This is a genomic window from Nostoc sp. MS1, from assembly GCF_019976755.1.
In the GTDB taxonomy this organism is placed as follows: Bacteria; Cyanobacteriota; Cyanobacteriia; order Cyanobacteriales; family Nostocaceae; genus Trichormus.
Genome location: NZ_AP023441.1, coordinates 5,952,177 through 6,009,847 on the forward strand (window position 1 = coordinate 5,952,177; position 57,671 = coordinate 6,009,847).

47 protein-coding genes and 1 pseudogene (2 of these 48 cut by a window edge) are annotated in these 57,671 nt (G+C 41.6%); 21 read left to right on the top strand and 27 right to left on the bottom strand.

Translation table 11 applies throughout. The annotated features are described in order from the left end of the window. The 4 genes from NSMS1_RS25615 to accD form a co-directional block, all read right to left on the bottom strand. Positions 1–642 carry the 5' end (the start) of a recombinase family protein gene (locus NSMS1_RS25615; protein WP_224087488.1) on the bottom strand. The gene continues 651 nt to the left of window position 1, outside the view, so the window shows 642 of its 1,293 coding nt (coding positions 1–642); its start codon is at positions 640–642; its stop codon lies off the left edge, out of view. A gap of 114 nt (positions 643–756) precedes the next feature. After that, positions 757–1,116, bottom strand: coding sequence for a VOC family protein (locus NSMS1_RS25620; protein ID WP_224087489.1), 360 nt, complete (start codon positions 1,114–1,116; stop codon positions 757–759). Positions 1,117–1,292: 176 nt separating this feature from the next. After that, positions 1,293–2,534, bottom strand: a complete 1,242-nt coding sequence (gene argJ / locus NSMS1_RS25625) for a bifunctional ornithine acetyltransferase/N-acetylglutamate synthase (RefSeq protein ID WP_224087490.1) — start codon at positions 2,532–2,534, stop codon at positions 1,293–1,295. A gap of 560 nt (positions 2,535–3,094) precedes the next feature. Continuing rightward, entirely contained in the window at positions 3,095–4,048 is a 954-nt protein-coding gene (accD, locus tag NSMS1_RS25630) for an acetyl-CoA carboxylase, carboxyltransferase subunit beta (protein ID WP_224087491.1), read from the bottom strand. Between the two features lie 729 nt (positions 4,049–4,777). On the opposite strand from accD, the gene NSMS1_RS25635 reads away from it, so the two are divergent. Then, entirely contained in the window at positions 4,778–5,341 is a 564-nt protein-coding gene (locus tag NSMS1_RS25635; RefSeq protein WP_224087492.1) for a Uma2 family endonuclease, read from the top strand. A 29-nt stretch (positions 5,342–5,370) separates the two neighbouring features. Here NSMS1_RS25635 and NSMS1_RS25640 read toward each other — a convergent pair whose 3' ends face one another. The 5 genes from NSMS1_RS25640 to NSMS1_RS35180 form a co-directional block, all read right to left on the bottom strand. After that, the gene (locus tag NSMS1_RS25640) at positions 5,371–6,180 is read right to left on the bottom strand and encodes a prepilin peptidase (RefSeq protein WP_224087493.1); all 810 of its coding nucleotides are present in this window, start codon (positions 6,178–6,180) and stop codon (positions 5,371–5,373) included. A 108-nt stretch (positions 6,181–6,288) separates the two neighbouring features. Then, positions 6,289–6,555, bottom strand: coding sequence for a hypothetical protein (locus NSMS1_RS25645; protein ID WP_224087494.1), 267 nt, complete (start codon positions 6,553–6,555; stop codon positions 6,289–6,291). An 86-nt stretch (positions 6,556–6,641) separates the two neighbouring features. Next, a complete protein-coding gene (leuB, locus tag NSMS1_RS25650) occupies positions 6,642–7,730 on the bottom strand; it encodes a 3-isopropylmalate dehydrogenase (protein WP_224087495.1) in 1,089 nt (362 codons plus the stop codon). Between the two features lie 95 nt (positions 7,731–7,825). Next, complete coding sequence (locus NSMS1_RS25655) at positions 7,826–8,392, bottom strand: HD domain-containing protein (protein ID WP_224087496.1); 567 nt, start codon at positions 8,390–8,392, stop codon at positions 7,826–7,828. A gap of 142 nt (positions 8,393–8,534) precedes the next feature. Next, positions 8,535–8,660, bottom strand: coding sequence for a hypothetical protein (locus NSMS1_RS35180; RefSeq protein ID WP_263432598.1), 126 nt, complete (start codon positions 8,658–8,660; stop codon positions 8,535–8,537). Between the two features lie 67 nt (positions 8,661–8,727). Here NSMS1_RS35180 and NSMS1_RS25660 point away from each other — a divergent pair, with 67 nt between their 5' ends. Further along, positions 8,728–9,264 (top strand): hypothetical protein, encoded by a 537-nt coding sequence (locus NSMS1_RS25660; protein ID WP_224087497.1) that lies wholly within the window; start codon positions 8,728–8,730, stop codon positions 9,262–9,264. A 348-nt stretch (positions 9,265–9,612) separates the two neighbouring features. On the opposite strand, the gene NSMS1_RS25665 is transcribed toward NSMS1_RS25660, so the two are convergent. The 4 genes from NSMS1_RS25665 to NSMS1_RS25680 form a co-directional block, all read right to left on the bottom strand. Next, a complete protein-coding gene (locus tag NSMS1_RS25665) occupies positions 9,613–9,879 on the bottom strand; it encodes an NIL domain-containing protein (RefSeq protein ID WP_224087498.1) in 267 nt (88 codons plus the stop codon). Positions 9,880–10,028: 149 nt separating this feature from the next. Continuing rightward, a complete protein-coding gene (gene cysW / locus NSMS1_RS25670; RefSeq protein ID WP_224087499.1) occupies positions 10,029–10,904 on the bottom strand; it encodes a sulfate ABC transporter permease subunit CysW in 876 nt (291 codons plus the stop codon). Beyond that, positions 10,891–11,760: a sulfate ABC transporter permease subunit CysT gene (gene cysT / locus NSMS1_RS25675; RefSeq protein WP_224087500.1), complete on the bottom strand. Its 870-nt coding sequence runs from the start codon at positions 11,758–11,760 to the stop codon at positions 10,891–10,893. Before cysT ends, cysW begins: the two co-directional genes overlap by 14 nt. 111 nt (positions 11,761–11,871) lie before the next feature. After that, the gene (locus tag NSMS1_RS25680; RefSeq protein WP_224087501.1) at positions 11,872–13,017 is read right to left on the bottom strand and encodes a sulfate ABC transporter substrate-binding protein; all 1,146 of its coding nucleotides are present in this window, start codon (positions 13,015–13,017) and stop codon (positions 11,872–11,874) included. A gap of 559 nt (positions 13,018–13,576) precedes the next feature. On the opposite strand from NSMS1_RS25680, the gene NSMS1_RS25685 reads away from it, so the two are divergent. The 3 genes from NSMS1_RS25685 (at position 13,577) to NSMS1_RS25695 (ending at position 17,262) form a co-directional block, all read left to right on the top strand. Continuing rightward, entirely contained in the window at positions 13,577–14,713 is a 1,137-nt protein-coding gene (locus NSMS1_RS25685; RefSeq protein ID WP_224087502.1) for a sulfate ABC transporter substrate-binding protein, read from the top strand. Positions 14,714–14,899: 186 nt separating this feature from the next. Further along, positions 14,900–15,232, top strand: a complete 333-nt coding sequence (locus NSMS1_RS25690) for a hypothetical protein (RefSeq protein ID WP_224087503.1) — start codon at positions 14,900–14,902, stop codon at positions 15,230–15,232. Positions 15,233–15,312: 80 nt separating this feature from the next. Then, the gene (locus NSMS1_RS25695; protein ID WP_224087504.1) at positions 15,313–17,262 is read left to right on the top strand and encodes a CHASE3 domain-containing protein; all 1,950 of its coding nucleotides are present in this window, start codon (positions 15,313–15,315) and stop codon (positions 17,260–17,262) included. 57 nt (positions 17,263–17,319) lie between these two features. Here NSMS1_RS25695 and NSMS1_RS25700 read toward each other — a convergent pair whose 3' ends face one another. Next, entirely contained in the window at positions 17,320–22,182 is a 4,863-nt protein-coding gene (locus NSMS1_RS25700; RefSeq protein WP_224087505.1) for a PAS domain S-box protein, read from the bottom strand. Positions 22,183–22,442: 260 nt separating this feature from the next. Between NSMS1_RS25700 and NSMS1_RS25705 the strand changes: the two genes are divergently transcribed. Next, positions 22,443–22,901, top strand: a complete 459-nt coding sequence (locus NSMS1_RS25705; RefSeq protein WP_224087506.1) for a response regulator — start codon at positions 22,443–22,445, stop codon at positions 22,899–22,901. 17 nt (positions 22,902–22,918) lie between these two features. After that, positions 22,919–25,219 (top strand): response regulator, encoded by a 2,301-nt coding sequence (locus NSMS1_RS25710; protein ID WP_224087507.1) that lies wholly within the window; start codon positions 22,919–22,921, stop codon positions 25,217–25,219. Between the two features lie 65 nt (positions 25,220–25,284). Here NSMS1_RS25710 and NSMS1_RS25715 read toward each other — a convergent pair whose 3' ends face one another. After that, positions 25,285–26,748, bottom strand: coding sequence for an MFS transporter (locus NSMS1_RS25715; protein ID WP_224087508.1), 1,464 nt, complete (start codon positions 26,746–26,748; stop codon positions 25,285–25,287). A 65-nt stretch (positions 26,749–26,813) separates the two neighbouring features. Here NSMS1_RS25715 and NSMS1_RS25720 point away from each other — a divergent pair, with 65 nt between their 5' ends. Further along, entirely contained in the window at positions 26,814–27,344 is a 531-nt protein-coding gene (locus NSMS1_RS25720) for a phosphoribosyltransferase (RefSeq protein ID WP_224087509.1), read from the top strand. A 68-nt stretch (positions 27,345–27,412) separates the two neighbouring features. On the opposite strand, the gene NSMS1_RS25725 is transcribed toward NSMS1_RS25720, so the two are convergent. After that, positions 27,413–28,336, bottom strand: a complete 924-nt coding sequence (locus tag NSMS1_RS25725; RefSeq protein ID WP_224087510.1) for an AEC family transporter — start codon at positions 28,334–28,336, stop codon at positions 27,413–27,415. A gap of 101 nt (positions 28,337–28,437) precedes the next feature. Here NSMS1_RS25725 and NSMS1_RS25730 point away from each other — a divergent pair, with 101 nt between their 5' ends. After that, positions 28,438–29,247 (top strand): D-alanyl-D-alanine carboxypeptidase family protein, encoded by an 810-nt coding sequence (locus NSMS1_RS25730; RefSeq protein WP_224087511.1) that lies wholly within the window; start codon positions 28,438–28,440, stop codon positions 29,245–29,247. A 170-nt stretch (positions 29,248–29,417) separates the two neighbouring features. Here NSMS1_RS25730 and NSMS1_RS25735 read toward each other — a convergent pair whose 3' ends face one another. Both NSMS1_RS25735 and NSMS1_RS25740 read right to left on the bottom strand, forming a co-directional pair. Beyond that, the gene (locus NSMS1_RS25735) at positions 29,418–30,557 is read right to left on the bottom strand and encodes a glycosyltransferase family 4 protein (protein ID WP_224087512.1); all 1,140 of its coding nucleotides are present in this window, start codon (positions 30,555–30,557) and stop codon (positions 29,418–29,420) included. Positions 30,558–30,620: 63 nt separating this feature from the next. Further along, positions 30,621–31,796: a glycosyltransferase family 4 protein gene (locus NSMS1_RS25740; protein WP_224087513.1), complete on the bottom strand. Its 1,176-nt coding sequence runs from the start codon at positions 31,794–31,796 to the stop codon at positions 30,621–30,623. 797 nt (positions 31,797–32,593) lie between these two features. Here NSMS1_RS25740 and NSMS1_RS25745 point away from each other — a divergent pair. Then, a complete protein-coding gene (locus NSMS1_RS25745) occupies positions 32,594–33,382 on the top strand; it encodes a PIG-L deacetylase family protein (RefSeq protein ID WP_224087514.1) in 789 nt (262 codons plus the stop codon). A gap of 46 nt (positions 33,383–33,428) precedes the next feature. Beyond that, positions 33,429–34,571, top strand: a complete 1,143-nt coding sequence (locus NSMS1_RS25750) for a glycosyltransferase family 4 protein (RefSeq protein WP_224087515.1) — start codon at positions 33,429–33,431, stop codon at positions 34,569–34,571. On the opposite strand, the gene NSMS1_RS25755 is transcribed toward NSMS1_RS25750, so the two are convergent. Then, a complete protein-coding gene (locus NSMS1_RS25755; RefSeq protein WP_224087516.1) occupies positions 34,537–34,734 on the bottom strand; it encodes a hypothetical protein in 198 nt (65 codons plus the stop codon). The genes NSMS1_RS25750 and NSMS1_RS25755 overlap by 35 nt on opposite strands. On the opposite strand from NSMS1_RS25755, the gene NSMS1_RS25760 reads away from it, so the two are divergent. From NSMS1_RS25760 to NSMS1_RS25770, 3 genes are all read left to right on the top strand, one after another. Continuing rightward, a complete protein-coding gene (locus tag NSMS1_RS25760; RefSeq protein ID WP_224087517.1) occupies positions 34,733–35,902 on the top strand; it encodes an AGE family epimerase/isomerase in 1,170 nt (389 codons plus the stop codon). The genes NSMS1_RS25755 and NSMS1_RS25760 overlap by 2 nt on opposite strands. An 80-nt stretch (positions 35,903–35,982) precedes the next feature. Beyond that, the gene (locus NSMS1_RS25765) at positions 35,983–36,576 is read left to right on the top strand and encodes a Uma2 family endonuclease (RefSeq protein ID WP_224087518.1); all 594 of its coding nucleotides are present in this window, start codon (positions 35,983–35,985) and stop codon (positions 36,574–36,576) included. 169 nt (positions 36,577–36,745) lie between these two features. Beyond that, the gene (locus NSMS1_RS25770) at positions 36,746–39,913 is read left to right on the top strand and encodes a GAF domain-containing protein (RefSeq protein WP_224087519.1); all 3,168 of its coding nucleotides are present in this window, start codon (positions 36,746–36,748) and stop codon (positions 39,911–39,913) included. An 85-nt stretch (positions 39,914–39,998) separates the two neighbouring features. Here the strand turns inward: NSMS1_RS25770 and NSMS1_RS25775 are convergent, their stop codons facing one another. From NSMS1_RS25775 to NSMS1_RS25785, 3 genes are all read right to left on the bottom strand, one after another. Beyond that, positions 39,999–40,412, bottom strand: a complete 414-nt coding sequence (locus NSMS1_RS25775) for a heavy metal-responsive transcriptional regulator (protein ID WP_224087520.1) — start codon at positions 40,410–40,412, stop codon at positions 39,999–40,001. A gap of 23 nt (positions 40,413–40,435) precedes the next feature. Further along, positions 40,436–40,825 (bottom strand): SIR2 family NAD-dependent protein deacylase, encoded by a 390-nt coding sequence (locus NSMS1_RS25780; RefSeq protein ID WP_224087521.1) that lies wholly within the window; start codon positions 40,823–40,825, stop codon positions 40,436–40,438. A gap of 103 nt (positions 40,826–40,928) precedes the next feature. Continuing rightward, positions 40,929–43,049: a tetratricopeptide repeat protein gene (locus tag NSMS1_RS25785; RefSeq protein ID WP_224087522.1), complete on the bottom strand. Its 2,121-nt coding sequence runs from the start codon at positions 43,047–43,049 to the stop codon at positions 40,929–40,931. A gap of 186 nt (positions 43,050–43,235) precedes the next feature. Between NSMS1_RS25785 and NSMS1_RS25790 the strand changes: the two genes are divergently transcribed. Next, on the top strand, positions 43,236–43,931 hold the full coding sequence (locus NSMS1_RS25790) for a rhomboid family intramembrane serine protease (protein WP_224087523.1): 696 nt from the start codon (positions 43,236–43,238) through the stop codon (positions 43,929–43,931). Between the two features lie 130 nt (positions 43,932–44,061). Continuing rightward, positions 44,062–44,700: a 2OG-Fe(II) oxygenase gene (locus NSMS1_RS25795; RefSeq protein WP_224087524.1), complete on the top strand. Its 639-nt coding sequence runs from the start codon at positions 44,062–44,064 to the stop codon at positions 44,698–44,700. A gap of 181 nt (positions 44,701–44,881) precedes the next feature. Here NSMS1_RS25795 and NSMS1_RS25800 read toward each other — a convergent pair whose 3' ends face one another. Together NSMS1_RS25800 and hslO are read right to left on the bottom strand one after the other, a co-directional pair. Next, positions 44,882–46,939 (bottom strand): chromosome segregation ATPase, encoded by a 2,058-nt coding sequence (locus NSMS1_RS25800; RefSeq protein WP_224087525.1) that lies wholly within the window; start codon positions 46,937–46,939, stop codon positions 44,882–44,884. 152 nt (positions 46,940–47,091) lie between these two features. Further along, entirely contained in the window at positions 47,092–47,997 is a 906-nt protein-coding gene (hslO, locus tag NSMS1_RS25805; protein ID WP_224087526.1) for an Hsp33 family molecular chaperone HslO, read from the bottom strand. Between the two features lie 551 nt (positions 47,998–48,548). Between hslO and NSMS1_RS25810 the strand changes: the two genes are divergently transcribed. Both NSMS1_RS25810 and NSMS1_RS25815 read left to right on the top strand, forming a co-directional pair. Beyond that, positions 48,549–48,797, top strand: a complete 249-nt coding sequence (locus NSMS1_RS25810) for a hypothetical protein (protein ID WP_224087527.1) — start codon at positions 48,549–48,551, stop codon at positions 48,795–48,797. A gap of 135 nt (positions 48,798–48,932) precedes the next feature. Then, a complete protein-coding gene (locus NSMS1_RS25815) occupies positions 48,933–49,328 on the top strand; it encodes a hypothetical protein (RefSeq protein WP_224087528.1) in 396 nt (131 codons plus the stop codon). On the opposite strand, the pseudogene NSMS1_RS25820 reads toward NSMS1_RS25815, so the two are convergent. From NSMS1_RS25820 to hisD, 3 genes and pseudogenes are all read right to left on the bottom strand, one after another. Continuing rightward, positions 49,325–49,921 (bottom strand): annotated as a pseudogene (locus NSMS1_RS25820) (Uma2 family endonuclease). The gene NSMS1_RS25815 and the pseudogene NSMS1_RS25820 sit on opposite strands and share 4 nt — an antisense overlap. A gap of 39 nt (positions 49,922–49,960) precedes the next feature. Then, on the bottom strand, positions 49,961–50,386 hold the full coding sequence (locus NSMS1_RS25825) for a universal stress protein (protein ID WP_224087529.1): 426 nt from the start codon (positions 50,384–50,386) through the stop codon (positions 49,961–49,963). A gap of 244 nt (positions 50,387–50,630) precedes the next feature. Beyond that, entirely contained in the window at positions 50,631–51,932 is a 1,302-nt protein-coding gene (gene hisD, locus NSMS1_RS25830; RefSeq protein ID WP_224087530.1) for a histidinol dehydrogenase, read from the bottom strand. 867 nt (positions 51,933–52,799) lie between these two features. Between hisD and rpsT the strand changes: the two genes are divergently transcribed. From rpsT to rpoB, 3 genes are all read left to right on the top strand, one after another. Next, entirely contained in the window at positions 52,800–53,093 is a 294-nt protein-coding gene (rpsT, locus tag NSMS1_RS25835) for a 30S ribosomal protein S20 (RefSeq protein WP_224095354.1), read from the top strand. An 82-nt stretch (positions 53,094–53,175) separates the two neighbouring features. Next, complete coding sequence (locus NSMS1_RS25840) at positions 53,176–53,955, top strand: TatD family hydrolase (protein ID WP_224087531.1); 780 nt, start codon at positions 53,176–53,178, stop codon at positions 53,953–53,955. 679 nt (positions 53,956–54,634) lie between these two features. Then, on the top strand, positions 54,635–57,671 hold the 5' portion of the coding sequence (gene rpoB / locus NSMS1_RS25845) for a DNA-directed RNA polymerase subunit beta (RefSeq protein ID WP_224095355.1). Its footprint extends 317 nt past the window's final position; the window shows 3,037 of its 3,354 coding nt (coding positions 1–3,037); its start codon is at positions 54,635–54,637; its stop codon lies beyond the right edge, outside the window.

A 57,671-nucleotide genomic window follows, 5' to 3' on the forward strand; every position in this document is an offset into this window, starting at 1 on the left:
GTGGGTATCAGAAATAATTTCCTGATTTTGATAAGCAGTATCACCACGATAAACAGGATTAGTTAACCAACGCTTACCAGTTGTAACAGATATTTTCTTACCATATTTTTTAGCTAAGTAACGGACTGCACCCCGCAGAGAACTATAAAGTAAGAAGTTGTCAAAAAAATCTTTAACTACTGGAGCCGTACTGCGATCAAGGATATATTTATCCTTACCTCTGCGATAGCCATAAGGTGCTTTACCAGGAGGCGGCGCAGCATCAAGACGATTACGGGCGTGTCCTTGACGGATGCGGCGGCTACGTTGTTGACGTTGAATTTCTTGTAATAACTTCAGCAAATCAGCACGTAGATAAGAAGTTTCTGAGTTGTAACCTTGTTGAGTAGCAATGATTTCTACACCCATAGCTTCTAATTGATTAAGGCGATCGCTAACTTCTTCTAAATCATCCCCCAATTCTTCCAAACGTCGTACAATCAAGAAATTACAAGATTGGGACTGACAATCAATAAATAATTGTTGTAATTGCGATCGCGCTCCCAAATCCTCATACACCCGTTCCACCTCCCACTCCCAATTAGTTTGTATGGGAGAAGCATCAAGTAGCGGATCAGTGTAAGTGTAGGCAATTATTTTCATTAGTCATTGGTCATTAGTCATTAGTCATTAGTCATTAGTCCATAGTAACTCTCCCTCATCTCCCGGTTGGTGAGCGTAGTCGAACCACATCTCCCTCATCTCCCCTCACTCCCCTCACTGCTGACTCAACTCGATAATATTCCCATCAGGGTCTTGTGTAAACAAAGCTGGGCGACCGGAGGCGCTGGGTTGAATGGGATAATTTTGACTGAGTAACTCTTGCTTGGCTGCTTCTAAGTCGGCGACAGAAAAAGCAACATGGGGGTTGCGTCCCCATTTATCGTTGGGGTTGTCGGTGGGTACATCTGACGCAACTATGAGATGAATTTGATAGTTACCCACTTGATACCATGCACCTGGATATTTTAATGAACGGTCGATTTTGGATAATCCCAATACTTGACCGTAAAAATGTTCAGACTTTTCCAAATTTGTGACGAGAATGGCTGTATGGAGACTTTGGGTAATCTGCATTATTGTAATAGGCGATCGCTTTTACTTCCTCATTAAGTTTACCTGAGTTGAAAAAGAGAGTGCTGAGTAATTTTGAATTTTGCGTTCGCGGTAGCGTGTCGCAGACAAAAGTTTTGTAGGCGGGTTTCCCGCCGTAGGAAACTTTTCAAGACGAATTTTGAATTTTGAATTGATTACTAAGTCGTATACTCAGCATTAATCTTCACATAGTCATAACTTAAATCGCATCCCCAAGCTTTACCAGTGGCGTGACCATTACCGATGTTGACGGAAATTAACACGGTATCTTGTTGAAGATAAGCACCTGCGGCGGCTTGTTTTAAATATGCGCTGGCGGCTGCGCGGTCAAAGGGGAGGGGTTGGCCATTTTCTAATAGTAAAAAGCCGCCTAGCTTGATTTGCAAATTCTCTTGCTCGAAGACAACGCCTGCACGCCCGGCGGCGGCGGCGATGCGCCCCCAATTGGGATCACGACCAAAGATTGCAGACTTAACTAATGATGAACCTGCGATAGTTTTGGCGATTTGTCTAGCTGCTTGTTCATCATGTGCGCCTGTAACTTGCACTTCTACTAAACAGGTTGCACCTTCACCATCACGCGCGATCGCTTTGGCTAAATGCTGGCATACTGCTGTTAGCATGGCTTCTAATTTTTCCGACTCTACACCAATATCAGTAATTGCTGGAGTGCGAGATTGACCGTTGGCTAGGGCAATTAAACTGTCGTTAGTGCTGGTATCCCCATCTACAGTGATGGAGTTAAAGCTTCTATCTGCTGCCCTGGTTAACATTTGTTGCCAAAGATGGGGGGAAACTGCCGCATCACAGGTTACAAAAGCCAGCATCGTTGCCATGTTAGGGTGAATCATTCCTGAACCTTTAGCGATACCACCAATGCGGACTGGACGTTCACCTATAGTTGTTTCTAGAGCAATGGATTTTGTGACTAAATCTGTGGTGATAATTGCCCCTGCTGCGGCATCGGAACCTGTGGGTGAAAGGGATGCTACTACTTGAGGAATGCCATTACGTAAAGCATCCATTTTAATTCGTTGACCAATTACGCCAGTGGAAGCCAATAGAATTAATTCGGGGGAAATATTTAGCTCTTTTGCTAATAACTCGGCGCTTTCTTGAGCATCCTTAATACCTTGGATACCTGTAGCAGCGTTGGCTTGTCCGGCGTTGCAGAGAATGGCACGGGCGATTTGCTTGGCTTGTAAACGTTGACGACAGTAATCTACACAAGCTGCTTTTACATGACTAGTTGTAAATACACCAGATGCGATCGCTTCTACATCTGACACAATCAACGCTAAATCTGGCAACCCCGAAGGTTTTAGCCCGGCTGTAATTCCTGCCGCCTGATAACCTTTTGGTGCTGTCACGCCTCCGCTCACTTCTTGCCAGTCTGCCATCTTCTTTTCACCCATACAACTAAGATTAGCTGACTGGCGATTATATCAATTCGTCATCCGTAATTTGTAATTCGTAATTGGTACTTTGCAATTTGTAATTCATGAGAGTGAAACATTGCCCTCTTGTCAATCAAAAAAGGAGAGCCACTTGGGCAGCTCTCCAGATCATCAGGGTGCATCTACTTAGCACAGTATACCATTTTTGCTATGAGGAGTAACACCCATCATTTATTTTTTGTATAAAGATTATTAAGAAATTTCACGGGTAGTATTGAATTTAGAAAATTATACTAAGCTCCCTAAGATGCAATGAGAATAGCTAATAAATGCCGTTTTTAACCAGATATTGAAACTCATAACCCATGTTTCTTATGTCAAGCTTAAAAAACCTACATCTGTCAGAGGCTAGTAACTGACGGGTGTAGGTTTTAGACAAGGTGTAAGTATTTAGTACCAACAATCACAAAATAAAATAAGCTATGAATTTTGAATTGGTATTAGGGGGGAGATAGGGAAGAATATCTTGCTACCTTGTCTTCCTTGTCTCCCTCATCCTTCATTTATTCAGCAGCTGTGGAACTAAGACTCATCGTCGTCTCCCACAGCACCATAGGAGGGGTTGTAGGTACAGGCTGATGTAGAGCTATTAGTTGAGCTAAGGTGGTCTTTAATTGGGTACGGGGTACAATGTCATCGACAAAGCCGTGCTTGAGCAAGTCTTCTGCCGATTGGAAGTCTTCTGGCAGTTTTTCTCGTAGGGTTTGCTCAATTACGCGCCGACCAGCAAAACCAATGGTGGCTTTTGGTTCTGCTATGATGATGTCTCCCAACATGGCAAAGCTGGCAGTTACGCCGCCTGTTGTGGGATTGGTCAATACAGGGATATAAAGTAATCGAGCATCGCGGTGACGTTCTAACGCGGCAGAAATTTTCGCCATCTGCATCAGAGAAAGCATACCTTCCTGCATTCTGGCTCCGCCGGAGGTGCAGACAATGACTACTGGATAACGGCGTTGGGTGGCTTGTTCAATGAGGCGGGTGATTTTTTCGCCTACGACTGAACCCATACTACCGCCCATAAAGCGGAAATCCATGACAGCCAAGGCAATGGGTAAGCCGTTGATTTGTCCTAAACCAGTTTTTACAGCATCTAATAAACCAAGTTTATCTTCCATTTCCCGCAGGCGATCGCTATAGGCTTTGCGATCGCGGAACTGCAAAGGATCGGTAGCCCGGAGATTTTCATCCATCGGCCTCCAAGTATTTGGGTCTGTCAATTGGCGGATGCGCTCATCACTATCTACCCGATTATGATGTCCACATTCGACACAAACCATTTGATTGGCTCGTAGGTCTTTTGTATAGGTTAATACGCCACATTTAGGACACTTATGCCACAACCCATCAGCAATTTCACGTTCTTGGCGTTCGGGGTTGGTTGCTCCAGCTTTACGTCGGTTTGCAAACCAATCAAATAGAGACTTTAAACCGCGTGATTCTTCGTTGTTTGCCATTTTTATCTTATTCAAGTGGAAGGTCGAAAACAAGTCAAATCGTTTTGGGAAGTTAATCATCAGGTGTTATTGATCACTAACTTTTTTTCCCTAGACTGTTGACTACATCGTCAAAATACGCTTATAAGCAATTTAGACCTTAAGTTTGCATCTTTAGTTGCCAGCCTAACTAAAATATTGATACCAATACAAGTCTCTAGTTCATCACACTTGTAAATGTATTGGTAAAATTTGACTGATAGCAATATAAACCCTTCAACAAGACGCTTTTTCCCAACCCCAGTTTTAATTTTTGCTCCAATGTAAAAGTTTGTTTTGCTAGTTGATGAGCAATCAGCATCCTAGTACATTAGTTGCACTAACTAACAGGTACTTTTGTAGGACTTCAGTTAGAAGACGAAAAATCAAAAATTTGGGCAAGGATTTTAGGTGTAATTCTTATACTTTCCCAAAACCAAGAATTTCCGCAGCGTTAGTCCTATATCGTTAAGGGGGTGATCCAAGTCACAGGCTAATATTATCAAACCGTCAAGTGCCTATGGGGTAATGAAAGTTACAGTTGTAGGGAATAGGTTGTTAACTGTTGACAGTTGGCTGTTAAGGGTTAACTGTCAACAAATGTAAGGAATTTTTATGTGATTTATAAGCATAATAGCTGATTAATTTACTCCTGATAAACTTTTAACTATAGGTAAATGATGTGAGCAAACAAGGCACGAGGAAGGTTTGATGGAAACTATTGTGCTGAATTTAAAAGCGATCGCTCATTTAACCGATGAGCAATTTTATCAGTTATGTGTTGCTAATCATGATTTAAGCCTAGAAATGAGTGCAGCCGGGGAGTTAATTATTGTGCCACCAGTAGGAGGAGAAAGCGGAAATCAAGAGGCTGAACTCATCACCGATTTAGAAATTTGGAATCGTCAAACTAAATTAGGCAAGGTTTTTAGTTCTTCCACTATTTTTATCCTCCCCAATGGTGCAAAGCGATCGCCTGATGCAGCTTGGGTAAAATTAAAACGATGGGAAGCGTTGACACCAGAACAACGTCAAAAATTTCCGCCACTTGTACCAGATTTTCTGATTGAACTGCGTTCGGCGACAAACAGGTTGACAAATATTCAACAGAAGATGCAGGAATATACAGAAAATGGTCTACGCTTGGGTTGGTTGATGAATCTTCAAGATGCCCAAGTAGAAATTTATCGATTAGGCAAGGCTGTAGAAGTTATACAAATACCCGCTATTCTTTCTGGGGAAGATGTATTACCTGGATTTGAGTTGCAGGTGTAGAAACGCCAGTTAACGGATGAAGCCTTCTGCTAAAAAAATAACCCTAAATAAGCAGATAAGATGGGCTTGCCACCAAATAGTGTGATAAACGCTCCTAAAGCTAAGAAGGGGCCGAAGGGGATTTTTTGCCCCCATTTGCGTTTTGATAGCATGATGGCACTAATACCTACTAATGCGCCTAATGAACAGGCGATAAACCCAGCCAGAAGCAAGTAGCGCCAACCTAACCACGCGCCCATCATGGCGGCGAGTTTGGCATCTCCTGCACCCATTGCTTCTTTTTGTAGGAAAATACCTAAAAGAGCGATCGCATCAAATAACCATAAGCCTAATACTGCCCCAACTATCCCCATCATGAGATGTCTAGCTATTGCTGACACGCTACCTTCGTTGATATATCCCACAACTATTTGATAAACCAACCCTAATACCAACCCCGACTTAGTTAAGGGGCTAGGTAGGGTCATAGTATCCAGGTCAATCAGGGATAATGCTAATAACCAGCTACAAAATGTCCAATAACCTATGGTAATGATTGAAACATTAAATATAAAAAATATGAGGAGAAAAATTAGCCCTGTTGCGGCTTCCACCACAGGGTAACGCGGAGAAATCTGACTTTTACAAAAACGGCATCGTCCCTTTAACCATATCCAACCGAAAACCGGCACATTATCATAGGCTTTGAGTTGGTTTAAACAGTGAGGACAACGAGAAGGCGGCCACAAAACCGATAGGCCAGCCGGTAATCGATAAACTACCACATTAATAAAGCTGCCAATAGATGCACCCAAGGCGAAAACAATCATACTCGCCAGGGTAACTATCAAAGTATCCATATGTCATTTGTCTTAAGTCCTGAGTCATTTGTCGTCCATCTTTTGGCAAATGTCGAGTGTCAATTCATACTCGCTCTTGACTAATGACCAATGACCAATGACCAATGACTAATACATATAAGATTCAATTTGACTCAATGGCACAAAGCATTCTTGTGGTAAGAGTACTGGTTGATCTGTAAAAATTACTTTACCTCGATGAGTTACGCGGTTAATTGCTACACCAGAAGGCTGTCCAGCGATTTCTGGATGTACCTCACAGTGGGTATAGTAAATTTGTCCCGCAGCTCTGATGATGGCTGGGTCAATCAAAGGGGACTGGCTCTTTGGGGTAGTGGAGTTAACTTTTCCTTGTCCTTGTTTTAAAGCGTACACTATGCTGTTATGTGATTGCTAGATTTTGGTAACAGTTTAGCCGAAACTTCCAGAGTTGGTTGCCAATTTGGCGTTTTCCCTGAAAATTATTCTTTTTCTAAGGCAGTTATAAGCGAGTCACCCATTGCCCGGCAACCTAAAAGATTCATACCCACTGACATTATATCGCCTGTGCGATCGCCTTGCTCTAGAACTTGTAATACAGCTTGTTCGATTTTGTCTGCTGCTTTGGGTTGGTCTAAGGCGTAGCGTAACATCATCGCCGCACTCAACACTTGGGCGAGGGGGTTGGCTTTATCAAGTCCGGCGATATCTGGAGCAGAACCGTGGACTGGTTCAAACACTCCCGGCCCCGATGCGCCAAGACTAGCGGAAGGTAACATACCGATACTACCCGTGAGCATAGCGGCCGCATCAGAGAGGATATCACCGAATAAATTACCTGTGACGATAGTATCGAATTGCTTAGGCGCACGTACTAACTGCATAGCTGCATTATCTACATATAGATGTGAGAGTTCCACATCGGGGTATTCTTGGGAAAGTTTGGTAATGCGATCGCGCCACAATTGAGATACTTCTAATACATTGGCTTTATCCACCGAGCAAAGTTTACCCCGACGTTTCCGCGCCGTCTCAAAAGCTACCCTACCAATTCTGTCAATTTCTGATTCACTATAAACCATCGTATTGACACCGCGTTTCTCACCAGTCTCAGTTTCAAAAATCCCCTTGGGTTTGCCAAAGTAAATTCCCCCAGTGAGTTCGCGCACCACCATAATATCTACCCCTTCCACAACTTCCCGCTTTAAGGTAGAAGCATCAATTAACTGGGGTAAAATTTGGGCTGGGCGTAAATTCGCAAATAACCCTAAGCCAGCGCGTAGTCCTAATAAACCCGCTTCTGGGCGTTGGTGCGAGGGTAGGGAGTCCCACTTGTAACCACCAATAGCGGCGAGTAATACAGCATCACTGTTGCGGCAAGTTTCTAAAGTAGCGGCTGGTAGAGGTTCGCCAGTAGCGTCAATTGCTGCACCGCCAATTAAAGCTTCTTGGAAATCAAACAAAATATCGAATTGCTGCCCTACGACTTTCAGCACATCTACCGCCACTGCCATAATTTCAGGGCCAATACCATCGCCAGGAAGTAGGGTAATTCGGTAGTTCTGAGTCATAGCTAGATTTTTATTTTGGTAAATGCTTGCAGATTAAATATCATACCGAGCAAGTGTACCAAGATAATTCGTAATTCGTAATTCGTAATTCGTAATTATTTTTTTTGTTCGAGTTCTTGAACAACTCGGATAAATTCCTCTGTCATCCAATCTGAGCCTGTTTCTGTGTATATTTGCTGTAACTCTCTGTAAAACCACAAAGTACCTTCGCTACCTGCTTTAAACTCGCTCCAGATGCTACTACCCCGTAGTTGATAGTCGGCGAGTAAAGAACGTGCATTGTGTAGCTTATCGGCTAAAGATACTCGCCGGATAGAGGGTGAGGCATGACGTAGGTTAGTTAAATATCTTTGCTTGCGTTCCATCCAAGGTGGTTTCGGTTCAGTATCGCATTCAGTGCAACCATCAACTATAGCTACTACCGCCTCACCAAAAAATCGCCCCACCTCCTCACGAGTAGACTTACCCCCTTGGTCTTCAATACTATCGTGTAATAAGGCAGCGATCGCTTCCTCCTCCGTTCCCCCAGCCTCCAGTACCAAAGCTGCCACACTCAACAAATGCGCTATATAAGGTACACCACTAATCTTCCGAGTTTGCCTAGCATGAAGACGAGTAGCATAAACCAACGCCGACTCAAATTTATCAGTTAGTTTTGTCATTAGTCATTAGTCATTAGTTATTAGTAGAGTAAGTATTACTTACCAGAATCATCTTAATTTTTTAATTTGAGCGACTGAATACATCGCTAATAAAACTAGTAAAACCTCCTCGCCCCGCGCCCCTCTGCGTTTAAAAATTACTCTAATCCCGATGATAAAACTGAAACTCCTTCGCCACATCAGCCGCAATACCCTGACGTAAATCAAAAGGAAAAATCACCTCACACTTAGGTCGCCATGCCCGTAGCCGAATAATCACATTTCTCAAAGTTGTCTTATGTGGCTTTGCAAATACCGGAAAGACTTGCTTCCGCGAGGGATTAAAACAAGCACTATTGCAGATTTCCGACGCGCCGGAATATTACTTTATTTCCGGCTGTCCTGATGGCGATGGTTCTTGGTTCAGCGAAACGGCTAGACGAGATCCTGATTTAGCGGCTTATTTGAAAGCACAATACAAAGCTGGATTTACGCCAGAGTTCGCCCAATTGAAGGCGCAGGAAGTGAGGGGAGTTAATATACCGATATTCGTCTTTGATGTTGGGGGAAAAATATCCGACGAGAACCGCTTGATTATGTCGGAAGCCACCCATGCAGTGATTTTAGTTAAAGATGAAGCGGAAATTGAACCTTGGCAAAGGTTATGTGATGAGTTGAAGTTATCAGTTATTGCGATCGTTCTCAGTGACTTCTTGGGGAACAATGATGTAGTTGTGTCGAAAGAGCCAATTTTGCGGGGTACGGTGCATAAGTTACAGCGTGGCGAGGATGTATCACAGCGTCCGATGGTGCAAAGTTTGGCACAGATTTTAGTGGGGTTGTGTAGAAATTCGCTTTTAAACTTCCTGCTAGTGATGACTATTCTCCTGTAAATATTGATTATCATTGCTTCAAAAATTGGAAACCAATAGTCCCAGAGCCAGACATGGTTCTACTAATTATGATTGGAGAAATAGTAGAGACAGCTTAGGCTTATTTGGTCATTTTTTTAAATGGGATGAATAGCTAGGAAATCATAAAATAAATGATTTTGATTATATAAACGGAAAATATACTAATAAAGAAATAAGACAAAAAATATTAGGTATATTAGCGCTTATTCAAAAATTAGAATAACAAACGCCAAAGTATTTATGCAAGAGGTCTACTGTACAAAAAACCCCAGATTCACCTAGAATTTGGGGTTTTTCTTTTAATTGCAAACAGTAATACTCAAGGAATTACCAATTACCTACTTTGGTTTCATCCCAAACTTCCAACTCTAATTCTTGTAGATAGTTCAGCCCACTTTTAATTTGTGCATCTGTACCTTGTAAATCCAAATCAAACCAACCATCGCCAACAGCATTGGCTCCTAAAATCGCCGCAGCAATATTTACAGTCAAACCATATTCTGATACTAGGCGAGAAATTACAGGTTCCTGGTGATAGTCTTTAGGAATCCGTAATCGAATCCTTTTATTGGTAAGCGTTTTGTCACTAGCCATATTTGAACTCACCGATTATTTTGATTAGGGACTGAACTAGGGATGGAGAGATGGGGGAGATGAGGGAGATGAGGGAGAAAAACTATTGACTGTGGACTGTGGACTAATGACCAATGACCAATGACCAATGACCAATAACCAATAACCATTTACTCCACATCCTTAATGCGGGTTCTGCGTTCTACAATCTCTTTCAATACTAGAGTAACTACTGCTAGTAAGGCTAAGAGAACGGCCGCAGAGAAGGCTGCTTCTGTTTCGTACTGCTTGTAAGCATCTTCTACAAACAGGGGTAAACTCTGGGTTTGATTGGCAATGTTACCAGATACTACTGATACTGCACCAAATTCACCCATTGCTCTGGCGTTGGTTAAAATTATGCCGTAGAGTAAGCCCCAGCGAATACCAGGTAGGGTGACGCGCCAAAATGTTTGCCACTCACTTGCACCCAAAGTTTTGGCTGCTTCTTCTTGGTCTTTGCCAAATTCTTCTAATACGGGAATTACTTCACGAGCGACAAAGGGCATACTCACGAATGCTGTAGCTAGTACCATCCCTGGAAAGGCAAAGATGATTTTAATATCATGTGCTTCCAGCAAAGGCCCAAACCAGCCATTACGCCCATACAGTAAGACAATCATTAAGCCTGCGACTACGGGCGAAATGGAGAAGGGCAAATCGATGATACTTAATACTAAAGCACGTCCGGGAAATTTGTGACGCGCGATCGCCCAAGCTGCACATAAGCCAAATACTGTATTTAAAGGTACTGCTATTAACGCTAATAGTAGGGTTAACCAAGCGGCGCTGAGAAAGTCGCTATGGGTGAGGTTCTCGAAGAATGGCCCTATTCCTTTACTGAAGGCTTGCACAAATACGTTGAGTGCAGGGATATATTGAACTAGGGCTAAATAGGCGATCGCTACAAAAATTAAAATTGCTGGCACAAAACTGTTTTTTTGTGGAGGTCTAGCTTTTCCCTTCTCACTCCCAGATGAGTGTAATTTTGGCTCATTTACTGTCATATCTTCTTGACCACGCTTGTAACAAGTTAATTCCTAATAGCAGTACCAAAGAAATTGTTAGCAGAACTACACCAATTACTGTCGCACCGGAATAGTCATACTGCTCTAATCTTTGGAAAATCAACACTGGCGCAATCAAATCTTCATAGGGTGTATTTGAAGAAATAATTACAGTCGAGCCATACTCACCCACAGCGCGGGAAAAGCCCAAGGCAACACCAGTTAAAATCGAGGGGAACAACGGGGGTAATATCACTTTCCAAAATGTTTGCCATTGGGAAGCACCTAAAGACCAAGCTGCTTCTTCAACGTCATGTTCTACCTCTTGCAATACAGGTTGTACTGTTCTGACGATAAAGGGTAAGGAAATAAATACCATTGCCACCCAAACCCCTAAACGGGTGAATGATACTTTAATTCCTAAAGGTGTTAATAAAGAACCAATCCAGCCATTATCACTATACACTGTTGCCAGTGTTAAACCTGCAACAGAAGTTGGTAGTGCAAACGGTAAATCTACGGTAGCATCTACTATTCTTTTAAGGGGGAAATCATAGCGCACCAATACCCAAGCAATCAACGTACCAAATACGCCATTGAGCAAAGCTGCCAATAAAGAAGTAACAAAGGTGACATTATATGTAGCTAATGCAATCTCACTAGTAGCAATTCGCCAAAACTCAGAGGGCGTTTCTGTACTAGCTTTGAGAAACATGGCAATTACAGGAGCAAATAACATCACTGTTAAATATGCAATAGTAATACGCCAAGTCCAAGGCAGATTCAACGCTTTTTTTATCAATGTTTTTGATTTAGGCGTTTTATTGTCAGCTTCAGCAGTAGGAGATAAAGTCATATACAATTCAACATGAAAAAATACGTCATATTTAGCTCATTTGGTAATTGGTGATTGGTAATTGGTAACTGCTGAAAAATTTCTACCCATTACCCATTACCCATTACCCATTTACCGTTTCTTTTTGGCTTGAATTTGGTCAAAAACACCGCCATCAGCAAAGAACTTTTTATCAACTTCTGCCCAGCCACCCAAGTCTTGAACAGTACCCAAAGTTTTTACCTTGGGAAACTTATCTGCTACTTCTTTGCTTTGAGCTATTTTTTCGTCTACTGGACGAAATCCTAATTTCACAAACTCTTCTTGTGCTTCTGGTGTGTAGAGGAATTTGACAAAGCCTTCTGCCACTTCTCTAATGCCATGCTTATCGACATTCTTGTCTACCACAGCAATGGGGTTATCAATAGAAATATTGACATCAGGTATTACATAATCTACTTTAGTGCCTTTTTGCTGTGCCAGGATAACTTCATTTTCGTAATTGATTAAAGCGTCACCTTGCCCTTTGCTAAAGGTATCAGTAGCTTCCCGCGCATCTTTGGCTAAAATCGGTACGTTACGATAAACTTGACTGACAAATTCTGTTGCCTTGGCTTCATCTGCACCAGTCTTGATGGCGGAGTTCCATAAAGCTAAGAAGTTCCAGCGTGCTACACCTGAAGTTTTAGGGTCAGCTGTGATTACTTTAACACCATCTTTAGCTAAGTCTGCCCAAGTTTTGATACCTTTGGGGTTGCCTGCACGAGTAATGATTGCAGCTACAGATTTGGAAACAATACCATTATTAGGATTTTCTTGTTCCCATCCTGGCTGAATTAATCCAGCTTTCTCAATTTTTTGAGTATCTAAAGCCAAGGCCAAGTGGACAACATCTGCCTCTAAACCATCAATTACGGCACGAGTTTGTGAGCCAGAACCACCATAACTCTGCTTAAAAGTGACAGTTTGGTTATGCTCTTGCTTCCATTTTTCGACAAATTTAGGAATGATGGCCTCGTGGGCTGCTTTGGTAACAGCAAAGGAAACTAGGGTTAATTCTACATTTTGTTTGTTAGCAGCAACAGGATTAGCAGTTGGGTTTTCTGTGGCAGTATTATTGCCATTACTACCACCAGTACAGGCGGCTAACGCTACACTCAAAACCGCTCCCACCAATACTAGTGACACAAAGCCTTTTAATGAGTTCAAGCTGAATCTACGTATTGTCTGCTCTACTTTCAGTAACAATTTTTCTAAAGGACGCTGCCACAGGTTCATTTATTCTCCTTCGGGTTAATCTACAGTTAATTGATTGGAATACTAATATTACAGTTTAACGATACATAGATAATCGCAGATACTTACTCCATAAACAATAAGAAAACTTCACATTCTCGATAGAGAATATGGTAAATGAAGTAATTCTACCAGCTTACTTAGCAAGTAAAAATGCTGTTAATCTTCGGTGTCATTTGACGATCGCATTTCCCACTCTGTATTCAAAGTAACCTGTTAATATATAGCTACTTATTATTATTTGACTAAATTTAATTCGATATTTTTTAGCTAAAGTCTTCTCTAGCAAAGCTTACAGCTTCTAATGGTATCAGGAGAGCGATCGCCATTTAATAGTTCAAATATTCGTATATTCCGAAATTTTGTTTATCACTTTACTTTTTTATAACGTCGTTTTACGATAGACATACCGTAAATTAACAGTAAAAAAACGGAGCAGTAAGTTGTAGTATTTAGTACTCTTATTGCCCCGAATTTACATTGTCTTTGTCTGGAATTTGCATCGACTAATCGCAGTTAGCTACTCAGTGAAACACATCCCATGACACCTAAAATTGTATCAAGGCTCAAATCAATTGCCGAGGCAAAAAAGTCCATATCTACTAAATGGAAGACAACTCTAAGCCAACCATCTGCTTTAGTGTTAGCAGCAGGCTTGGGTTTAAGTGCTTTAATGCCATTTGCTGTCACAAATTCCCAACCTGCATCGGCAAACCAGAAGACGCAACTAATTAGCCAAGGGGGAAAAAAGGTTGAAATTACTCTAGTTTCCTACGCAGTAACAAAAGCTGCTTACGAAAAAATCATCCCTCAATTTGTTGCTAAATGGAAGCGAGAAAAGGGTCAAGATGTAGTTATTAAGCAGAGTTATGGTGGTTCAGGTTCTCAAACTCGTGCTGTTATCGATGGTTTAGAGGCTGATGTAGTCGCTTTAGCACTGGCGCTAGACACCAAAAAAATCGAGAAAGCTGGATTAATTCAACCCGGTTGGGAAAGAGAAGCACCCAACAATTCTATTGTGACTCGTTCGGTAGTGGCGATAGAAACTAGAGAAGGAAATCCCAAGAAGATTCAAAATTGGAGTGATTTAGCTAAACCGGGAATTAAAGTCATTACAGCCAACCCGAAAACTTCCGGTGGTGCGCGGTGGAACTTCTTGGCATTATGGGGCGCGATCGCTAAAAATGGAGGTAATGAAGCGCAAGCTCTAGACTATATAACCAAAGTCTATAGAAATGTGCCTGTATTACCTAAAGATGCACGGGAAGCCAGCGATGCCTTTTACAAAAAAGGTCAAGGTGATGTCCTACTAAACTACGAGAACGAAGTTATCCTCGCTGCACAACAAGGAAAAACATCACCCTCCTACGTTGTTCCTCAAGTCAACATCTCCATAGATGGCCCAGTTGCCGTTGTTGACAAAGTTGTAGATAAACGCGGTAGTCGTGCTGTTTCCGAAGCTTTCGTCAAGTTTCTTTTCACTCCAGAAGCGCAACGCGAGTTTGCTAAAGTTGGTTTTAGACCAGTTAACTCTGGTGTAGCCAAAGAAGTAGAGAAAAAATATCCCAAAGTTTCCAAACTCTACAATGTACAAAGCTTAGGCGGTTGGGACACTATACAGAAGAAATTTTTTGATGACGGCGCTATCTTTGACAAAATTCAAAGTGGACGACGTTAAGGAAACTTAACTTACATCAACTCAAAATTGAGCTAATAGGGGCGCACAAATGTGCGTCCTTAGCCGCATATAACAAATAGGTTGCCAAAATTATTTAAGACGTTTTCTTAATTCATTTGATATTTTTCCTGATGTGACTAGATAAGCCTGAATAAACAACATACAGTGAATTTATATGCTCAACTTATGGAAATGCCCCAGCGCGTATCAGTCCGCTACAAAGACGCTTCTTATAACATTGATGAGATACGCTTAAAAACCTTCCGTCTTGGGTTGCAGATTTGGGACGAACAAAGCAAACCCAGAAAGACAGAGTTGTATGAGTTTATATTAGCTTGCTTAAAACAGGTTGATCGTCAAGATAGGTTTATATTTTCACTATTATTTATCGAGTTAGCAGATGTTATCCGCGACACCTCTTTAAAGAAAACTATGAAAGAAGACTTAATTAAAGTTGCCTTTCGTGAGTTTGCTTTTGCACTAACAGATTTTGAAGATATCGCAGTTAAATCGAATTAGAGGCAGAAGGGAGAAAAACTGTTGACTTTTGACTTTTGACTATGGACTAATAACTAACAAAACCAATTAGCATAGTAAATATGCTGTTGCAAATTGCTAGAGTGATATTTCAACGTCAGCTGACTAGAGCGATCGTTTTACCTAGTGTTTTGTTATTGTCGTTTTCTGGGGTATCTTGGTGGCAAGTTAACCGCCTAATATCAGCGATGCAGTGGGTAGATCACACAGATCAGGTAATTAGTCAAGCCTACCGCACCCAAAAGCTACTGTTAGATATACAAACAGGATCGCGTGGCTATATTCTTACAGGGGAATTGGATATTTTAGCACCCTACATAGAATCTAGTCCAGCAATTGATGCTGCTTTTGAGAAACTAAAAAATCTAGTTGCTGATAATCCTAGCCAAACGCAACGACTCAAGGAACTTATATCGTTATATCAACAGTGGGATAGAATGATTGCCTTGGCTGTGGAACGGCGACGACGAGGAGAAGTTGAACCTTTGCCTGTGTTTAAGGTGCGTGAGCAACAAATGGTCTCCATGCGCCAACACATCACAGCTTTTATTGCCGTAGAAGAACAATTGCGAAATGAACGCAGTGATACTGTCCGTCAGACAACGCAACAGGTGAGTGCCACCAGCTTAATTCTAACTTTGGTCATCGGCTTTATTCTTGCTTCCTTTATTCAAAGACAGATTTTCCAGGTATCAAAAACTTATGAACATGCGCTAAGAACTGCCCTTGAACAATCAGAAATATCTCAACGTTCTGCTCAACGTCTGGCTGACTTACATGAAATTGACAGAGCAATTTTATCTGCCGCACCTGATATTCAAATTATACGAGAAGCCCTTGAAAGATTACGTAAAATAGCTGGTTGTCAACAAGCGTTTGTTGTCCTGTTCGATTTTGAAAACGGCACGGCTCAAGTAATTAGAGCTAATAACGATGATGTTTTTCAACTAGATGAAGGTATTACTCTACGAATAGAAGACTTTGCCGCGATCGCAGTTTTACAACAAAGACAACTGCGCTTAATTCCAGATATTGCTGTTTTAGAACAACGTCCAATAATTTTAGAGCGACTGTTAGCCGCCGGAGTGCATAGTTACATAGCAGTTCCGATGCGGGTGCAGGAGAATTTAATTGGTGAACTTAGCCTCGCAAGTATTGGAGTAGACGCTTTTAATCAAGAAAATCAGCAGATGGCGAGGGAAGTTGCAGAACAATTGGCGATCGCCATTCAACAATCGCAACTGCGTCAAGAACTGCAAAAATACGCAGAGAAACTAGAGCAACGTGTTGCACAACGTACTATTGAGCTACAAGAAGCTAATCAAAATTTAGAAGCTTTTAACTACTCAGTTTCTCACGACTTACGAGCGCCACTACGCACCATGCAAGGCTTTGCTCAAGCATTACTAGAAGATTACGGCAATCAACTAGATACCTTTGGACAAAGTTATCTGCGTTACATAGCAGATGGTGCGATGCAAATGGATACATTAATTACTGACTTGTTAGCATACAGCCGTCTTAGTCGTAGCGAAATTCAAATGCAGCCTACTGACTTGAATGTTGTAGTTCATCAGGCAATTAAACAAATAGAACCACAAATTCAAGAACGCCAAGCACAAGTTACAGTAGATACTCCTCTATTATCAGTCATGGCTCACCCCGCTACATTGGGGCAAGTGATTATCAACTTGTTAAATAATGCAATTAAGTTTGTTAAGCCAGATGTCTCGCCTGTAGTAAAGATATATTCTCAAGAGTATTTGCAGGAGGGGAAAAGTTGGGTAAAACTTTGGGTAATAGATAACGGTATCGGCATTGCACCAGAACACCAAGAACGGATTTTTCGTGTATTTGAAAGACTTCATGGTGTAGAAATTTATCCTGGTACTGGCATTGGTTTAGCCATTGTGCGTAAAGCCTTAGAAAAAATGGGTGGTAGTTGCGGAGTAGAATCACAACTAGGCAAAGGTAGCCGTTTTTGGATTGCCTTACCGAAAGCAGTGGGTTGAGAAGTGGGGAGTGGGGGGAGATGAGGGAGTGGGGGGAGAAAAAACTACTAACAACTGTCAACTGTCAACTGTCAACTGCTTTGCGGCTAAAAATTTCTTGATGACAGCTGCTAGTTGCTTGAGTTTGATGGGTTTGGAGAGATAGTCGTTTGCACCGGCTGCTAAACATTTTTCTTTGTCACCTGGCATTGCTAAAGCTGTCAAGGCAATTATGGGAATGTTGGCAAAGTTTTTATCTAATCGAATCTGTTTGATTGCCTCTAAACCATCAATTCCTGGCATTTGAATATCCATTAAAATCAAGTTGGGAATTTGGGCTTTGGTGAGGGCGATCGCTTCATGACCATTTTTCGCTAATATAACCCGATATCCTACTGTTTCTAAATATCCAGAGATAGTAAAAATATTCGCCTCGCTATCTTCTGCCAGCAAAATTAGCGGTGAATGCTCTACTCTTTCATTTACAGTAAAATTTAGCTCAGGTAATACTTGATTTACAGACTCAGGCGAAAATTCGCAGACTCCAGTACAGGGTAAATCAACAGTGAAGCAACTGCCTACACCAAGTTCGCTGCTTACACCTACCTTGCCACCGTGCATTTCTACAATTCGCTTCACGAGAGCTAAACCTAAACCAGTGCCGTTATATTGGCGGTTTAAGGCACTATCAATTTGGATAAAAGGTTGAAACAGTTTTTTGATGTTCTCCGCAGCGATACCGATACCTGTATCAATAACAGCAAAGCGAATGACATCTTGCAGAGGTGTTGCTTGTGTTTGGGTGATAATTCGTTCGTGAGTTACTTTTAAGGTAACTTTTCCACCTTCAGGTGTGAATTTGACCGCATTGTTAAGTAAATTAATCAAAACCTGACGGATACGCAACTCATCCAGCATTAAATCGGGTAGATGGGGTTGAATCTTTACCTCAAGCTGGATGCGTTTTTGAAATGCTAGCTGGCTAATAAATGTCAAACTTGATTGACACAGCGAGTTGATAGTTATGGGAGCATAATGTAACTCCATCTGTCCTGCTTCAATTTTGGATAAATCCAAAATGTCGTTAATTAATTCCAGCAAATGTTTGCCACTACGCTCAATGGTTTGCAATGACCGTCTTTGTTTCTCATTGATGACTCCAAACACATGATCTTGCAAACCTTCTGATATACCTAGAATTGCATTTAGTGGGGTGCGTAGTTCGTGGCTGATGGTAGCTAGGAACTCATCTTTCAGGCGGGTGGCACGGGCGAGTTCATGGTTGGATATGGCTAATTTTTCGTTAGCTTGGCGTAGTTCTGATTCGGTCTTTTTGGCCTCGGAAATGTCTCGATGAGTACCAGTCATTCGTAGGGCTTTGTCATCTTCATCTCGAACTACTGCTTTACCATAGTTAGCAATCCATCTATATTCACCTTCTTTAGTTTGGACTCTATAGTCGAGTTTGTAGGGTATGGAGGCATCCTGAAGATGAGCGTGAAGTTTTTCTAACATATAGGGCAAGTCTTCTGGGTGAACCAATCTTTCCCATGTACTGAAATGACTAGGTAATTCTCCCACCTCAAAACCTAACATTCCTAGCCATTGAGGGCTAAGGTAGAGTTCGTTAGTTGTAATATTCCAGTCCCATAAGCCATCACCAGAAGCTTCCAAGGCTAATAGTAGACGTTCTTCACTCAGTCGCATAGCTTCTTGAGCCAGTTCACGCTCCTGTAGTGCGGCTTGCTGTTCGCTGATATCAACAACATAACCAATAATTTCTACAGGTTTCCCTGCTTTGTCTCGCACAACACGATATTCATCTTCTATCCAACGGTAGCTACCATCTTGATGCAGGAAGCGATATTGATAGAGGTGATATTCCTGTTGTTCAATATTTTCTAGTTCGGCAAAAACATTTTTTAAGTCGTCTGGATGGATGCGATTTACCCAGAAATCTGGTTCTGTGAGCCATCGTTCTGGCGTATAGCCGAGAATATGCTGTACATTATCGCTGATAAAGGTAGCGGCGAAGTTATCTGAGATTTGGCAGGTATAAATAACTGCCGGACTAGCTGAAAGGACAAATTCTAAACGCTCTTTAAGACGTTTATTTTCTATTTCTTTGCGTCGGCGATCGCTAACATCAATAATTAATCCATCCCATAAAATATCACCGTTGGGTTGTTTTTCTGGTTGGGACATACATTGTATCCATTTTAGGCAGCCAGATGGAGTAATTAATCTTCCTTCCCAAGACATTGGCTGTAAAGAAATAGCTGAATGAGCCATCGACTTGCGGAATGAGCCGATATCATCTAAGTTAACTAAAGCACATAACACATTTGCATTTTCCATAATTGTGGCAGGCTTTAGTTCAAAAATTTCTGGAGCGCGATCGCTTATATATGTAAATTCATGGGAGCCGTCAGTATGGAGAATATATTGATACATTGCGCCAGGAACATTGGCAGCAATGCGCTCAAACCGCGCTTCGTTTTCGCGTAAAGCGGCTTCTGAGAGTTTACGTACAGTGATATCCCGATCCATGCCGCGATAGCCACAAAATTTTCCATCTACATCAAAAATCGCAACTGCACTTGTTTCTAAAGTAATCAGTCGCCCATCTTTATGAATGTTGATATTTTCTAAGCATTGAAAAGGAGCTTGTTTGGCAACGAATTTCATAAACTCATGCAATACTCTTTGTGCTTCTTCTGGCGGCATTAAATCAAATGGAGTTCTGCCCAAAACTTCTTCAGGGGTATATCCTAAAAGGTTAATGATTTGTGGGCTGGCATAGGTGTAAACTCCAAATTCATCAACCTCCCATACCCAATCACTAGAAGTTTCCACAAGATTGCGGAAGCGTTCCTTACTTTGTTGCAGTTCTAATGTGCGTTGGTTGACTTGTGCCTCTAAAGTCTGATTTTGTTCTGCCAAAATTCGCAACAGGCGATCGCGTTCCTGTTCTGCTTTTTTACGCTCGGTGATATTTTGGGTCATAGTGATGCCTGCAATCACCTTACCCTGCTCATCTTGTACAGGGATATAATGGCTAATGTAGTGGCGATCGCCATAAGGAATCTCCGCAACTACTGATTCTCCCGCCAATGCTTGCCTACACAGAGGGGCGATCTTTGCACATACTTCTGGCGGAAAGATTTCCCAAAGGGTTTTCCCTTCCATTTTTGCCTTGCTCAAACCTACACTAGCAAGTCCAGAACCGCCGGCTAGCAGGTAGCGTAAGTCATCGTCAAACAACACAACCGCACCATTGGGAAAGTTATCTACTAAAGTGCGATATAGTTGTTCACTACGACGCAAAGCATCTTCTGCTTGTTTACGTCTAGTAATATCAGTGATGGTTCCCACATAACCAGTCACTCTGCCTTCTAAATCTTTTTCTGGAACTGATTGCGCAAATACCCAGATTTCTGTCCCATTCGGTTGTACAAGCCGATATTCTAAATTAGAAGTCCGGCCTGTTTGGATACACCAATACCATTCTACCAACACCATATCTCGGTCTTCTGGGTGTATGGCTTTAACCCAGCCATAGCCGACTGCTTCTTGGGGAGTTAATCCAGAAATGTAACACCCATACTCGTTAACATACAAACAATTTCCCTTTAAATCACTGCGGAAAATACCAACGGGGGCTGATGCTGCTAAAGTTGCATAGCGTCGTTCGCTTTCTTGTAGAGCCTGTTCAATTTCTCTGCGTTCGGTAATATCTTCACAACTGACGAGAACGCCAATAATTTCCTTATCAGAGTTGCACAGAGGTATTTTACTGGTGCGTAACCAAATCGTTTGCTTGTCACCTCTTGTCAAAGGTTCTTCAATATTAAATTTAGGTTGACCTGACTCGATAACGATGCGATCGTCTGCTTGATAATGTGCTGCATATTCCCGCCAGGGCATATCAAAATCTGTTTTGCCAATAATTTCTGCTGCCGAAGATAGTCCAGCATTTAATAGCAGTTGGCGGTTACAACCTAAAAATCGATTATTGCAGTCTTTCCAAAAGATTGCCATAGGTAGACTATCCATGACAATCTGCAAGATGATTTGATTATCCTCAAATGCCTTTTCTGCCTGTTGGCTAATGATTTGGTTGTGCTTGGCTGCGGTGATGTCTCGTGCAGCCCAAATCACATTTTCTGATGAAATGGGTACAACATTGGCATGAAACCAAATTTCTTTATTGCCGATTTGTAAGTTATATTCGCACTCTGAGGATTGCTGTGTAGCTAAAGTTTGCCCAATCAAATTGACAAATTTATCTGCGAGGTGAGTAGGTAAAACTTCATGGGCTGTTTTACCAATTAAATCTTCAGGTGGTAAGTAAAGCTCATCTGCACCTGTAGGGGCAACTTTAAGGTAACGGCCTTGTCTATCTACCACCAAAATTACATCAACTATTGCCTTAAACAACCCTTGGAGTTCCGCTTCTGATGCTTTGAGGGCTTCTAGTGCTTGTTGATATTGGCGATCGCTATCTTTTAGTTGTTGTCTTAGACGGCTTTTTTCTAATGTAGAATAAACGGTGTGGCAGAATCTAATACAAGTGAGATTTTCCTTAACTAAATAGTCCGAGACACCACTTTTGATAGCTTGAACAGCTAACCTCTCATCTTTCTGCCCGATTAACAAAATCATCGGCATTTCCCAGCCGTCAAATTGCCATCTCAACTGATTAAGAAATTCCCATCCATCTACATCTAAGAATTGATAGTCCAACAGTATTAAATCTGGTTTGTTTTGAGATAGATATACCAGTGCTTCTAATCCTGTCTCTATCTCCACTACATCATAGCTAGCTAGAGTGTCCTGACTTAAGTAATCGCAGTAGAGTGATCTATCTTCTGGAGCATTGCCCAGAATCACAATTGAGTAATGGGAGATTGGCATTGCCGATGATATGTATTCAATCATACATAAGAGTCATTCAAATTTAACCTAATCCTTAGTTATTCGCCTGCATAATTTCACGTTCAGTTGACAGTTGACAGGTTAAGTTCACTGTCCATTATCCACTCTCTACTCCTTACTCAGCACGCGCTAAACGCGCCGCTACCGCTAACATTACTCAGCACTCTCTACAGAGAGAAGACAAAAAAATTGAATTGCTCAAAAATTATCATGGACTGCTTTTTTGGCTGTTTGATTCCGGTTAATAGGTAAGTGGGTGGAGAATGGATAGCTTTGCAGCAGAGACAACAATTTTATTAGTGGAGGATAGCCCCTCCGATATTCTGCTGATCCAAAGGGCTTTCCGCAAGGTGGGAATTACTAACCCACTACAAATAGTCAATGATGGCGATGCAGCTGTGTTGTATTTATCTGGGGAGAAACCATATAGCGATCGCCATACTTACCCGTTACCAGTCCTAATTTTACTTGATTTGAAACTTCCTCGTCGTTCTGGAGATGAGGTTTTGCTGTGGTTACGTCAACAACCCGGCTTAAAGCGTCTACCTGTGGTGGTATTGACTGCTTCCCGCCAGTCTCTAGACATTAATCGTCTTTACGATTTAGGGGTAAATGCTTATATGGTTAAACCCGTTGCTTTTGATGACTTAGTTGAAATTGTCGAGATTCTAAATCGGCACTGGATTTCTTTGAATGAAAAACCACAGTTAAATTTTGAGTAAATAATTCTATTGGTGAAATGGTATTACGTATTCTTCTAATTGATGATAATCCTCACGATCGCTTGCTAGCAATTCATGCCTTAGAACGAGAGTTTAGTGATTTGCTTATTCAGGAAGTAATTCGTGCTGAAGAATTAGAGCAAGCATTATCAACAGGAGAACTTGACGTAGTAATTACCGATTATCAATTGCGCTGGAATGATGGGATTACGGTTTTGAGAGAATTTAAAAATCGTTATCCTGAGTTACCTGTGATTATGTTTACTAACAGTGGCTCACAGGAAGTTGCAGTGGAGGCGATGAAATCTGGTTTAGATGATTACGTAATTAAATCGCCCACTCATTATATGCGCTTACCTGTAGCTGTGCGCTTGGCAATGGAGCGGACGGCAACTCGCCTCAAAGTTACAGGGTTAGAATTGCGTTTTCAAACTTTACTCGACCAACTTAATGTGGGAGTATATAGGCTCACAGCAGATAATTTTTTATTAGAAGCTAACGGCGCATTTTTGAATTTACTAGGGTTAGAGTCCTTAAAAAAAGTCCCAGAGGATGGAAGTCTGGAACCTTATTTCCGTCCCGGAGACTATGAGGAAGTCTTAAAAACACTCAAACAAAATGGCAATGCCCGCGATCGCGAAGTATTATTACATCGTGTAGATGGCAGTACAATTTGGGTGAGGATTAGTAAAACTTTTACTACTATTGCTGGCAGTCAGGTAATTGATGGCATTATTGAAGATATTACATCGCGCAAATTAGCTCAAAAAGCATTACAAGAGAGCGAAACAAGATTTAGATGGTTGTTTGCATCTAATGTTATTGGCATCGCTTTTTGGAATTTGGATGGCAAAGTTATAGAAGCAAATGATGCTTATCTACAGTTAGTTGGCTATACGCGAGAGGAAATGCAAGCTGGTGCTGTAGACTGGCAAAAAATCACTCCACCTGCAAGCAAACAGATAAATCTGCAAGTGTTGGATGAGTTACGGCAGTTTGGGTTTTCGGCTCCTATTGAGAAGTATTACATACACAAAACAGGTAAACTTGTACCTATCCTGACTGCCTGTGCCTTTCTCGAAGACTCCCAATCTGATGGTATAGCTTTTGTCATCGACCTCACCGAGCGTAAGCAAGCCGAACAAGAACGAGAAGAATTGTTGGAACGGGAAAAAACGGCACGCGCTCAAGCCGAAGCCGCTAACCGCATCAAAGATGAATTTTTGGCGATTTTATCCCATGAATTGCGATCGCCACTCAATCCTATCCTGGGTTGGGCTAAAATTATCACTAGGCAAAACTTGAGCCAAACAAAAATTATTGAAGGCGTAGCAATTATTGAGCGTAATGCTAATTTGTTGGCGCAATTAATTAAAGACTTGTTAGATGTTTCGCAAATTCTCCGGGGTAAACTAACGCTAAATATTTCCCCTGTAGATTTAAAAACTACAATTTCCGCCGCCTTAGAAACCGTGCGGTTAGCAGCAGAAGCCAAATCAATTCAACTTTACAGCGTAGTCGGTTTGAACATAGGTTCGGTTTTGGGAGACATTACCCGCTTACAACAGGTAGTTTGGAATTTGTTAGCAAATGCCGTTAAATTCACACCCAACGGAGGGCGTGTAGAGATACGTCTATCAAAAGTTGGTACATATGCTCAGATTCAAATCAGCGATACAGGTATAGGAATTGCCACAGATTTTCTCCCTTATGTGTTTGACAGTTTCCGCCAAGCCGACAGTAGGAGTACTAGAAACTTTGGTGGCTTGGGGCTAGGTTTAGCTATTGTTAAACATATAGTAGAAATGCACGGTGGTACAGTTACAGCACAGAGTCTAGGTGAAGGCAAAGGGAGTACCTTCACTGTTAAACTACCGTTAATGCAGGTTCGCAACCAGATAACTGAAGATACCGCACAACCTCAAAATCCCGCAGAGTTAGATGGGGTAAAAGTTTTATTAGTAGATGATGAAACTGACTCTAGAGAACTGGCTGCTTTTGTATTGCAAACCTCTGGTGCAGAAGTTACACAGGCCAAATCAGCACTTACAGCACTGCAAGCATTGATAGAATCAAAACCCGATGTATTGGTACTAGACATCGGTATGCCCGAAATCAATGGCTATATGCTATTGCAACAAATTAGAAGCTTATCACCAGAAGAAGGTGGACAAATTCCGGCGATCGCACTGACAGCTTATGCTGGACAATTAGACAAGGAACGAGCCATCTCAGAAGGCTTTCAAGCACACCTATCTAAGCCAGTAGAGCCTACTGAGTTGGTTGAGGTTATTGCTAGAGTCTTGGGTAGGGAGTAGAGAATGGAGAGTGGGGGGAGATGAGGAAGTAGGGGAAGATGAGGAGAAAGAACTACTAACCACTGTCAATTGTCAACTGATTCCTTCCTTTGCTGCCGTTCTTGGAGTTGCAACATGATTTGGGCGTGCATTTCGCGGGTGATGGGGTAGAAGTAGGTTAAGACTAGCCCGCCAATTAAACAGATGACTGGTAAAGGCCCTACGGCGATACGGATGGCAAAAAGTGCCGATTCTGGTTGTGTTGGGAGTATAGTTTGTCCGGGTAAAGTTTCTTTAAAACCTGCTGCTTGTAAGGCATTACCTACCAAAAATAAACCAAAAGCTAAACCGAATTTCTGCAATAAAACCATGAAGCCGTAAAAGACACCTTCTCGGCGTTGTCCAGTTTGCAGTTCGTCTAATTCGATGACATCGGGAATCATTGACCACGGAACTAGATAAGCTGTAGATACGCCAAACCCTGCCATGATAGCCAACAAATACATTAAACCTATTTGCCCAGGCTGCAAGAAAAATAGTCCAGAAGCAGCGATAATCCACAAAGCCATTCCGAGAAAATAAACTACTTTCTTGCCGATTTTTTTACTTAAGGCAGTCCAGACAAATAACATGAGTAAGGCAGTTGCTTGAACTGCAACCATCACTGTTGGTACATCTGAGTTTTTCAGAGACATACAGTAAATCACAAAGAAAGGGATGATACTGGCGGTTATTTGTACTCCTAACCAAGAAAACAGGTATATTCCAATTACAAATAAGAATGGACGATTGCTGAAGACGATTTTTATTTGTTCAATAAAAGGAATCGATACAGCTTCCTCAGCTTGGATACGTTTTGCTTCAAATGCCAAGACGCGATCGCGCACTCCAAATACACACCAGTACAATGATGCTACAGAAATGACTGTGCAGATTGCCGCTAAAACTATATATTGTTGTTGCTGGTCAGCTACTTGCAAAAAAACTACTTGCGCTAATATCAAGGATAAAATACTGCCACCAATGGAAAAGGCAAAGCGAAAACTATTTAAGCTGGTGCGTTCGTCATAATCTTGGGTGAGTTCTGGGGTGAGGGCGGTGTAAGGCAAATTCACTACTGTATAAAAGACTTGAGATAACACTCCAATCAATACGTAATACCAAAATAAACCCCAAACGTTGCTACCTTGGTTACTACTAAATCGCGGTACAATCCACTGTAAGAAAAAGAAAATTCCAAAAGGAATTGCCCCGTAAAACATCCAAGGTAAACGACGACCCCACCGTCGAGACTTGGTTTTATCTGTCAACACTCCCACAAAAGGGTCGTTGACTGCATCCCAAATTTTTCCAATCATTAACACACTGCCAGCTAAACCAGCCGGTATCCCAGCAACGTTTGTAAAGAAAATTAACAGGAAGAATATGGAAATATTAGCGGTAATAGCTGGGCCTAAATCTCCAGCACCATAAGCCAACTTGGTCAGGAAAGGTAGTTTTTGACTATCTTGAGCCTTGTGAGTATAACCATCAGCAGTAGGGTCATTCATAATACCTTGCGCTCATATTAAAATATTGCGATCGCCTTTAGTATTACCTAAAACTTACCTACCTTATGCCAGACCTTTACGTTTCTTGGTCAGAGTATCATTATAAAATTGAGCAACTGGCTGCTCAGATTTATGAATCTACCTGGGAGTTCGAGCAAATTGTTTGTCTAGCCAGGGGTGGGCTACGAGTAGGAGATATCATTTCTCGTATCTATCACAAACCCTTAGCAATTTTAGCTACATCTTCTTACAGTGGTGCAGGTCAGCAAGCAAGGGGTAGTTTAATCCTTTCTCGTCACCCAACAATGACCACCGAAAGTTTAGGTTCCCGCATTCTCCTAGTTGATGACTTAGTAGACTCTGGAATCACACTCCAAGAAACTATCCCTTGGTTGCAAGAATATAGTGATTTTGCCATCAAAGAAATTCGCACAGCCGTAGTTTGGTATAAAGCTTGTTCGGTATTTAAGCCAGATTACTACGTCGATTATCTCCCTGATAACCCCTGGATTCATCAGCCCTTTGAACATTACGAACACACCAACCCCGCAGATTTATTGGCTAAGGTGGGTCAGTCTTGTTTATGGGGAAGGTGAGGGACTGGGGAGATGAGGGAGTGGGGGGAGATGAGAGAGGTGGGGGAGACGTAGAAGAATAACAACTGTCAAAACAACCATAACCATAGGGGCAGTGTTAGGAGTAATAAGATAAATCCTAGTGATAGTGTGGTGACTGCGAGGTTACGGTCTAGGTTGAAGGTTTCGGCTATTACTAAGGAAGCGAAGGCTGGAGGCATAGCCATTTGTAGGAGAACAACTTTGGCGGCTGGCCCAGTTAATCCTAAAAGTGGTAAAATACCACCTAAAATTAGGGGAACTATCAGCATTTTTATACCTAAGCTGATGCCTACTTGTGGTAGGTTGCCCCAAGAATTAAGTTTACTTAAACGCATCCCAATTAATATTAGCGATAGGGCTACTGTACTCCAAGCAAATTTATCTAAGCTAAATTCCCAAATTGGGGGAATTGCTATTTGGCGAAATAGTAAGCCGAAGCCGAAACTCCACAAGGCGGGATTAATTATAATAGCTCTGGCTACTTGGGTGAACTGATTATGATTTTGATGCGTGCCAAAATGAGCGCCTAATGCTACACCTAACGCATAAGCACCAGGAAAAGACCCTAATAAGTCGTAAAATAACGCCCAAGCAAAGTATTCTTTGCCTACCATTGCTAAGGTGACAGGGAAACCTAAGTAACCCGTATTACCTATCATAGCTGCTAGGAACAGACTACCTTGGGTAGATTTTTGCGGTATTGTATTACTTAAGTATGTCTGTCCTTTGATTCCTAGCCAAGCGAAAAATGCACCTAGTAAAATGGCAAGGTAGGCGATCGCGGGAGCAATCCAAATTTGTCCTGATAAGTCAGTTTGCCGTAAGAAAGATACTATACTTATCGGTACTCCCACCCAGAAAAGCCATTGACCCAAGCGGGTAGGAACTGTATTAGGTAGTTTGCGTCCCAGAAAAAAACCTACTAAGACTAACCCTATAAGTTTGACGTATAGTTCTAGGAGATTTACCAATGTTGCGCCTAAGAATTATAGATGTAAAATGCTACCCAATAAGTTTATTTTTATCAAGTCTAAAATTTCAATAAAAGTTTCACAAAAGCAGGAGCTGTCCTTTGAATAAAGCTGGGTTTTCTGAAGATTCGCACAACTCATTTGATGACCTGAGTGATGATATCCCAGTAGCTGTACGGGATACTCCCGGTATTACACCTCAACAAAGGTTGCAACGTCTAATTTTCATACTCGGAGGAATCAGCGCCTTTGTTGTATTAGCGGTTATTAGCGGGTTTATATTTTTTGTTACAACCCCTAAAAAAACAGCTGAGTCTCAACCTGCACCAGCTACTTCTGTGGCTACACCCACACCGACAGGTAGTAATTCGGCTGATCCTGAAACTGTACTTGGGCATTTGTCTTACTCAGAAGCACCTCAGTCAGAATTAGCTCCAATTAGTGCTGATGGACGTATCCGTATGCGAAAAACTGCTGCTCAAAGGTTCCAAGCAATGGCACAAGCTGCGCGGCGTGAAGGTGTAGTTTTACTGCCTGTTTCGGGTTTTCGTTCAGTCAAAGAGCAAGAGCAGTTGTTTTTTGCGGTTGGCGCTCAACGCAATCAAACCCCTTCCCAAAGAGCAGCTTTGAGCGCTCCTCCTGGACATAGTGAACATCACACAGGTTACGCTGTAGATATTGGCGATGGTACAGCACCAACAACAAATCTCCAAGCTATTTTTGACAAAACTAAGGCTTTTGCATGGCTCCAAGCTAACGCAGCTCGGTTTAGTTTTGAGATGTCTTTCCCTAAAGATAATGTTCAAGGTGTGAGTTATGAGCCTTGGCACTGGCGTTTTGTTGGCGATCGCGATAGTTTAGAAACATTCTATAAAGCGAGAAATTTAAAACCTGTAAAGACACAGCCATAAACTTTTTAAACGCAGAGAAACGCGGAGGTTAGCGCAGAGGAAGAGGAGTGTTGAGAAGACTTATAGCGGGGAGAGAAGTTGCAGGCGTTTGGCTTGTAAGAGGACAATCGCTTACAATAGAAATCATTAGTCTTTAGTTTTTATATGGTATATTTCTTAATTACGAATTGCTATAATTTACTAGATAATTCTTGGGCAATTTGACGGTTGATATTTACTATATCAAAACGTTCACTAGCAATAGCTCTGGCATTATTAGCGATAGTTGCGGTATTCTGTTGATCCTCCAAGCAGCTATTAATAATATTAGCTAATTCCTCAAAGCTTCCTGGCGTAGTTAAAAATCCATTAATGCCATGTTCAACTAATTCAATAGCACCACCGGCTTTGGCGGCTACAACAGGTTTACCACATAGCATAGCTTCAACAATAACTCTGCCAAAGGGTTCTGGTGCAGTAGAAGTATGAGTAACTAAATCACAGGCTGCCATTAATTGGGGAATGTCAGCACGAAATCCTAAAAATTTTACCTGGTTTTCTAACCCTAATTGGTCAATTTGTTGATGTAATTGTTTGACATATTCTTGCTCACCAAATAAGGCATCACCTACTAAAAGTGCTGTTACTTGTGGTGGACATTTAGCAAGTGCTTCAATGAGGATATGTTGTCCCTTCCAAGGAGAAAGTCGGCTAAAATGTCCAACTACAAATTTATCTTCTATGCCTAAATTTCGTCGTAATTTATTAGTATCTGATGCACAAGTTTGATAAAGTTCTGGATTAAAACCGTTATAGATAACTGTCGTCAGTTCGGCGCGTCCTCCAGCTTGCACAAAAGCTGTTTGACTAGCTTGGGAATTAGCTATTACTAATGAAGCGAAACGGTTAGCTAGGTTAACTGCAATTCGTAAGTTAGTTTTACTAAAGTGTTCTGGGGAAAGAATATCATGTAGATGGTAAACTAAAGGGCGACGAGCCAATAAGCTAGCGATCGCACCTACAACTAAAGCTTTTTGGGTATTAGCATAAATTAAATCATACTCAATAGCTCTCTGCACTACCTTAGCCACTAGAGGCGCAAGTTGTCCCAAACTACTAAGTGCTTGCAATAAATTACTTTGCTTACGGACTTGAATTGGCTGATTTATTAATACTTCAACAGGTATGTGATTTTGTTGTAGTAAGGTTTTAAATGAGCCATCGGCAAATAAGCCAACCAAAGCGCGATCGCGGTAAGGTTTAGCTATATCTATTAAACATAATTCTGCACCACCAGGTTTACCACTCTGATCTAAAAATAAGATTTTCATTGGTTATTATTCATTAGTCATTAGTCAACAGTCAACAGTCAACAGCTATTCTCCTTCGCATTACTAGTTTCTAGCCAAGATTACTTGCCTTACTTGTTGAGCTATTTTTTGCCAATCAAAGTTAGTGACAGCATACTGGCGACAGTCTTCTCTGGAAGGGGTTGGTATCTCTGCTAACAATACTTGTTCTAACTTTTCTGCAATAGCATTAGCTTCAGCAGATGTAGTAATTAATTCTGGGGAGAACCCATTTAAAATTTCTGGCATTCCACCAATGGGAGTGCATAAAACTGGAGTTCCACAAGCTAATGATTCAGGAATTGCTAATCCAAAACCTTCAAAAGATTGGCTAGGCATAACAGTTAAGTCAGCAGCTTGGTAAGCTAGTGGTAATTGTTCATCTGGGAGAAAACCTAAGAATTTGACGTTGTTTTCTAAACCTAACTCTTGAGCCTGTTGTTGTAGTGTAGCTTGGAGATGTCCGCGTCCGGCGATCGCTAGCCAAATATCAGGTACTTTTGGTTTAATGATGGCTAATGCTTGTAAGAGTTTGTCTAATCCGACACGATGCACTAAGCGCCTAGAGGTAAATAAAATAGGGCGGTTTTCAGGCCAGTTTAATTGCTGACGGGCTGTTTGGCGTGATACATTCGGTTGGAATTTATTGATGTTCACACCGCCTGGAATAACGTGTATTTTGTGCCAAGGGATATGATACTCTTGGTGTAGAATATTACCAAAAGCTTTGCTGAGAACAATAAAGCGATCGCAACGATTATATGTAGTTTGTTCTATTAAACGATGCTTTAAAAAATTACTCAATCTATCTTTTACTACTTCCTGGTTGCTTTCAGATGCCCAAGGCCCGTGAAAATTGAAAGTAACGGGTATGCCTTTAGGTAAAATATCTAAAAGAGGAAAGCTATATAAAGCAAAATGTAAGTGGATAGCATCTGGTTTCTCGATTCTGGTTTTCTGAAAGTTACGACGAATAGACCAAAATCTTTGCCAAATTTTACTATCTGGGTTTGCTAGATTTGTTAGCTTGATCGGTAAATTATGTTCATTCTGCGGCAACCCAACTCCACATAATTCTACTTTATCTTGATTAGTTGCTAGTTGATAAATTAACTCGTAAACATATCTTTCTAAACCGCCAGGATTAGTAGGAAACCAGCCAGAAGCTAAAGTCAAAATATGAGCAGGTGTTGAACTTAAACTTTCTTTATGATTTTGCACTCTTGTCTCCTAATTAATATGTGGAGCTTGAGATTTTTTATACATGTAATAGATAGGCTAAAAGGCTAATCAACGGTTAAATTGTCAGCAAATTGTTTTCATATATTTTAGTATTATTTGTTTATCTGTATTTGCTTATTAATTATATTCTTTAATTTTCTACACTATCAGCAATCATTACATCTGATTCAATATAGATTTTGTTGAAATTTATCTATAATTTAGGCTTTTTATTTACCAAATCTTTAAATAAAGGTTGATATCTATTTAAGCCAATGTATTTTTTATGACTAGCAACTACTTGGTTGTCAAATAGATATTTGACAAGAAAATAATGTCAATAGTGATGCACTTTATAATTTATGTCAATAATGTATAATACTATACATTATTTTTGTATTTTTTATACTTTTGGTTAGTATAGCTAAATACAACAGGTGCATAACTATATTTTAAAAAACCTAAAATTGAGAAAAATTGGAAATTATCCTGTTAAGTTCGTGTAGCCTAGTAAATAAGATGTTATCTCTTTTATTAGTTGCAAATTGAAAATATGTTAAAAGTGCAACTACGACTAATTTTTGATATCTAAAATAAATAAAGATTAATTTTTATTTTTTTAAAAAATAAAGAAGTTAGCATATTTTTCATACAAAATCTTTATCCTAATTCTGCTAGCTGTAGCCTATCATATGGTTTATGCTAGTAAGACAAAATAGTTTTCTAAATTAATTAGATAAATAATTGACATAATTATTAAAATTTACTAGCACTAGTATTAATTTCTAGTAGAGACTATGAAGCAGAAATTTTCTATCAAAATTTATTTACAACATCTACAAAAATTAATTCCCCTCATCTGGCTTGAGAAGGCGCAATATATCCACTCTTGGTTGCTACACAAATGGCTGTTATTCGGCAATAGCAAGCAATTATCATGTAGCGAAAAATCAATTATGGTATTTTCTCCACACCAAGATGATGAAACTTTTGGCTGTGGTGGCATGATTGCTCACAAAAGAGAACGTAATATACCTGTTGCTGTGGTATTTATAACTGATGGTAAAGGCTCATCTGTGGATGAAGATGTGCAGAATCAGATAATTCAAACCAGACAGCAAGAAGCGATTGCTGCATTAAAAATACTGGGAGTAGAAGTATCAAATATACATTTTTTAGCGAAACCAGATGGCAATTTACCGGAACTAAATGATGAAGAACATCAGCAGACTATTCACGAAATAACAGAATTAGTCAATCATTATCAACCCGGTGAAATATATGTACCTCACAAGAAAGATTGCCATAGAGACCATGAAGCGACTTATACCTTAGTAAAAACTGCTATTCAGCAAGCAAAAATTAATGTAGATATATTTCAATATCCCGTCTGGTTATTCTGGAGAGCGCCAATATTTATTTTGCTCAAATTACAAGATATAGCGTCCGCGTATAAATTTCCTATTGCTTCAGTAAAAGATAAGAAAAAAAGAGCGATCGCCTCATACGTCTCCCAAATTAACAACCTACCCACAGGCTTTATCCAGCAATTTTTGAACTCTCACGAAATTTACTTTAAAAGCTAAATTTTGTTTTCCAAATTAAACAATAATTACTATAGGGATAATTTAAATGAAAGTCCTACACATCACTAATCATGTACAAGAAATTGGCAATGGAATAGTTAATGTTGCCGTAGACTCAGCCTGCTTACAAGCAAAAAGCGGGCATCAAGTGGCTGTAGCCTCTGCTGGAGGAGAATATGAACCATTGTTAGCTTCTTATGGTGTTAGACACTTTCATTTAGATCAGTCTAGACAACCTCTAAACCTGATGAAAGCGCTGTGGCGTTTGCGAGAAATTATTCAAAAATTCCAGCCGGATATAGTTCACGCACATATGATGACAGGAGTTGTCCTAGCGGGTGTTTTAAAATCCAGCTATGGTTACAACCTAGTATCCACAGTACACAATGAGTTTCAGCGTAGTGCTGTTCTTATGGGATTAGCAGACCGGGTAATTGCTGTTAGTCATGCAGTAGCCGAGTCAATGGTACGCCGTGGTATCCCCAAGCATAAACTACGGGTAGTTGCTAACGGTACATTGGAAAGTCCTCGCCATCGTCCACTGCAAGATTATCAACCATTAGCTTTACAAGGTTCCGCAATTACCACCGTTGCAGGGATGTATTCCCGCAAAGGAATTGCTGAGTTAATTACAGCTTTCAGCAAAATTGCTCAAGACTTTCCTCAAGCACACCTATATTTAGTGGGAGATGGGCCAAATCGGTCAACTTTTGAGGTGATGGCGCGAAATACACCTTTTAATGATCGCATTCACTTTGAAGGTTTTCAGCCAGAACCACAACGCTACATGCTAGCTACTGATATTTTTGTCCTCCCTTCTCACTGCGAATCCTTTGGTTTGGTACTAACAGAAGCCAGAGAAGCAGGCTGTGCCATTATTGCCAGTGATGTAGACGGCATTCCTGAAACCTTGGATAATGGGCAAGCTGGGCTATTAGTTCCACCAAAAGATAGTCATACCTTGGCAGAAGCTTTAAAGCAATTACTCACAGACCCCATACAACTATACAGATGGAAGCACCGCGCTCAACAAAACCTAGAAAGATTTAGTGCGGCTAGAGTTAACGAGGAAACATTAGGGGTTTATCGGGAATTAGTCGGTAGTCAATGGTCAGTAGTTAGTAGTCAGTTGCCTGTTGTAATGTTCTCTTCAGTCAATAGTCAACAGTCAACAGTCCATAGTCCATAGTCATTAGTCCATAGTCAAAAGGCAGGAGTAAATTATTATCTCCCCCCTCTCCCTCATCTCCCTCATCTCCCTCATCTCCCTCATCTTCCCTCACCCCACTTGTAGTCAATCCATAGCAAGGCGATAATAAACGCTGATGGTTTTGATCAGGGGATGACATCATGGGAAAAAACTTGCAAGGGCTGGCACAACTCTACAAAAACGCTCTCCTTAATGATGTACTCCCATTTTGGGAAAACCATTCAGTCGATTGGGAACAAGGCGGTTACTTCACTTGTCTTGACCGCCAGGGTAAAGTCTACGATACAGATAAATTTATCTGGTTGCAAAATCGCCAAGTATGGACTTTTTCCGTGTTGTGCAACCAGATAGAAAAGCGGGAAAACTGGTTAAAAATTGCTAGTAACGGCGCTAAATTTCTTGCCCAACACGGCAGAGATGCAGAAGGTAATTGGTATTTTGCCCTGACCCGTGGAGGTCAACCGTTAGTACAGCCATATAATATATTTTCTGATTGCTTTGCCGCGATGGCATTTAGTAAATATGCCTTAGTTTCTGGTGAAGAATGGGCTAAGGATGTGGCAGTGCAAGCATATAACAACGTGCTGCGCCGTAAAGATAACCCCAAAGGCAAATATACCAAAGCTTACCCAGGCACACGCCCTATGAAAGCGCTGTCTGTGCCGATGATTTTAGCCAACCTCACCCTAGAAATGGAATGGCTACTACCAAGCGAAACCCTAGAGGAAGTCTTAGCGGCAACCGTTCAGGAAGTCATGACAGATTTTCTTGACCAAGAACGAGGCTTGATGTATGAAAGTGTTACCCCTGATGGTTCCCACATTGATAGTTTTGATGGTCGATTAATTAACCCTGGTCATGGTATCGAGGCGATGTGGTTTATTATGGATATCGCCCAACGACAGAACGACAGCAAGACTATTAACCAAGCTGTGGATGTGGTATTAAATATCCTCAATTTTGCTTGGGATAAAGAATATGGCGGTTTGTATTACTTTATGGATGCAGAAGGCCATCCTCCACAACAATTAGAATGGGATCAGAAATTGTGGTGGGTACATTTAGAGTCTTTAGTAGCCTTGGCAATGGGTTATCGTTTGACAGGTCGTGATGACTGTTGGGAATGGTATCAAAAAATGCACGATTACTCATGGCAGCACTTCGCTGATGCTGAATATGGCGAATGGTTTGGTTACTTAAATCGTCGTGGGGAAGTACTATTAAATCTCAAAGGTGGTAAATGGAAGGGATGTTTTCATGTACCCCGTGCTTTGTATCTATGTTGGCAACAGTTTGAGGCGTTATTGTAATTCGTAATTCGTATTTTTTACGAAATACTATGCTAACTCGTAGGAAAGTTTAATAACTAACAACTAATCACTAATGACTAATGACTAAATTAAATGTTGTCACACCGAAGCGATTCACCATTGATGAATATCATCAATTGATTGAACTTGGATTTTTAAAGGAGGGCGATCGCATAGAATTAATTCGAGGGGAACTCATTGAAATGGTAGCTAAAGGAACACCTCATACATTTTGTACAACTAGACTTTGCCGACAATTAGATAGGTTGTTGGGTGATCAAGCTGTTGTACGTTGTCAAGAACCAATAATTCTCCCCTCAAATAGCGAACCCGAACCAGACGTTGTGATTGCTAGGGGAAATGAGACTGATTATTTACCTCATCATCCCTATGCTGAAGATATTTTTTTAGTTGTGGAAATTTCTGACTCAACTTTAGTTTATGACCAAACAACAAAGTTAGAAGTCTATGCAGAAGCGGGAATTTCTCACTATTGGATTGTTAACTTAAATGCTGTTCAACTAGAGTGTTATACCCAGCCTTATCAAAATGCTCAAGGTAAATTTAATTATCTTAGCAAGCAAATTTATTTAGCAGATGAGTCAGTAGCAATTCCTGGCTTTGCAGATGTTTTGTTGGATTTAAAACGGATTTTTCCTGGTGTGCTGTCTTGAAAAAGACGGCTGGAAGCAGTCGTTTTAACTTTATGTTTTGTACTGAAGAGTGTAATAGCGGGTTTAAGTGAATTACTATACTTAGCAGCCTAAGTTTTTGTTGCTCAGTGTAATCGTTGATGTCCACAAGGGAATACTGAGAATACAGTATTTAATCCTGCAATACACTATGACAACCAACGGTTATGAAACGTCGAATAACTTAGGCGTACACGATTGTCATAAGCAACTACAGCTAGTGCTTCAGTACCAAAAAATCCTGGCGAGGATTTTAGCTAAGATTCGCGCATCTGTAAACTTAGAGTCCTTGTGTTCGACTTCGTGTCAAGATATTTGTCGGCAGTTACAGATTGAGCGAGTCGCCATTTACCGTTTTAACGCTGATTGGAGCGGTAGTTTCATCAATCAATTCGGCTTTGCAGAATCTCCTTGGCATACAATAACCGCCTTTGGACAGGACTTGGTATGGCAAGACTCCCATTTGCAAGAAAGCAAAGGTGGAAGATATCGCAATAATGAACCCTTTGCTGTGGCTGATATTTATGATGCTGGACACGCTCGTTGTCATATTGAAGTATTAGAACAGTTTCAAATTCGGGCATATGCGATCGCACCTATTTTTATTGGTGCAAAACTGTGGGGTTTGTTAGCTGCCTATCAACACTCAACACCCCGACAATGGCATCCGTATGAAGTGGAATTTATCGCCCAAGCTGCCAGCTACTTTGGCGTGGCGATGCAGCAGGCGGAAATTGTCGAACAAACCAAGCAACGCACCGCAGAATTACAAGATGCGATCGCCAGACAACGCGCTTTAACAGAAGTAGTCGGCAATATTCGCTCATCCCTAAATACTGAATTAATTCTCAACACAGCTTGTCAAGAGCTATGCAAACTCCTCAAGCTAGAGCGAGTGGCAATTTTCCGTTTTCATGAAGATTGGAGCGGTGAATTTGTCAGTCAATTCGGCATAGTAGAACCTCTATGGGAGCGGATTAATCCTTTTGGCAAAAATTTAGTTTGGGAAGATACCCATCTGCAAGAAACTAAAGGTGGACGCTACCGCCATAACGAAAGTTTTGCTGTTAATGATATTTACCAAGCCAATCACTCGCGCTGTCATATCGACATTCTCGAACAATTCAAAATTCGGGCTTACGCCTTAGCACCTATCTTTATTGGGCCAAAATTGTGGGGATTAATAGCCGCTTATCAACACTCTAGCCCCAGACAATGGGAAAGTTATGAAGTTGAGTTTCTAGAGCAGGTAGGCGCACAATTAGGGGTAGCGATACAACAAGCTGAGATTGTAGTCCAGTCTAAACAACAAGCGATCGCCCTACAAGATGCGATCGCCAGACAACGTGCATTGACGGAGGTAGTCAGCAAAATTCGCTCCTCTTTGGATATTGATTTAATTCTCAAAACCACCTGCCAAGAGGTGTGTAAACTACTGCGAGTGGAACGGGTTGGTGTTTACCGTTTCAATCCAGATTGGAGCGGTGAATTTGTCAGCAATTTTGGCATGGTTGAAGCTCAATGGGACAGTATTAATCCTTTTGGCCAAAATCTCGTTTGGGAGGATACTTACCTGCAAGAAACCAAAGGTGGGCGCTATCGCAACAACGAAAATTTTGCTGTTAACGATATCTACCAAGCCGGACACTCACGCTGTCACTTAGATATATTAGAGCAATTTAAGATTCGTGCTTATGCCTTAACTCCTATTTTTGTTGGGCGTAACTTGTGGGGATTGCTGGCTGCATATCAACATTCTACGCCGCGTCAGTGGGATAGTGTGGAGGTAGAGTTTTTAGGACAGGTAGCCAATCAACTGGGTGTAGCACTGCAAAGTTCAAAAATGGTGGCACAAATTCAAACCCGTGCTGACGAACTACATCAATCGGCAGAACAACGGCGGATTTTATTTGATTTAGTCGTCAAAATCCGCGAATCCTTTGATTTAGAAACTATATTTAAGACTACAGTACAAGAAATCAGGCGATCGCTCAAAGCAGATCGAGTCGCTATCTTCCGCTTTGATGCTGACAGCAATTTTTGTAATGGCGAATTTATTTGTGAAGATGTTCTGCCTAAATTCGATTCTGTCCTCGCTGTCAAAGTGCAAGACTATACCTTTGGTGAGCAATATGCCCCTCAATATCGCCAAGGGCAAGTGCGCGTAATTCCTGATGTCCACAGCATCGGCTCTAAGGTTGCTTATCCAGATATTATTGAGCGATTTCAAGTCAGAGCCAAGATTGTCGTCCCACTTATGGAAGGGGAAGAATTATGGGGTTTATTATACATTCATCAATGTACCTATCCGCGTGATTGGCTAGAAAATGAAGTAGCATTTGCCACACAAGTAGCGGCTCAATTAAGTGTAGCGGTGCATCAAGCCAACTTATTTCAACAATCAAGTTTGCTGGGACAAACTCGTGAAGAAGCAAACCAACTCGCCCAAGCCCTCAAAGAACTGCGTACCGCCCAAATGCAGATTATCCACGCGGAGAAAATGGCCAGCTTGGGACAACTGGTAGCTGGAGTTGCCCATGAAATTAACAATCCCATTAATTTTATTCACGGCAACTTAGAACACGCCCGCCAATACACACGCGATTTACTACGTTGTGTTGAACTTTATCAACATTATTACCCTGATGTTGTACCGGAGATACAAGAGTTCTTAAAAACCACCGAAATCGAGTTTTTATTCGATGACTTACCTAAACTATTCCAATCTATGAAGGTGGGAACTGAGCGTGTTTGTGAAATTGTCACCTCTTTACGTAACTTTTCGCGGTTAGATGAAGCCGAATTTAAAGTTGCAGACGTTCACGAAGGCATTGACAGCACCTTGATGATTCTGCAACACCGTTTGAAGTCTTCAGCCGATAACCATACTATTTATTTGAGCAAAGACTATGATACTTTGCCTCATATAGAATGCTATCCTGGTCAGTTGAATCAGGTATTTATGAATTTGCTTTCTAACGCGATCGATGCTTTAGAAGAACGCAACGCCCAAGTAACTCCAGAAACAATTGCTGCACACCCCAGCGAAATCCGCATTACCACCTCCAGACTCAATCAAGACTGGATTACTATTCGTATTGCTGACAATGGTTTAGGTATGGATGAAAAGGTTCTTGCACGATTATTCGACCCCTTTTTCACTACCAAAGTAGTGGGCAAAGGTACAGGATTAGGGCTTTCCATAAGTTACCAAATTGTCACAGACAAACATAAAGGCAAAATATATTGCCAGTCAGAAATCGGCAAAGGCACAGAGTTTGTAGTTGAGTTGCCAATTCGTCAAGTAATCAATAAATAACCTATTGAACTCACAGAAAGGTTGTGGTGGGCATTGCCCACCCTACTCATACAAATTCAAAATTAATAAACCCTATTTGGATAATTTAATTATTCTCAATTATGGGGCAAATTGTTGCCTGCGATTTATCAGATTTGTCCTCCCAACCTGAGAGTAACCCTACTAATTCTTGTCTCAGAATTAGCAATTGTCGAATTTGCTCATCGATAGCTTTAACTTTATCTTCTAGTTTGGGTTTGATATGGTCACAAGGTAATTCACCCGCGTCATAAACCTGTAAAAAATCTTTTATTTCCGATAAGTTTAAACCTAAACTCTGAGCGCGTTTAATAAAATGCAATCTTTCTAAAACATCACCATTAAATAATCTAAACCCTCCCTCAGTTCTCCCCGTTGATTTGAGAAGACCAAGTTCTTCATAGTAACGAATCGTTTTAATTGGTACACCGCTTTCTTTAGCAACTGAACCAATGAGTTTTGGTTCTTCTTGAGCTAACATACTTTTCTAGCTTGGAGATGAAACTATCTATAATCTATACTAAACTCTCCATCCGACTGGAGAGTCAAGTCTAGTTTTGCATTACGGCTACCTGCGCGTTGATGCAAGCCATCAATGTTCTGAGTGATTAGAGTAAATTGCTGATTTGGGGATAATCGCGCTTCTAACTTAGCCAGCACTAGATGCGCGGCGTTGGGTTGGGAGGTTTCTAGTTGGCTTCTGAGTGTACCAAAAAGTTGCCAGATAGCTAAGGGATTAGTTTCTAGAACTGAAATATCCGCAGACACTACAGGATTAATTTCATTCCATAAGCCGTCCTGACCACGAAATGGCCGAATCCCAGAAGCAGCAGATACCCCAGCCCCAGTAAGTACAACGATGTGACGATAACGAGAAAAGTCTAGACGTTGCATTAATCATTGATTTTTTAAAATAATTTTATGCGCAAATTATACAAGCCTCAATTTTTTATTTAGGTGCATAAATACGCAAGAAAATTTTACTAATGATCAATGACTAATTATCTTGCGCTGGACTGGTAAACTCTGGACTGGGCAAAGTTGGGGGAACTACAGGCTGTGGTTTTATAGCTTGGAGTTGACGCTGGGCTTCGTCACGGGCGTTAACAGCTTGATGGTAATCTGGTTTGTATTTAATTGCTTGTTCGTAGGAGGCGATCGCTTCTTTATACTGTTTTAAGTTAAATAACGCATTACCCCGACTATACCAACTTTCTATATGCTGTGGTTGGTAACGTACCGCTTTATTATAAGAGGCGATCGCGTCTTGGTATTTTTGTAATATATATTGAGAATTTCCCAAACTATACCAAACTTGAAAATTATTGGGCTTAATTGTCGCCGCTTTTTTATAAGATTCTATTGCTTCTTGGTAGCTTTGGTTTTGATGTTGTGACCAACCTTTGCCATACCATGCTTGATAGCTATTAGGATTAAGTTTAATTACTTGATTAAAAGATTCAATAGCTTCCGGGTAACGTTTTAAAACAATCAACACATTACCTCTAGATAACCAAGCTATAGAATAGTCTGCTTTATATTGTACTGCTTTATCATATGCTTTAAAAGCATCTTCATAACGATTAAGATTAACTAAGGCATTACCTAAATTATACCAAGCTCTTTCATAATCGGATTTAATTTCAATCGCTTTATTATAAGCGTCTATTGCTTTATCATATTCTTTGAAATTTTGTAATGCTAATCCCTTATTATACCAACTCTCATAAGCATCTGCTTTAAATTCAATAGCTTTATCATAAGATTTAATTGCTTGGTCATACTGTTTTAAATTACTAAAAGCCTCGCCCCTAGCATTCCAAACATCTGGGTAATCCTCATTTAATGCTAGAGCTTTATCAAAAGAAGCGATCGCTTCTGAATATCGCTGTAAATTTTGTAAAGTAAATCCTCTCCCGCTCCAAGCTTCTAGATAATCTGGTTCAAGTTGGATTGCCTTATCATAAGCTGTTAATGCTTCTTGATATTGTTTGAGACGAAATAGAGTTTTACCTTGTCCTTGCCATCCTTGAGCGTAATCTGGTCTGATATTAACTGCTTTTTCATAAGCAGATAAAGCATCTCTATATCGTTGTAACTCAAATAATGTGTTACCTTGTTTAGCTAAATCTGTAGCATTATTACTATTAATACTATTAACTACAAATACTGAGGCTGTACCAGTTGCACTAATTAATAAAACAGCTAATAATATTTTGATAAATAGGCTTTTCTTAGGTTGATTAAACTTGAATTTAGCAGGTGGTATTGGAGTTATGGCAATAGTTCCAGTTGCAGGTTGTGTGATATCTGTCAGTGCTTGTAATGCAACAGTAGCCGAGGCGTAACGTTGCCGAAAATCATAGCACACCATTTTATCGATGAATTTGGCAAACTCTGGCGAGACTTGGGCGTGATTTTGCCAGATAATTTCATTAGTGTCGGCATCGTGTTCTAGTTGATCAGGTAATAAACCTGTGAGTGCTTGAATCGCTACTATTCCTAGAGCGTAAATATCACTACTAAATTTAGGATTACCTTGTGCTTGTTCTCCTGGTATATAACCTGGAGTTCCAATGACAACGGTAGATTTAGGTTGACCTATAGAAGTTACTATTTGAGTAGTAATTTGTTTGACTGCCCCAAAGTCAATTAAAATTAACTTGCCATCTTCTCGCCTGAGTATGTTGCGTGGATTAATATCACGGTGAATTACATTTTGCTGATGGACGAATTGTAGAATAGTCAGAAGCTCTTTTAAGAGTGATATTACCTCATCTTGAGTAAAAGTTTTTCCTGGTGTTAATTCCTGACTCAAATCGTGACCAGGAATAAATTCTTGTACTAAATAGAACTGGGCATTTTCTTCAAAATAAGCCAGAAGTTGGGGAATGCGATTGCCAGTTCCCAGTTTATACAAAACTTGAGCTTCCGTATCAAATAATCGCCTCGCTATCTCCAAAGTCGCCGGATCATTTGCTTGGGGTTGGAGTTTTTTCACCACACACTTAGGCGTTCCTGGTAAGTGAGTATCACAAGCTACGTATGTTTCACCAAATCCCCCGCCTCCCAAGTGGCTAATAATTTGGTATCTTCCAACAAGTGTGTTTCCCAGCATCTAGTTTACCTAGTTGAGTCCATTGTGATCTGATTCCAATCTTGCCATAGGTTTTTCGGAGAGTGAGAGTGGGGGAGATAAGGGAGACAAGAGAGACAAGGGGGACGGGGAAAGACGGGGGAGAGTTACTATGGACTGTTGACTATGGACTAATGACTAATGACTAATGACTAATGACTAATTAATATGATTCCTATTAGTGATAACTTACGCTTTCGTAGGCGGCCGATTGTTACTTACTGGTTGATTGGTATTAATATTTTTATATTCTTATGGGAAGTTAAACTGGAAGTGAGTGGTGAACTCGGCTATTTTATCAATAGTTGGGGTTTAGTCCCATATCAAGTAAGCACAGCAATTAATAATGCAATTATCAATCCTGCGGCTGGGATTGTGGTATTTTGGCATTTATTCTCCCTATTATTTGCTATGTTTCTACACGGCAGTTTTAGCCAAATATTGGGGAATATGTTATTTTTGTGGGTGTTTGGTAAGGGTTTAGAAAATATTTTAGGACAGTGGCGCTATTTAGGCTTTTATTTGGGTGCGGGTGTTCTTGCAGGCTTGCTACAAATTATTGTTGAACCGAGTTTGATTGTACCACTGGTTGGAGCAAATAGCGCGATCGCAGCAATTTTAGGAGCTTATTTTATAAAGTTTCCTAAAGTCAAGATAGATAGTGTTTTACCTTTAATTCTTGTTTATATCCCGATTGCAATACCAGTTCCTTTTTATTTATTTTGGTGGTATTTTCAACAGTCATTTTATGGCATCGGTAGTTTAAACATTCCGCCTGTGGGAGTCAATCAACCTAGCCTAGCTTACTGGATGCAGTTTCTAGCTATGATCTGTGGTGCTATTTTTATACGTATATACCGATAATTTTTGCTGAAATACTTATCATATCTTGGGGGCTGATCATTGGTAATGGCTAATCGGTAGTAGCCTAAAACTATTGCCAATTACCAATTACCCGCCAAAACTACCATATTTTTAACAGATTTAATTTTCCGTGAAATACTACAAACAGCAAACCAACGCCTTCCCTAGCGACTACCTCAACAACTTATGGGGTGAAATCCACGCTTGTCCTTACTTTGCAGTCAACAACCTCAACCGCGATTTTGTGGGTACTAAAGGATTCTCTGTAGTATTTAGGCGATCGCACATCTCCACAGTAGAACAAAAATTTCCCTACTTCAAATCCTATTTAGATTTGGCTCTCCATCCTAATTGCAACGCTTTTTACCTTAACCCCTTGCTCCTCAAAGAAGGCTCCCGCGTCGATCCACATATAGATCGTTCTCTGCGTTCTTACTGCAAAACTATTGAACCACCGATGTTTGTCAGCGTCTTATATGTGCGCGTACCCGAAAATATGGAGGGGGGAGAACTGGTTCTCAAGTCGCACAAAAGTCAACTAGGACAAATTAAACCCCAGATGAACACCTTAGTCTACTTTCAAGGCGATTTAACTCACTCAGTTAACGCCGTGAAAACGTCAGGAAATCGTTTGAGTTTGGTTTGTGAACAGTATAGTTTAGGTGATGATGAACTAGCAGAAATTCCCGAATTTACTATCGAATCAAGAGTGGCTCAATCTACCACCAAAAAACGTAATACCAATTCAAAATTCAAAATTCAAAATTAGGAATCCATACATAACAAGGCTTTGGGACTGTGTATTTGTCACATTCTTTGTTCAAATTGGTATAAGTTCTAGCTTTAAAAAACAGAGGTATTTAAGCACCTCTCAGCATCGGGGAGGGGTTCATCAAACTGACGTTAAATAAAATATCAAACCTCCTAGAAAAAACCAGGAGGCTTAAAAACTACTGCCCATTAATAGTAGTTGAAGGCACTACTTGCTCTGGCGTAGGCTGAGGTGCAGGAGGATTAAGAAATTGCTGCCAAATTTTAATTTGCTCTTGCGCTGCACTATAAGCAGAACTACTGCGGGGAACTAACCGAGCGGTTTCAATTCCTCTAGCCATATCAGAATTACCTTCAGAACGGGCAATATCTAAGATTTGCTGACCCCATTGGTCAATAGCGATATTTGCATCCATTCTTAAAATACTTTTGTTAGATACCTGATCAGCCAAGCGTATCGCTTCTGCCAAAGCTTGGGGAGTACCAGTCGCAGCCACTTCCCTCGCACGATTCCAATTATCTCTGGCGCGAATTTGCGATCGCCACTCATCAATTGCTTCCTGCGCTTCTCCAGATAACGCCCTTCCTGAAGATGCTATTGGTTGCGCTGCATTAATCGCCGCCGATAAATCACCCCGTGAGGCAAATTCTCTCGCTTGATCTAAATAAGGTTGGTCTTGGATACGCTGTACTTTATCTACCCAAGTTCTAATTCTGCGGCGTGCTTCTGGATATAACGCTCGACCTTGACGAATTTGCCCAGCTTCGGCGATCGCTGCTTGCAAAGAGTTAATATCGTCTAACAAGGCGATTTGTTCAGCCCGTTCTAAATAAGGTCTATCTTCAATCGTCTCAATTTGCGCCTGCCAACTATTAATATTTTGTCTAGCTTCTGAACCACGAGGATTACTACTAGGAATCATCTGTGCTTCCGCGATCGCCGCAGTTAAATCGTTGACTGTACCTTGATTAGCTAGTGCCTGCGCCTTTTCCAAATGGGAAACATCTTCAATTTCCAACTGCCAACGGCTGATTAACTGTTGAGCCTTATCGTAGTTTGGTCGAGACGGATTAATTTGTTGAGCCTGGGTAATAGCTGCTTGTAAACCTGCTACATTACCCTGCCAAGCACTTCTTTGAGCATCAGCCAAAGCAATAAAATCTTCAACTTCCGTTTGTAACCCTGTACTTTCAGGAATCTGTCGAGCAATGTCTAAAGCTGTATCTGCATCTCGCGCGTCCATTTTCGCCTGTGCCAATTCCAACATTTTGCGCCCAAACGCCGGAATTGATTCTTGAGCTTTGCGATACAGGTAACTTTTCTCCCCTACAGACTCAGCCAGTTTAATTGCTTCTAGTAAATTTTCCACTACTTTACTATCAGCCAATCTTTGGGCTTTGTCTAACTTGTCTACATCTTCCTTAGATGCAGTGATAATGTCATTTAGTTCATCATATTTAACACTTGCCCAATATTTATTATCTACACGCAACAATTTAGAAGCTACCAGAAATGCCGATTGCCAGCGTTGTTGCCGCAATTCCTCAACTGCATCTGAGTATATACCTTGCGCTTTACCCCAAATCGTTTGCCATTTGGCAATTTGCGCATCTACCAACTTATAAGCTGCCAAGTCTTGAGGTATTTTTTTGGATGTGGCGATCGCCTGCTCTAAATTTCCCGCCTGAAAACTTTGGTCAGCTAATTGCAGTACATCCTTTGACCATTCTTCCAGAAACCTGTCCGCTTCGCCCCGCAGTGGGTGGTCTTTTGGCAATTCCCTTACTAAAGCGATCGCCTGCAACAAATCTTCCACCGTTTGTTTAGAAGCCGCCAACTGGGCGCAATGTATCCTCACCGAAGCACTGGCTAGAGGCCAAAAAATTGCCGGACAATTAGGTGCAGCTGGTAACTTCAACAGCATTGCCATCGCCAAAAATGCGATACCGCCGGGGATGATTGTCAATACTAGAGCAAAGCCCACCCAACCCCGCATCCAGCGCGGCAACTTGATAAATCTTTTTTTTGTATTATTGGTTACTTTATCTTGCTGATTTATAGGTAATCCTTGGGAGTCATACAATATTTGCTGGTTCACCGTATTAGCCGAACCAGGAGCTGGGACACCAAATGGTTGGGTGTCACCGACTGGTGGCGATCGGTATACACCGTCCATCTCATCTGGTTTTCTTCCTCTGGTTGGATGCCAACTTTCTGGGGTATCCCGCTCTGTCATCTCTCACACCAAAATAGTTGAATAGCCATCTGTTTTAGAATGATAATGCTATTTTTGCCATAGTAACTTTCTCATAATTAAAAAGCCACTTGTTACATTATCCTTCCCACAAATACCATTAATAATTGGCAGATTCAGCGCCCATTTATACCTTAACCCGACACAGAAGACTCAGCTTGTAAATCTACAATTAATTGGGCTAGTTGCTCACTACTTGCTTGATAAACTCTGCCACAAAAATCACAAGTCGCCTCTGCCCCATCATCCTTAACAATCATATCCTGTAATTCCGCTTCTCCCAACATCTTTAATGCGCCTAAAACCCGGTCAAACGAGCAACCGCAATGGAAGCGCAGGATTTGGTTTTCAGGGAAAATCGTCAGCCCCATATCACCCAAAAGATCATTAAAGATTTCCGGTAGAGTTTTACCCGCTTGCAACAAAGGCGTAAACCCAGATAAAGCCGCCATCCTAGATTCTAGCTTCGCCACCAAAGCTTCATCTCTAGCCGCCTTCGGCAACACCTGCACCAGCAACCCACCAGCCGCAGTCACACCAGTAGCCCCGACAAACACACCCAAAACCAACGCCGAAGGTGTTTGTTCAGAACTTACCAAATAATGAGCCACATCATCGCCAATTTCTCCAGAAACTAGTTCCACCGTACTAGAGTAAGGGTAGCCATAACCAATATCCCTAACAACGTAGAGAAAGCCATTACCCACCGCACCGCCTACATCTAACTTACCCTTAGCATTGGGAGGCAGTTCTATATTGGGATTACCCACATAACCACGTACAGTCCCATCCACGCCAGCATCTACCAAAATGCCAGCCAAAGGCCCATCACCCTTCACCCGGACATTCACCCTAGAACCAGCCCGTTTCATGCTAGAAGCCATCAACAAGCCAGCCGCCATCGTCCGTCCCAGAGCAGCCGTTGCTACATAAGATAGCTTATGACGCTGCCGTGCTTCCTCGGTTAAGCGAGTGGTAATCACACCCACTGCACGAATCCCGCCATCAGCTGCTGTGGCGCGAATTAATTGATCAGCCATGAAAAACCTTACCAACTAATAATGTCTTGACAAATGCTCTGGCTGTAAGCTAGAAGCACGCAAATATTTTCCTAGTATAACAAAACTTAACTTATACAGAACATACGCAAGTGTCATGAGTCTGTGGTTATACTTAACCTACTCTTCACACTCTCACAAAGCAATTTAAAGATTATTTATAAAGTAAAAAATTACCGTAGTGGTGTGGCAAGACTAAACTTGTACACTTAGAGAAAAATCGCTCATCTTGAAAAATAACTAAAAACTCTTATCAAGAAATAAGTGTGCGATCGCACTGGCGCGTTGCTAGTAGTAGAAAGGCTGAGTTACTTTAAAGTTATTGATAACACAATCAGTTTGAGTTCTTTTCAAGAGCTATGGAAAGGATGATCAAATATTCTAGGCAAGATTGGTCACAATGCGAATGTGGGAATCAAGAAGAGCTTCTCAGCATTTTTCTGTATGATCTGCCGAATCTAACTACATGCAACATTTTACCACCACTACACATTCTTAATATTTTTCTTCTCAGAGGCTGGGTTGGTGGCAGTATGAGTCCCAAATTTATGTGGCAACCCTTTGAACTATCTGAGCAAGAGTATCAAGAGATTTTGCCCAAACTTCTCAATCCTAATTGGGCAGTATTATGTAAAAAGCTGTGGCGCATCAGACTACCGATGAAACTTGATCCAGAATTTGATACTATTGGCGATCGCTATACATGGATGGCATTGATTAGCGAAAAACATAGAGTCAATTCACTTGCAGAAGCAGAAAAATATAGCCGTAGCCAGTCGTAGGTATCGCTAGAATTTTGATTTATTCCCTAAAATCGCATTAGGCTTATTGTATCCATCCAAACAAAAGACTGTCTTGTTGCTCGTCTGTGATCTAGTATCACTACAGCAACTTACTATTCATTCTAACTTCCACCAATGCTAGGTAATTTTCAACAAAGTCAACTACGAATCGAAATTGCAGCACCAGCCAAAGCCATTCATGATAGCTTGCTGCATCCAGCGCAACTTGAAAAATGGTTGATAGGACAACGCTTTGCGCCAGGAACACCAGATGAACTACACACAGGGTTGCAATTTACAACCTGGACTGGTCCTGTAGCCGTACATCATCGCGTAGATATAGCCAAATTAAACTGTCTGCGCTTGCTACTCAGTGGCGGTATCGATGGTTTTCATGAATGGTACTGGGGAGACGGTTGGGTACAGTCACGCTTAGAAGGGGTTTCACTATTACCTTTGAACTTGGCTCAAACCCTGAGTTTACTGAGTTTGCGCCAATATTTAACAAATCAAGGAAATAACAACCCCTAATCTTCAGCACATAACACTTGCTCAACTGTTAATTTCAACTCTGGAAAAGTTGGAGATTGAATAAACTCTGTACCAACAAACTCCACTGGTTCATACAATTCTTCAATCAAGGTGAAAACAGTCATCTTGTTACTTAACAAGTCAACAATCCAATACTCTGGAATGTTGAGAACATTGTATTCAACTCGCTTGGCTCGATAATCTACAATTTTTGTTGATTCACTTACAACTTCCACTACTAACAAAGGAGGTGATTCATTCAGTTTAATCACCGCTTCTCTATTCCGTCAATCTCGCCATTGAGCTAAAGGAATCACAACTACATCGGGGATTCTCAATGTATCCCATTTCCCTGCACGGGGAGAGCGAACACCAACAACCATTTGTTGAGAAGTCCAATCTAAATTTTTACGACGAATTTCATAGCGAAAAGAGTTTTTGAGAAAACCCACCACAGCCCCATGTTGTCCAGTTCCTAGACTCACAGGGATTAATTCTCCATTAACTAATTCATAACAAGTATCAGTCCCATCATTATAAGCAAGATACTCTGCAAGAGTTAGCTTTTTAGTAACTGCTGGGGTTGTAGTCATGGCATTAGTTTACTTTTAACTCTACTCTAACCTTCAGCTTCAATTTGGCTTGACTACTAAAACTGAACAATTAGCTTCTTCTACTACTTGATTGCTAACAGAACCTAATACTATTCGCTTCATTCCAGTTAAGCCACGGCTACCAATAATAATTAAGTCTGTTTGATAAATATTAGCTAGACGTATAATCTCTTGGGCTGGGTCGCCTGTTACTAGTTCTAATTCCGTTTTAACTGATAAATTCTCTTGGTAAGCTTGCAATTGCTTTTCAATTTGAAAATAAGAAACTGTTGTAGATTCTGGATGAGGACGATCTGCTGGTAATTCTATTTCTGAATCGGCTGTAGGAAACACATGACAAAGAACCACTGTGCTGTCTGGTGCTAATATTAACTCATCTAAAGTTTGAACTACTCGTGAGGCAATTTCTGAAGTATCCAGTGCTACCAGAACATTTTTTATCATTGTTATTATCTCCTCCAGAATAGACCACCCAATAATTCGCAATTCGTAATTTGAGAATTATGTTACATATTTTGATGAGATGATTTTGATTGTGTTATGAAATTTGTGTTCACCTAATTTCTGTTACAGTAAGACCTGTAACTAATTACTAAGACAACCAATACACTCAACGTATATAAATTATTCCTTGTTTTTGTAACATTGAATTATAGAATAGAAATTAATAATTCGTAATTACAAATTATTATTCGTCTTGCTGAACTCGTCGTCGGACTGAATCAGCATGGGAAGGTAAGCCTTCGGCTGTGGCTAAAGCGTCAATGGCTCCAGCTACTTTGTTGAGGGCTGTTTGAGAGTATTGAATAATACTGGAATGTTTGAGGAAAGTTTCTACGCCCAAGGCAGAAGCATAACGAGCAGCACCAGATGTAGGTAAGGTATGACTGGGGCCTGCTAGATAATCTCCTATGGCTTCTGGTGTGGAATAACCAAGGAAAATTGCTCCTGCATGGCGAATATTGGGTAACACAGCCCAAGGGTCTTTAACCTCTAACTCTAGGTGTTCTGGTGCAAATTCATTTGCCAGTTCTGCGGCTGCTTCTAAGGATTCTACTAGAACAATTAAACCGTAGTGAGCCAAGGCTTTTTCTGTATCAATCCGTCTTGGGTGGTCTACTAACTGTCTTTCTACTGCTAGTTGCACATTCTTGGCTAAACCTGGGTCTGTAGTTAATAAAATTGCCGCCGCCATTGGGTCGTGTTCTGCCTGTGCCAACATATCACTAGCTACATGAACAGGATTTGCTCCTTCATCGCCAATAATTAGCACTTCACTAGGCCCTGCTAAAGCATCGATCCCCACAGTGCCGTACACTAATTTCTTCGCCAAAGTTACATAGATATTACCAGGCCCGACAATCACATCTACTTTGGGAATTGTCTCTGTACCATAAGCTAATGCTGCGATCGCCTGCGCCCCTCCTACGCGATAAATCTCTTGCACACCAACTTCTTGGGCTGCTACTAACACAGCCGGACTTATCGCTTTCTGCGCTCCTGGCGGTGTCGCTATCACTATCCTGGGTACACCCGCCACCTTCGCCGGAATTGCGTTCATCAGCACTGTACTAGGATAGGCTGCACGCCCACCAGGAACATACAAACCCGCCCGATCTATAGGGGTGTAACGTTTGCCCAGCACGATATCATCATCGCCAAAATGTACCCAGCTTTTAGGGACACGCTGACGATGAAACGCTTCAATTTGCCGAGAAGCTAACCGAATGGCCTCCAACAGTTCCTTTGATACCTGTTGATAAGCTGCGTCCAGTTCCGAGCCTGTAACGCGCAATTCTTCAGCCTTGAGAATTTGATTGTCAAATTCATCTGTGTAGTGCAGAACAGCTTTGTCGCCTTGGCGCTTAACTGCTTGCAACACTTCTCGCACCGTTGCTTCCTTGTGAAGCACCTGTTCGTCATGAGTGCGATCGCAGATCCTTTGCAGTTCTGCTATAACATCTGCCTGCTGAGTAATGATTCGCAGCATGGAGTAAGGACAATGCCAAAATTTTAGAATATACCCGCCTGAGAATTATTTTTTCTCTTTACCCCAAAGGATGCCAAGTCTAATCTAATTCTCTTCTCTAGCTTAACCTGGATTTTTTTGATACTCCCAAGACTTCCAGCACCTGAGTTATTCCAAGTTAAAGATCCAAAATGGAAAATGTCATCCATAACATCTGACATGCTTGCTTCTAGTTGGTATTGCTTGAGAGGGCGGTAAATTTCTCAGTCCGCGCCTTGAATAGCTACGGCAGGGACTAGGAGCGCCAATACCTAAATTCCCTTCAACCCTTCTCCTATAATTTACAAGGATAGTAGGCTCTGAAATAAGTTTTAATTATGTTTATTTGTTAGTAACTAGCTTTTCTTGTACGTATACGATGAATCAGGTTTATAACGTTACTCCAGCCGATTAACTCTTACCGTGTTGAACGAAAGTACATTCATTACTAGTAGCGAACTAAACAACTGGTACTCTTAGCTTCTGACTTATTTCAGCAGAATCTTAGAGCATAGATATTTTTTGATTAGAGTACCTTATTCTAAACTGTTTTCTTCGGTTTAGCACACTCATTATGATGAGTGCTGAGTAGAGAGTGCTGTTAGCGGTAGCGGGGCGTTCAGCCCGTGCTTAGTAATAAATTTCCCCCTCATCTCCCTCATCTCCCGGTTGGTTAGCGTAGACGTACCACTCCGTGGAAGCAAGCTACGCGGAGCGTGGCGTTTAGCCACACCACATCTCCCCCCTGCCCACGAAAAATTTATCCCAAATTCTATTATTGGCAGTTTAGATGCTATATTAGTAAGTCTAGTAGTGTGTGTACATATATTTTTCTTTTTGGAATCGACTGTGGCCAATAATAAGTCTGCTCTTAAACGCGCCGAAATCGCAGAACGTAACAGGCTGCGTAACAAAGCCTATAAATCATCAGTTAAGACGCTGATGAAAAATTACTTGAGTGCTGTACAAATATATGCAGCTAATCCTAGCCCAGAATCAAAACAGGAAGTGCAAACTCGCCTAGCTGCGGCTTACAGCAAAATCGACAAAGCAGTCAAAAGGGGCGTACTCCATCCCAACAACGGGGCAAGGAAAAAGTCCAGACTCGCCAGCAAACTCAAGCCCATCGAGCAAACAGCTTAATAGTCCAAGAGTCAATAGTCCACAGTCAACAGTTGCACCAACTATGGACTATGGACTATTGACTGTTGACTAATGACTAAAAATGCAGCTAATCGACACCCACGTACACATAAATTTTGACACCTTCCAACCGGATTTAGCAGCCGTGCGATCGCGCTGGCAAGAAGCAGGAGTTGTGCGCCTAGTGCATTCCTGTGTTGAGCCTGCGGAATTTGCCAGTATTCAAGCTATAGCTCATCAATTTCCAGAAGTCAGTTTTGCTGTAGGGTTACATCCTTTAGATGCCGATAAATGGCAAAGTGATACAGCCGAGCAAATATTATCATTGGCTCGTTCCGACTCTAAGGTAGTAGCAATTGGGGAAATGGGGCTAGATTTTTACAAAGCCGATAACTATGAGCAACAGTGCATAGTATTTGAGGCACAATTAGAAATAGCTGCCCAGTTGAATTTACCCGTGATTATCCACTGTCGGGATGCTGCGTCTGCGGTAAAAGAAATCTTGGAAAAATGGCAACAGCGTGAGCAGATTCGGGGTGTGATGCACTGTTGGGGCGGTACGCCAGAGGAAACCCAATGGTTTGTTGATTTAGGCTTTTATATTAGCTTTAGCGGTACAGTTACATTTAAAAGTGCCAAGGCAATTCAAGCCTCAGCCGCAATGGTAAGTAGCGATCGCCTACTCATTGAAACAGACTGTCCCTTCCTTGCGCCAGTTCCCAAACGGGGCGAAAAGCGCAACGAGCCTGCTTACGTTCGTCACGTAGCCGAACAAGTAGCGCATCTACGGGGAGAAACACTAGAGGCGATTTGTGAGCAAACAACCAAAAATGCCTGTAAATTGTTTGGTCTGGTATTATAGTTGCTGGTTCATCTTTTAGGTCGTAATAAAATAAATAAACCGTTAGGAGGACAAAAATATGTTAAGATTATTCCCTCCAAAACATTTTGTGTGCGTCATAATGATAAAGGAAGAAACTAAAAACTTCTCAGCTTGATTTTGTAAAGTGATCAACTTGACCATCCTCATACCTCTACAAGCGGATGCTCTCAATCGCTGACTAATATAGTAAGTACATTGAGATAGACCTTGACCACGGATTGCCTGTTACTAATTGAATCTATAGAAAACTCTTAAAAGAAATTGCCTTGTGATTAAAACCCAACAAAATCAGGCCATTTTAACTCAAAACCTCCATAACGCGGCTCATTTCCTCTATTGCGAGATACCACCGCGAGTATAAAAAGCTGCACAGAGCAAATTAACGCGCTTTTGGGAGGGGAAGTGAGAAAAGCAAAGAAAATTCAGATATCTGTCAAACAGTTGCTGCTGGGGAATCGGCTGCATGGCTGGATAGGGAGATCATTGACTGGCTACAAGGGGTTACGTCCCTCTTGTCAAAATCTCCCTATGCAGTTTCAATTACTCCGTTTGCCCTTGCCTGAATTGCAGGCCAGATAGAGGAGAAGTTCCCAAACGGCTAATGACACTAACTTTAGTGTCATCTAAAAAATTTAACCAGGTTGACAAAGGTAGAGGCATGATTAGCGAAAATTATATTGAACCCGCCTTTTTGTTGCCCGACTTGATTGAAATCCAGCGAGCAAGCTTTCGCTGGTTTTTAGAAGAAGGGCTGATAGAAGAGCTTAACTCCTTTAGTCCTATTACAGACTATACAGGCAAATTAGAACTGCATTTTTTAGGACATAATTACAAACTTAAGGAGCCGAAGTACAGCGTTGAGGAAGCGAAACGTCGTGATAGTACCTATGCTGTACAAATGTATGTTCCCACCCGCCTGTTGAACAAAGAAACAGGGGACATCAAAGAACAAGAAGTATTCATCGGGGATCTGCCTTTGATGACCGATCGCGGTACGTTTATTATTAACGGAGCCGAACGGGTAATTGTCAACCAGATTGTGCGATCGCCTGGAGTTTACTATAAATCAGAAATCGACAAAAACGGTCGCCGCACATATTCAGCCAGCCTCATACCTAACCGGGGTGCATGGTTGAAGTTTGAAACAGACCGGAACGATTTGGTGTGGGTACGGATCGACAAAACCCGCAAACTCTCAGCCCAGGTACTATTGAAGGCATTAGGCTTATCAGATAACGAAATTTTTGATGCCCTGCGCCACCCTGAGTATTTCCAAAAAACCATCGAAAAAGAAGGGCAGTTTTCCGAAGAAGAAGCCCTGATGGAACTGTACAGAAAACTCCGTCCTGGTGAACCTCCAACTGTATTAGGTGGACAACAGTTATTAGACTCCCGCTTCTTTGACCCCAAACGTTATGACTTGGGTAGAGTTGGGAGATACAAACTCAACAAGAAACTGCGCCTATCTGTTCCTGATACCGTCCGCGTGCTTACCCCTGGCGATATCTTGGCAGCCGTCGATTACCTGATCAACCTAGAATACGATATCGGTAGCGTTGACGACATTGACCACTTAGGCAACCGTCGGGTGCGAAGTGTTGGTGAATTGCTGCAAAACCAAGTCAGAGTAGGGTTAAATCGCTTAGAAAGAATAATTCGGGAACGGATGACCGTATCCGATGCGGAAGTACTAACACCGGCATCATTGGTTAACCCCAAACCCTTGGTAGCAGCTATTAAGGAATTTTTCGGTTCCAGCCAATTAAGTCAGTTCATGGATCAAACAAATCCCTTAGCAGAACTGACCCACAAACGCCGTCTGTCAGCCCTTGGCCCTGGTGGTTTGACCAGAGAACGGGCAGGCTTTGCGGTGCGAGATATTCACCCCTCCCACTACGGTCGGATCTGTCCCATTGAGACACCAGAAGGCCCCAACGCTGGTTTGATTGGTTCCTTGGCAACCCACGCCCGCGTTAACCAGTACGGCTTCTTAGAAACTCCATTTAGACCGGTGGAAAATGGCAAGGTGTTATTTGACCAACCAGCCGTATACATGACCGCCGACGAGGAAGACGACCTGCGGGTAGCACCAGGGGATATTCCCGTAGATGAAAATGGACAAATCATTGGTCCCCAAGTACCAGTCCGTTACCGCCAAGAGTTCTCCACCACTACACCAGAACAAGTAGACTACGTAGCTGTATCTCCAGTACAAATCGTTTCCGTAGCCACCAGTATGATTCCCTTCTTGGAACATGACGACGCTAACCGCGCCCTCATGGGTTCCAACATGCAACGGCAAGCAGTACCCCTCCTCAAACCAGAACGTCCTTTGGTGGGAACAGGCTTAGAAGCCCAAGGCGCGAGAGACTCCGGGATGGTGATTGTCTCCCGTACTGATGGGGATGTTGTCTACGTGGATGCTACAGAAATCCGTGTCCGAGTCAGTGGACAATTGCCAGTTGCTAGTGGCAAATCTACTGATAACGGACAAATGACATCTGGCAAAGGACAGGAGATTCGTTACACCCTGTCTAAGTACCAACGTTCTAACCAAGATACCTGTCTCAACCAAAAACCCCTGGTGCGGATTGGTGAACGGGTAGTTGCTGGTCAGGTGTTAGCTGATGGTTCCTCTACAGAAGGTGGGGAATTGGCGCTAGGACAAAATATTGTCGTCGCTTATATGCCTTGGGAGGGATATAACTACGAAGACGCGATTTTGATTTCTGAGCGGTTAGTACAGGATGACATTTATACCTCAATTCACATTGAAAAATACGAAATTGAGGCACGCCAAACCAAGCTAGGCCCAGAAGAAATCACCAGAGAAATTCCCAACGTTGGGGAAGATGCTTTGCGTCAATTAGATGAGCAAGGAATCATCCGCATTGGGGCTTGGGTAGAAGCTGGCGACATCTTGGTAGGTAAAGTGACACCTAAAGGTGAATCCGACCAACCACCAGAAGAAAAACTATTACGGGCGATATTCGGTGAAAAAGCGCGGGATGTGCGCGACAACTCCCTACGTGTACCCAACGGTGAAAAAGGCCGCGTTGTAGACGTGCGCTTATTTACCCGCGAACAAGGGGATGAATTACCACCAGGGGCGAACATGGTCGTCCGGGTGTACGTAGCTCAGAAGCGGAAAATCCAAGTGGGTGACAAAATGGCGGGTCGTCACGGTAATAAGGGGATTATTTCCCGCATATTACCGATGGAAGATATGCCTTATTTGCCCGATGGTTCCCCTGTAGATATCGTACTGAACCCCTTGGGTGTACCGAGCCGGATGAATGTTGGACAAGTATTTGAATGTCTTTTGGGCTGGGCTGGTCATACCTTGGGTGTGCGGTTTAAGATTACCCCCTTTGATGAAATGTATGGGGAAGAGTCATCTCGCCGCATTGTGCATGGCAAATTGCAAGAAGCCAGAGACGAGACAGGGAAAAATTGGGTGTACAACCCAGATGATCCCGGCAAAATCATGGTGTTCGATGGTCGGACAGGCGAAGCCTTTGACCGCCCAGTAACTATCGGCGTGGCTTATATGCTGAAGCTGGTACACCTAGTGGACGACAAGATTCACGCCCGTTCTACAGGCCCTTACTCCTTGGTTACACAGCAACCTCTGGGTGGAAAAGCACAACAAGGTGGTCAGCGCTTTGGAGAAATGGAAGTGTGGGCGCTGGAAG

Bases quoted from the DNA above. Each gene is read 5' to 3' on its own strand.
- argJ (WP_224087490.1), bottom strand. From the start codon at position 2,534: ATGGCAGACTGGCAAGAAGTGAGCGGAGGCGTGACAGCACCAAAAGGT.
- hslO (WP_224087526.1), bottom strand. From the start codon at position 47,997: ATGGCTGATCAATTAATTCGCGCCACAGCAGCTGATGGCGGGATTCGT.
- NSMS1_RS25635 (WP_224087492.1), top strand. From the start codon at position 4,778: ATGGAAACTATTGTGCTGAATTTAAAAGCGATCGCTCATTTAACCGAT.
- NSMS1_RS25775 (WP_224087520.1), bottom strand. From the start codon at position 40,412: ATGTTAGCTCAAGAAGAACCAAAACTCATTGGTTCAGTTGCTAAAGAA.
- NSMS1_RS25680 (WP_224087501.1), bottom strand. From the start codon at position 13,017: ATGAACCTGTGGCAGCGTCCTTTAGAAAAATTGTTACTGAAAGTAGAG.
- NSMS1_RS25785 (WP_224087522.1), bottom strand. From the start codon at position 43,049: ATGCTGGGAAACACACTTGTTGGAAGATACCAAATTATTAGCCACTTG.
- NSMS1_RS25745 (WP_224087514.1), top strand. From the start codon at position 32,594: ATGAAGCAGAAATTTTCTATCAAAATTTATTTACAACATCTACAAAAA.
- NSMS1_RS25750 (WP_224087515.1), top strand. From the start codon at position 33,429: ATGAAAGTCCTACACATCACTAATCATGTACAAGAAATTGGCAATGGA.
- NSMS1_RS25720 (WP_224087509.1), top strand. From the start codon at position 26,814: ATGCCAGACCTTTACGTTTCTTGGTCAGAGTATCATTATAAAATTGAG.
- NSMS1_RS25695 (WP_224087504.1), top strand. From the start codon at position 15,313: ATGCTGTTGCAAATTGCTAGAGTGATATTTCAACGTCAGCTGACTAGA.
- NSMS1_RS25655 (WP_224087496.1), bottom strand. From the start codon at position 8,392: ATGACAAAACTAACTGATAAATTTGAGTCGGCGTTGGTTTATGCTACT.
- NSMS1_RS25780 (WP_224087521.1), bottom strand. From the start codon at position 40,825: ATGCAACGTCTAGACTTTTCTCGTTATCGTCACATCGTTGTACTTACT.
- NSMS1_RS25800 (WP_224087525.1), bottom strand. From the start codon at position 46,939: ATGACAGAGCGGGATACCCCAGAAAGTTGGCATCCAACCAGAGGAAGA.
- NSMS1_RS25640 (WP_224087493.1), bottom strand. From the start codon at position 6,180: ATGGATACTTTGATAGTTACCCTGGCGAGTATGATTGTTTTCGCCTTG.
- NSMS1_RS25710 (WP_224087507.1), top strand. From the start codon at position 22,919: ATGGTATTACGTATTCTTCTAATTGATGATAATCCTCACGATCGCTTG.
- NSMS1_RS25620 (WP_224087489.1), bottom strand. From the start codon at position 1,116: ATGCAGATTACCCAAAGTCTCCATACAGCCATTCTCGTCACAAATTTG.
- NSMS1_RS25685 (WP_224087502.1), top strand. From the start codon at position 13,577: ATGACACCTAAAATTGTATCAAGGCTCAAATCAATTGCCGAGGCAAAA.
- NSMS1_RS25755 (WP_224087516.1), bottom strand. From the start codon at position 34,734: ATGATGTCATCCCCTGATCAAAACCATCAGCGTTTATTATCGCCTTGC.
- accD (WP_224087491.1), bottom strand. From the start codon at position 4,048: ATGGCAAACAACGAAGAATCACGCGGTTTAAAGTCTCTATTTGATTGG.
- NSMS1_RS25715 (WP_224087508.1), bottom strand. From the start codon at position 26,748: ATGAATGACCCTACTGCTGATGGTTATACTCACAAGGCTCAAGATAGT.
- NSMS1_RS25815 (WP_224087528.1), top strand. From the start codon at position 48,933: ATGCTAGGTAATTTTCAACAAAGTCAACTACGAATCGAAATTGCAGCA.
- NSMS1_RS25705 (WP_224087506.1), top strand. From the start codon at position 22,443: ATGGATAGCTTTGCAGCAGAGACAACAATTTTATTAGTGGAGGATAGC.
- NSMS1_RS25690 (WP_224087503.1), top strand. From the start codon at position 14,900: ATGGAAATGCCCCAGCGCGTATCAGTCCGCTACAAAGACGCTTCTTAT.
- NSMS1_RS25770 (WP_224087519.1), top strand. From the start codon at position 36,746: ATGACAACCAACGGTTATGAAACGTCGAATAACTTAGGCGTACACGAT.
- NSMS1_RS25765 (WP_224087518.1), top strand. From the start codon at position 35,983: ATGACTAAATTAAATGTTGTCACACCGAAGCGATTCACCATTGATGAA.
- NSMS1_RS25760 (WP_224087517.1), top strand. From the start codon at position 34,733: ATGGGAAAAAACTTGCAAGGGCTGGCACAACTCTACAAAAACGCTCTC.
- NSMS1_RS25665 (WP_224087498.1), bottom strand. From the start codon at position 9,879: ATGGCTAGTGACAAAACGCTTACCAATAAAAGGATTCGATTACGGATT.
- NSMS1_RS25790 (WP_224087523.1), top strand. From the start codon at position 43,236: ATGATTCCTATTAGTGATAACTTACGCTTTCGTAGGCGGCCGATTGTT.
- NSMS1_RS25810 (WP_224087527.1), top strand. From the start codon at position 48,549: ATGAGTCCCAAATTTATGTGGCAACCCTTTGAACTATCTGAGCAAGAG.
- cysT (WP_224087500.1), bottom strand. From the start codon at position 11,760: ATGACTTTATCTCCTACTGCTGAAGCTGACAATAAAACGCCTAAATCA.
- NSMS1_RS25825 (WP_224087529.1), bottom strand. From the start codon at position 50,386: ATGATAAAAAATGTTCTGGTAGCACTGGATACTTCAGAAATTGCCTCA.
- hisD (WP_224087530.1), bottom strand. From the start codon at position 51,932: ATGCTGCGAATCATTACTCAGCAGGCAGATGTTATAGCAGAACTGCAA.
- NSMS1_RS25700 (WP_224087505.1), bottom strand. From the start codon at position 22,182: ATGATTGAATACATATCATCGGCAATGCCAATCTCCCATTACTCAATT.
- NSMS1_RS25840 (WP_224087531.1), top strand. From the start codon at position 53,176: ATGCAGCTAATCGACACCCACGTACACATAAATTTTGACACCTTCCAA.
- cysW (WP_224087499.1), bottom strand. From the start codon at position 10,904: ATGACAGTAAATGAGCCAAAATTACACTCATCTGGGAGTGAGAAGGGA.
- NSMS1_RS25735 (WP_224087512.1), bottom strand. From the start codon at position 30,557: ATGAAAATCTTATTTTTAGATCAGAGTGGTAAACCTGGTGGTGCAGAA.
- leuB (WP_224087495.1), bottom strand. From the start codon at position 7,730: ATGACTCAGAACTACCGAATTACCCTACTTCCTGGCGATGGTATTGGC.